Below are 57,671 nucleotides of genomic sequence, written 5' to 3' on the forward strand. Positions count from 1 at the left end.
AAATATATTGCTTATTTTCAAACTGAAGAAAATCTAGTAATCGACAAAAACCGAAAAACTCCATTTACAAACTATAATGAGTTAGAACTGCTGCTTCAAGAAGGAATGAGGGATAATTAAATGGAATATGTAACATTAGCATTAGCAAAAGGCAGAACAGCGGAAAGTACGATTGAATTACTTAATAATGCTGGTATCGATTTCCCTGACTTTCATACGAAAAGCCGTAAGCTGGTTTTTTACAATACCGATCAAACTGTTAAGTTAATTTTTGTTAAAGCAGTTGATGTCCCAACTTATGTAGAAAAAGGGGCTGCTGATATTGGGGTTGTCGGAAAAGACAATATATTGGAATCACAAGCAGATATTTACGAAATACTAGATTTAAAGTTAGGCAGATGTCAATTTGTTGTCGCTGGAAAGCCTGAAACATCTTTGGAAAGCACGCAGAAACTAACTATCGCATCTAAATACCCAACAGTGGCTAAGAGTCATTTCCAGCAAAAGGGGATCCCAATTGAAACAATTAAATTAAATGGATCAGTTGAACTAGCCCCACTTATTGGTTTAGCTGATATTATTGTTGATATCGTAGAAACTGGAACCACCATCAATGAAAATGGATTGAAAATCATCGATGAAATTGAGGACATCAGCACAAGGTTAATCGTCAATAAAGCAAGTTTCACTACGAAATCTGCTTTAATACACGAACTTATTAATAAACTAAAATCGGTTATGGAGTGATATTTGATGATGCAGATAACACCCGAGCAATTTAGGCAAGAGAAAAAAAGTGAAACTTATTCCCAAACAGATGAAAATAACATTGATGAAACCGTCCTAGAGATTATTAAGCAGGTTAAAAAAGATGGGAATGAGGCATTGTATCGTTTTACTGAACAATTCGATGGTATAAAACTAAAGCAGTTAGCCGTAACGAAGGATGAATTCATTGAGGCTAATGGCATGATCACTGACGAATTCAGATCGGCACTAGAAGCAGCAAAAACTAACATTACTGCTTTTCATGAAGTACAAAAAGAATATTCCTGGTTTACTGATAATGCTGAAGGTATCATGCTCGGACAGAAAGTCACTCCATTAGAAAAAGTTGGCGTTTATGTCCCAGGAGGTAAGGCTTCCTATCCTTCTACAGTCTTAATGAACGTCATCCCAGCTAAGCTTGCCGGCGTGGAAAAAATCGTTATCACTACACCACCAGATGCAAACGGAAAAATCAGCCCAGAGGTACTTGCAGCAGCAGAGGCAGTCGGTGTTGACGAAGTTTATAAATTAGGCGGTGCGCAGGCAATAGCTGCACTGGCGTACGGAACTTCAAGTATAGAAAAGGTTGCCAAAATAGTTGGCCCAGGTAATGCTTTTGTGGCACGGGCGAAAAAATGGGTATATGGTGATGTTGCTATCGATATGATAGCCGGGCCAAGTGAAATATGTGTTGTTGCAGATGAATCAGCTCCAGCTGATTACGTTGCAGCAGATTTACTCTCACAAGCGGAGCATGATGAACAATCCAGTTCAATTTGCATTACAACAAGCAAATCATTAGCCACAGAAATTCAACGAGAAATTAACCAACAAACAGCTACACTTGACCGTAAAGATATTATTGAAAAAGCACTCACACAAAATGGCAGAATCATAGTTGCGGGAAATATTCAGGAAGCATTCAACTTAATTAATGAGATTGCGCCAGAACATTTACAGCTTATGATAGAAAACGCGACCGAGAAAGTAGCATATATCAAGAATGCAGGAGCTATTTTTCTAGGAAACTTCTCGCCTGAACCGTTAGGAGATTATTTTGCCGGACCAAATCATACCCTGCCAACAAGTGGAACAGCTGCTTTTTCTTCTCCGCTTGGTGTGTACGATTTCGTGAAAAAATCAAGTGTTATCCGTTACTCAAGGGATTCGTTACTAGATGCTTCTAGACATATAACAACCTTAGCAAACGCTGAAGGGTTATCAGCACATGCTAATTCAATTCAAATAAGAAAGGATAATCATAATGCGTAGACATTCTATTAAACGCGCGACTTCAGAAACATCGATTGCACTGGATTTCTCAATAGATGGTACAGGTAAGTCGTCAATCAATTCTGGAGTAGGATTTCTAGACCACATGTTAGTTCTAATGACAAAGCATGGATTATTTAATCTTGATTTGTCGTGTGAAGGCGATTTAGATGTTGATCAGCATCACACTGTAGAGGATATTGGAATTGCTTTAGGGCAAGCATTTAATGAAGGACTTGGCAATAAAGAAGGAATAACTCGTTACGCCACCAAAACGGTTCCAATGGACGAAGCACTTTCTACGATTTCGGTAGATATTAGTGGACGTCCCTACCTTGTATATAATGTTTATGGTTTAAAAGATAAAGTTGGCAATTTTGACACAGAGCTAGTTGAAGAATTCTTTCAGGCGTTTGCAAGCAATGCCAAGCTTACCCTTCATATCAATCTGGCATACGGAACAAACACGCATCATATTATCGAATCTATTTTTAAAGGATTTGGACGTGCATTAGACCAAGCAAGCCAAGAGAACCCTCGCATAAAAGGGATCCCATCGACAAAAGGAACCCTATAAAGGTTGTTTAAAAAGTCCGGTAAAAATGACACATCGAATTTCTTCGTTAGCTTGCTTTTCCGTTGCTCACGTATTAATAGCATACGTTCCGCTACTCAAAGCTACGCTGCCTCGAACTTCTTGGTCCTTTTTATCCTCCTTTTTTAAACACGCACTATAAAGGAGATATTATCTATGATCGCATTAATAGACTACGGGGCTGGTAATATTAAAAGCCTGCAGTTCGCCCTAACAAAGCTAAACCTGGATTCCTGTTTAACGACTGATAAACAAACAATTAAAAATGCCACAGCAATCATACTTCCTGGTGTTGGCGCATTTAAAGATGCAATCGAAGCGCTTGGTGAATTAGATTTAATTCGTACTATTCAACAAGAGGCATCTTCTGGCAAACCATTGCTTGGAATCTGTTTAGGTATGCAACTTTTCTATGAGCGAAGCTATGAAGATGGAGATTGGCAAGGAATTGGACTCCTGCACGGTGACGTAAAACGAATTACTGATTCAGTAAAAGTGCCGCACATGGGCTGGAATACCTTATCACACCAACATAAAACCCCATTATTAAATAACATTAAAGAAGATGCCTATGTTTATTTTGTTCACTCCTATGCAGTTGGCTCTTATCAGCAGGAAGACCTTGTAAGTAGTGCTGATTATGGTGGTCTTATCCCTGCAGTGGTACAAAAAGAAAATATTATCGGCATGCAATTTCACCCTGAAAAGAGTGGTGAAGTTGGGTTACAGCTATTACAAAACTTCGGGGAGATGATTTCATGATTCTATTTCCAGCTATCGATATTAGAAATGGCAAATGTGTTCGCCTAATCCAAGGAGACTATAATCAAGAAAAGATTTATCATGATTCTCCAGTTGAAGCAGCAAAGCAATGGCAGGACAAACAAGCTACCTATCTTCATATCGTGGATCTTGATGGAGCTAAAACAGGTGAATCAAGCAATATAGATTCCATCAAAGCCATTGCCCAACAAACAACAATCCCTATTCAAGTTGGTGGTGGAATTCGTTCTTCACATAAAATTAAAGACTATTTAGAAGCAGGAGTTGAACGAGTTATTGTTGGTACAGCAGCAATTAATGATAAAGAATTCCTGCAACAGTCTATTCGTGATCACGGAGACCAAATTGCCGTATCGATTGATGCAAGAAATGGATATGTAGCCACTGATGGCTGGACGGAAACAAGCAGTGTAAAAGCAACTGACCTTGTTAAAGAGTTAGAGCAGTTAGGTGTAAAAACAATTATATATACTGATATTTTAAAGGATGGCATGCTAAAAGGACCAAACTTTGCTGAACTGCAGCAATTAAAAGATACTACTTCAATTAACCTGATTGCTTCTGGTGGTGTTTCCACAAAGCAGGACATCGATCGGTTAAAGTCGATGAACCTCTATGGTGCTATTATTGGAAAAGCATTATATGACGGAACGGTAACCTTTGAATCGCTATTGGACGGTGAAAATAATGCTGGCTAAACGAATTGTTCCTTGCCTCGATGTTGATAAAGGACGTGTTGTTAAAGGGCGTAAATTTCAAAATATCCAGGATGTTGATGACCCGGTAGACTTAGCTAAAAAATATAATCAAGCTGGCGCTGATGAACTTGTCTTTTACGATATAACTGCGTCCAATGAAAACCGCAACATCTTCCTTGATGTAGTTGAAAATGTTGCAGCAGAAATAGCTATACCTTTTTCTGTAGGTGGAGGTATAAGGACTATATCTGATATTCATCAAACACTAAGAGCCGGGGCTGACAAAGTATCAATAAACAGTGCAGCAATTAAAAACCCTCAGTTAATAAAAGACGCTGCTTTAAAATTTGGCAGTCAATGTGTCGTACTTTCCATTGACGCTAAAGCGGTAAGCGAAAACACCTGGCAGGTATATATAAACGGCGGACGAACAAATACCGAGATGGACGCAATCGAATGGGCAATTAAAGGGGAACAGCTTGGGGCCGGAGAGATTGTCATCAACGCAATTGATGTTGATGGAGAAAAGAACGGATATAACCTGGAGCTAACCAGAGCAATCGCAGATAAAGTAAATATCCCAATTATTGCAAGTGGCGGTGCAGGAACTAAAGAGCATTTTGCTAATGTACTTCAAAAAGGTGGTGCCGATGCTGCCCTAGCAGCATCGGTATTCCATTATAGTGAAATACAAATACCGGATTTAAAAGAATATCTTGCAGTCAGCAATATCATTGTAAGGAGGGAAATCTAATGGAAACGAATATAAACCAGCTTTCTTTTGACGAAAATGGGCTTATCCCAGCAATTATACAAAATTTTAAAACAGGTGAAGTGCTGACACTTGCGTATATGAATGAAACCTCACTAAATAAAACACTGCAGACAGGTGAAACATGGTTCTTCAGCCGCAAACGGCAGCAGCTTTGGAATAAAGGAGAAACATCCGGAAACAAACAAATCGTCAAAAACATCAGCTATGATTGTGATGCAGATAGCCTATTAGTTCAAGTTAATCCCACTGGACCGGCATGTCATACAGGCAATGATACTTGCTTTTTTCAAACTCTCTTCTCTGATGAAATACAAACTAGAAACGTAATACACCAGTTAGCTAAAAAAGTAAGTGAACGAAAACAGCAGCCGGTAGATGGTTCCTATACAACTTACTTATTCACAGAAGGGATAGATAAAGTTCTCAAAAAGGTAGGTGAAGAAGCAAGTGAAGTAATAATAGGCGCGAAGAATCATGATAAGCAGGAAGTAACATGGGAAATTGCTGATTTAACCTATCATACACTCGTTTTAATGGAACTGTTAGATGTAACAGTCGAGGATATAAAAAACGAACTCTATGGACGCCACATTACAAAAGAGGGTAATAAAAATGAGTAAATTCTGGAGTGAAGCAGTTAAGCGCACAGTGCCATATGTACCCGGCGAGCAGCTTGATATTCCCAATTTACTGAAGTTAAATACAAATGAAAATCCCTATCCTCCATCCCCAAACGTAGTGGATGCCATTAAAGCAGAACTTGAACGCAAATTACACTTATACCCATCACCGAGTGCAGATCAACTCCGTGAGGCAATCGGTGCATATTATAATCTTGAATCAAGCAATGTTTTCATTGGAAACGGATCAGATGAAGTACTAGCCTTTTCGTTTATGGCTTTTTTCGAAAGTGGGCAAAAAATCCGTTTTCCTGCTATCACGTATAGCTTTTACCCGGTGTATGCTAAACTTTTTAACGTTCCCTATGAAGAAATACCTCTTAATCGTGATTTCAGTATTCCATCCGAGGCGTTTTTCCAATCAGAAGGCGGCGTTATTTTTCCCAATCCAAATGCTCCAACTAGTTTATACATGGAATTGGAAACGATAAAAGATATTCTGGATAATAATCCAGATCAGGTCGTAATTGTTGATGAAGCATATATAGACTTTGCTCCAGGTTCTGCAGTTTCTCTAATCAACACATATGATAACTTGCTCGTTGTTCAAACAATGTCTAAATCACGTTCACTTGCAGGCTTACGTGTTGGGTTTGCATTAGGGAATCCAAATTTGATTCAAGCATTAACACGTATCAAAGACTCCTTTAATTCATATACAATAGATCGTCTTGCTATTGCAGGCGCAGAATCAGCTATTAGGGATAGTGAACATTTTAAAGATACAACCCATAAAATTATCAATACACGGGAATGGATCACTGCAGAGATGAAAAAACGAGGATTCTATGTACTTCCATCAAGTACAAATTTTATTTTTGTAAGTCACTATAATTACCATGCAGAAACATTGTATACAGAACTGAAAAAACAAAACATTCTAGTAAGACATTTTAATAAAGCAGGAATTGAAAACTACCTGCGAATAACAATTGGTACAGATGAAAATATGCAGGCTTTGTTACAAACGCTGGACTTGATAATGTCCAAAGAAAAGTAAAGGTCGGGACATAACTAATACTTTCCACTTTAAAGCCGAATAATAACAAGATAGGATGTATAGAACGTTCTTTTTCAATTATTGGATCTGTTACGTAGATGATATAAACTTTGAAGCACTTTTTAAAAATTTTGAGTGCTATGATGGCGCTCCGGAAATACACTTCGCGCACCTAGGGCGGCTGATGAGCCTCCTTGCTCCTACGTCGCTGCGTAGTCTCATCTAGGCCTCAGCTCCCACAGGAGTCTACGTGTTTTTCCTCCGCTGAATCGCTATAGAATAAATTTGTGACAGCACTACAGTAGTCCGGGTGAGCGGAGGGCGGTGACTCCTGCGGGAATAGCACGTTCCGAAGACCCCGCAGAGTGGTCTTCTCGAGGAGGCTGAGGTCGTGCCCGCGGAAAGCATCCGCCCGTAGCGAACCCCGGATTGCGGGACGAGAGTTTATAGATTTTATTCCTGCAGTTACTTCGCAGTTTATATCTAATTAGCAACATTAGTAAACTAGACATTCACCAAGCCTTTTGGTGAATGCTTAGTTGCACTTATGCAGTAAGAAAGAAGTTATGCTTTCTTAACTGCAAAATAAATCCGAACTACTTCGAATTCTTTCTCAAGAATTTCGAATCATAGTTCGGATTTTACTTTGACTAAAACACTTTTGTCTCAGTCTCTTTCTCTATTTAGATCATATGCTTGATTTCTGCTTGTTTTTGAAGCTCTTGTACTTTAGCTTGCAGCTTTTCCTGTTCTTTTTGCTGTTTCAATTGTTGTTTAATTTGTTTTTCTAAGTCTTCCAACTTAGGCAATTCTTGTTGTTGTTCTTCCGAAGCATTCGCTTGTTGCTCTTTTAATTTATCGTAGTAATCTTGCACTTCTTTATCAGTTACTTTTGTATCTTCTAGTTGTTGTTCTTTATATTTCTGTACTGTAAGTTCAAAATCTAATTGGTCTTTATAGGTTTCTTCTGTTAAATGATACTGTTTTAATACTGATTCAAATTGTTCCTTATTACTTGATTTAGCCTCCTCAAACTGAGACTGTACTTCTTTATCTGATACTTCAATTCCATTCTTTTCTGCATCTTGTTTCAATAATTCTTGTTGTACAATAGCATTTAGAGTTTGTTCTTTTAATTTTTTCTTGTCACTAACATCTTGTCCATATTGTTGCATCATTACTTTCGTTTGTGCGTACGTTGCATTGTATGTTTGACCTTTAATTTCTTCGCCATTTATTTCTGTTACAACTTTATCCTTCTTAACTTTTTCTTCATCTGTAATTTCAACTGGCTCGCTTGACGCTTGTCCGGCTTGTCCTGCTTGTTCTTCTGTTTGTTTTCCATTTCCTTCTTTATCTTTGCTATCTTCACTTTCCTCAGAGCCATCACCGCCACATGCTGCTAAAATAGTGGCTAAACTCAATGCCATTATAAACATTATAAATTTTTTCATTGATAGTTCCCTCATTTCATTTCATTGTTCCTACATTCAAACATATTTGGCAGGGTAAAAGCAAATACCTAAAAATATGGTTAATTATCCTCCAGGCTTGCCACATAAGCATTTATGCCCTTAATTAACATTTCAGTTACGTTAGCTTATATTTTTTACATAATTCTGCCGTAATTAATTTCAGAAAAAATTAAGAGCTGAGTTCAGTATTCCCCTAGTCTTCATCCTCTACTTCGCAACCTTCGTCTGTACAGTAAGTAGTCTTTGATTTCTTAGGGTTTAATGTTTGTAACACTGGTCTCTCGTTTTCTTCCTCCCAGACTTTTTCGAGGACTTCTGAGAACACTTCTGATGGCTGTGCACCAGACACAGAATATTTCTCGTTAAATACAAAAAACGGAACACCTTGAACGCCTATCTGTCTTGCCTGTTCTTCGTCTGCACGAACATGAATTGCATAATCATCGACTTTTAACAACTTTGTGACTTCATCCTTACTTAACCCAACTTCACCCGCAAGTTCAATTAATGTAGCATGATCACTAATAAGCTTAGATTCAGTAAAATATGCTTTTAACAGTCGTTCTGTCATTTCTTTTCCTTTACCATTCTCATCAGCATATTTCGCAACACGGTGCGCATCAAATGTGTTTGTATGCTGCATCGTATCAAAATTATACGTTAACCCTATTTCAGCTGCTTGTTTACCCAGCTCTTCATTTGAATTTTTTGCTTTCTCTACACTCATTCCATACTTGCCGGCTAATAATTCATGAATATTCTTTTCAGGGTTCTTTTCTGCATTAGGATCCAATTCATAGCTTTTATATTCTAAAGTTACCTTATCATTATGTGAAAACTTCTCCAATGCCATTTCCAACCTACGTTTACCAATATAGCAAAATGGGCATACAAAATCTGACCATACTTCTATCTTCATGGAAAACACCTCATTTCTGTAATTATTGTAGCATAGCTTAATCCTTTACAGTAAATGTTGTGCTTATATTTATTTAATGCTTTTTATCGCCGTCTACAAACCGCCCATAATCCGGTATTGCTGATTGATCAAACGTTTGAACAAGTTTTGTTAACCCTTGCTTTAGTTCCTCGCCTTTCATAACTGATCCATGACCAGGTACTACGATTTCCGGCTGCAATGCTTCAAGCTTTTCTACCGACTCTTTTGCCGCCTGCCAGTCTGTTGTTAGATACCTAGGCGGCCCATTAACTTCTACAGTTTGCATCAAGACATTATAAAATGAATCTTGTCTAACGGTTATAAAAGCATCACCTGATAGAAGTAATGAATCGTTTTCTCGGTAAAATGATACATGTCCCGGTGAGTGACCAGGTGTATGTATCCATTTCCAGTCATCCAGTCCTGGTACACTATTATCTTGGGGCAAGGCTTGAACTGCATTTCCAATATTAATCGGTTCATTGGGATACATCCCGGAAATTTTAGCCAAAAACCCTCCTTCAACTGTTGAATCTGGCTTTGGATAGCTTTTTTCTCCAGTTAAATAAGGAAGTTCCAGTTCATGTGCGTAAACCGGCACCTCCCATTCTTCAACTAATTCAAGCAATCCTCCTACATGATCAAAGTGTCCATGAGTCAGGATAACCGCAGATGGCGTGCTATCTCTTCCAAAGCGATCCACTACAACGGAGCGTATCTCAGCTGCTGCTTTTGGCAGTCCTGCATCAACAAGTACCCAATCCCCTTCATTTGGAAAGCCTATAAAACTTATGTTCACAATTTGATCTGTATAATAATACAGATCATTTAAAACTTCTTGCCCCGACCCACTTGTAATTGAAGTCATTGGTATTGTCTTATTATCTTTACTTTCATGTAGCTCTTCATCCATTTGAAAACGCCCTCCTTTTTCCCTTAGTATTTGGATATATTTATTTTTTATTAATAAAAAGTGGCTGAGACGAAAGTGTTTTAGTTAAAATAAAATCCGAACTATGATTCAAAACTCTTGAAACAGAATTCGAATTAGTTCGGATTTATTTTGCTGATTTTGAAGTGGAAAGTTTTTGATAAGTCCCAGCCACTTTCAGCTTCCTAATCAGCTTCCTAATATGAATGGTTTTCCTGAATAGAACCATCCTGTTTGTATATTTTTAAAGATGTCCCTTTATTCTTGGCAATTTCACGAGCACGTTCGATAGCATCATTTTTATTATCAAAAACATCACTTGCTCGTTGGGCATTACTTGATTTCACGGCCCAACCATTATTATGTGCTACAACATGCTCTGCTTCTTCCAACCGTTCAGGATTGCTTTCATACTTTTTTCCTTCTTCTGAACGTTCTATTGTTTTACCATATTTCTCATACGAATCAATTTCGTCCTGGTGTGCATTTTGCCGCCATTCTTTTGCTTGTTCCATTGCTATTGGAATTGCCTGTCCCTCTTCGTAACCTTCATCAATCATTGAATTAGCAATATCAATCGCCTTCTTTTTTGTTACATGATTTAAATTCTTCATCGACGACGGATAATCGTTTAATGTCCAAGGCATTGACAATCCTCCTCAATTTTTTTAAGTAGTGTACCCTTTACTAAGCTCCTTAAACCCATGCTCCTTAACTTAGGCTGTTTTTATCATCGCTTAATTAAAGTAATAGAGTCATAACGTAGTGGATATCAACTACTTATTAAAAGCCTTGATTAGAAAAAACAAAAAACAGTCTAAACCTGAAAAAAGCTGTTTGCCACGATGGCAAACAGCTAATTTATTAATCGTCGAGCAACGATTGTCCCATAATCGTGACTCGCTTCGTATTTTTTAAATCAGTAATCGTTTTTGCTCCAACACCTAGCATCGTCATTTTCAGTTCAAGCTCAATCTGATCCATTGTCTGAATAACGGCTTCGTCTGATTCAGTTGCAGCCTGCAGTAATTTACGGGCAAACCCTACTATATCTGCTCCAATCGTCAGTGCCTTGGCTGCATCCACACCAGTCTTCATACCTCCACTTGACACAATTGAAGCATCAGGCAAGGCATCTCTTACGGAAACAATACAATCTTTCGTTGGTATTCCCCAGTTATTAAACGCCTCGGCTGCCGCTTTTTTCAACGGATCTTTTGAACGAAGTTTTTCAACCTGACTCCAAGAAGTACCGCCTGCACCGGCAACATCGATATACGAAATTCCTGCATCATACAACTTTTTTGCTACAGTTCCATCAATACCAAACCCGACTTCTTTTACACCTACAGGAACATCCAATGCGGTACATACTTTCTCTATTTTGGACAGCAAATTTTCGAAATTCAAGTCTCCCTCATCCTGAACTGCTTCCTGTAATGGATTAAGATGTAAGTAGATTGAATCCGCACCAGTCAAATCTACAATTCGCTGACAATCTTCGGCACCATATCCATAATTCAGCTGTACTGCACCAATATTTGCTATTAACGGTACAGTGGATGCTTGTCTACGAATCAAAAAAGAATCCTTATGTGCATCACTTTCCAAAAATGCACGAGTTGAACCGAGCCCAACTGCCCACCCTTTTTCTTCTGCTGCCACAGCCAGGTTTTGATTAATCTTAGTTGCAAGTTCAGACCCGCCAGTCATTGAACTAACTAGAAAAGGTGCCTTTAATTGCTTATCTAAAAAGGTGGCAGACAAATTTATATCATCAAAGTTTATCTCAGGTAATGCATTATGTATAAATGATATCCCTTCCAATCCAGTTGATTTGTTCACCCCTTCTACATTACCTGTTAAGCAATGGCGAATATGTTCTGTTTTACGCTTGTTAATTCCTTCCTCCATCTTTACACATCCCAACTCTAATTATTTACTGATTTATTTTCAAAACGAGCCATTTTTTGGCGTACACGTTTGTTCTTTAAATATTGATGAAATGTTACAAAATAAACACCTGTTATTACCATTATCATACCAATAATTTGCGGCCATGTAATTCGAGAAGCATAAAGCCATACTGCTAACAAAGCAGTATTAATTGGCACTAAATTCATATAAATACTCGCTTTGCTTGCTCCAATTTGCTTAATCCCATGATTCCATAATAAGAAACCTGCGACAGAAGAGCAAATAATCATAAACAACATTTCTCCCCAGCCTTGAGTAGACATGGAAAAGATATTGTCCCAGCCCTTTTCTGGGATAGAGAAGATTGCAAGAAATACAGAACCAATTAATGTTGTTAAAGTCGTCGTTACAACAGGGGAAACATCACGCATTGCCACTTTACCTAACAGTCCATGACTAACCCAGCATATTAACCCGCCAATAAATAACAGGTCACCTAGATTAAACTCCAGATTCAGCAGTGTATCTGTTGATCCTTTCGAGATTACAACTACAACTCCTAATAGTGATAATATAAGACCAAACCCAAGTTGTTTATTCCAAACTTCACCCAAAAAAAGAACAGCTCCAAATGTTAGAAGAACAGGCGTTGTTGCTACAATGAGTGACCCATTGATTGCAGAAGTAATATCTAACGCTGTGAAAAAGAAAAAATTATAGCCAAAAATACCTGTAATAGCCATTAACAAAATGGAGAGCCATTGCTTTTTAATGGCTGTGAAATCCAGTTTTTTTCGTGCCAAAACAAATACTAGTAATAAAATACCGGCTGACCCAAACCGAAAAGCAGCCGCCGTAACAGGAGGTATTTCCGTAATAATATGCTCAGCTGCTACAAAAGCTCCTCCCCAAAACAAAGGTACAAGAAGCAGCCAAAAATATATTGCAATAGATTGGTCATTTTTCATCTATATCCTTCTTTCTAAAATCATACTAATTAAAACGACTAACCGAATTAACCACTTCTTTTAATCTAATAATCTTCTATATAAACATCTATATAGTCTGTTATTAAGTATACTTGCTTGGTTATTAGATTGGAAGAAACTTATAATACAATCTACCAAAATTCTTACCAAAACATAGCAAAATAACGAATTAGATAGTACAGTTATATAACAATAGCATTTAGGAATTACTCTGCAATATAGGGAGGAGGAAAACACATGAAACAACAAGCAAAGGCCTTTGCTGAAAAAGCACATGAGGGACAGAAACGAAAAAGTTCAGATGCATTATATATTACACATCCAATTCGTGTCGCTGAAAGATTGGAATACTCCGGCTTTAGTGATGAAGTGGTTTGTGCTGGATATTTACATGATGTCGTCGAAGATACCCCATATGAAATCGAGGATATTGAATCAGTTTTCGGCCCTAGGGTTGCACATCTTGTATCTGCTCATACAGAGGATAAATCGAAATCATGGCAGGAGCGTAAACAGCATACAATCAACACAGTAAAATATGCCGAAAAAGAAGTGAAATATCTAATTGTTGCCGACAAATTAGATAACTTACTTTCTATCGAAAAAGAATATGCACGCCAAGGTGATTTACTGTGGGAGAATTTTAATGCCGGGTATAATCAACAGAAATGGTATAACGAATCAATTGCTGAAAATATGAGTGCAGGATTAGAAGATAGTGAGATACCAGCTTACTTTCATGAGTTCACTGACGCGGTTAAACGTGTATTTGGTTAAAGCTTATCACCTTTATTATTACGTCAACCTTTGAAAAATTGGCATACGTTAGAAGGATTTCTTATGAAAGTACTTTGCATCTAATGTTAAATATTCTAGTTTGCCTTTTTCATAGTAGATGATGGCTGCGCACTTCCTTCTTAACGGATAAAAAAGAGCGCCTTCCTTGTTAGGACAAGGAAGAACGCTCTTATTTTATCGCATTTTACGGAAATTATAGTTTTCCCGCTGCTGTTTCGATACTTTTTTCCATTTACTTTTCTCTTCTAGCATTGCTTTTTGATCCTGTTTTCTCTTTTCATACGCAAGTTCTCGTTGCAGTTTCAGGTAACTTTGATAGCGGTCCTCATCCAACTCACCATTATTCAATGCTTCCCGAATACGGCAGCCTGGTTCTGTATCATGCTGGCAATCATTAAATTTGCATTCTTTTTCAAATGCTTCAACATCCTGAAAAGTAGCTTCTATCGCTGATTCACCTTCCCATAGCTGCAGTTCACGCATCCCCGGTGTATCAATTAACTGAGCATCATTCGGCAGCCTGAACATCTCACGGTGAGTAGTGGTATGACGACCTTTGCTATCGGCTTCACGAACACCTTTTGTATCCTGTATATCCTGTTCCAATAACGTATTCACCAATGTGGACTTACCCACACCTGATGAACCGAGCAATGCTGCAGTCCGTTGTGGTGCTAGATGCTCCATCAATTCATCAATACCTTCTCGTGTCACATTACTAACAGCTACAATTGGCACGCCAATCGCAATCTCTTCTACTTGAATCATAACATCCTGAACTTCGTCTCGAGTGCATTCATCCTTCTTCGTTAATACAACAACAGGAGACGCACCACTTTCATATGTTGATAATATATAGCGTTCAATCCGTCGAAGATTCAAGTCATGATTAAGTGAGTTAACAATAAAAACAGTATCCATATTGGCAGCAACGATTTGCGCCTCAGTCTTTGTACCAGCAGCCTGTCTGATAAACTGACTTTTTCGTGTCAGAACACGATTAATTACTGCTTTACGTTCATCTGATAACTTCTGCACATCAACCCAATCACCGACTGCTGGAAGATCAAGTGGCGAATATGCCTGATTTAAAAATTTTCCACTTAAATGTGCGAAGTAATCCATGTCACCGTCAGTAATCCGGTAACTATTTTTCTGCACCGTAATAACACGGGCAAGATTTTCTTTTGCAATATCCTGAATGGTATCATCCCATCCAATTTGTTTTAACTTCTCCAATTAAAAATTTCCTCCTTAATATTGGAGGAAAAGTCGTACATTACACGGACTGTCCCTCCACTTTACTACGTGTGTGCTGGTTTACTGAAATTAGATTTACAATTGCCATATAACACCACTCCTTTCAAAAATGGATGAACAAAATTCTATAATCTAATAATTATACTTTTATTGAAAAAAGTCAAATTTAGAAACCTTAAATTATCTCCAAAATTTAACGTTGTAGGTTGTATCTTTCTTAACTGCTAAAAAAGCAGATGTCTTCTATTTAAAAGACAACTGCTTTTCTTCTAACATATTAATCAGGAAAGTTTCCCGGCTAATGTTAATTATTTTAGCTCATTGCTGGAATACCACTATCTCGTACAGCTATATACTCAGGACGTTTCTTATTTCCTGAGAACGGCTCAACCAAGCGATTTTCCACACTATTGTACACCATGAATAAATTGTTGCGCGGATAAGGTGTAATATTACTTGTTGAACCATGCATCGTATTACTCTCAAACAGCGTGATCGAGCCTGCTTTTCCAGTTGGCACAGATATGCCTCCGCCTTTTTCAGCAAGCCAGCGCAGGCTATCCTCATCAGGCACACCGACTTTTTGTTTCTTCAGTGATTCTTTATAATTATTATCGGGCGTTTCCCCTACACAACTAACATAGTAGTTTTGGGACCCTGGTATAAGCATCAAAGGCCCGTTAAACGTATAATTGTCGGATAATGCAATTGATAAGCTGACAGCTCTCATCCGTGGCATACCATCTTCTGCGTGCCATGTTTCAAAGTCAGAATGCCAGTCAAATTCTTTTCCCTTAAATCCTGGCTTGTAATTAATGCGAGATTGATGAATATAAACTTCACTCCCCAACAAATGGTTAACGATATCCAGTATTCGCTGATCATTTGCGACATCTTTAAAGTAATTATCATCTTTATGAACATGAAAAATGGAACGAATATCATCACTTTCCGGCTCTCGAATTACTTTATCAGACGTGACATTTTTAGTAGAATCCTGCAATTCAAAAATGGCTTTCTGCATATCTTTAACTTCTTCATCAGAGAAGAAATTCTCAATTTGCAAAAACCCATTTTTTTCATAAGAATCAAGTTGTTGTTTGGAAATAGGAGCATGATGATCAAGAGATCGATCTGTGTGAATCACAGGGTCCTTCCGTTCCAAAATTTCCGGCTGGTCCTTTTTTCTTGAAGGATATAGATCTTTCATTCTAAACACTCCCTATTAAGTATTTTTCATAAAAGTTTTCTATATTGTTAAGTTCCCGACATCACCGGGAAACTTCCCTGCATTTATATAACGAATGTATATTGTTATTGATTAGGAGTTAATATCCTAATATAAAAATTGTTTGCAATTATTATATAATTTCTATTCTATTATTGCAACTTACCCGCTATTTTTAGATAATAAACTAAAAAAACAGACGCAGATTCAATCCACGTCTGTTCCTTTCTTACCGCTTATTCATTTCACTTGGTTCAGGACCTTTTCGCTGATTACGATCCAGTTTAGCAATCTCATTCATATCATCTGCACTTAATTCAAAATCAAACACATCAAAGTTTTCTTCTATTCGTGATGGTGTAACTGATTTTGGAATGACGATTGCATCAGATTGAAGGTGCCAGCGAATAATTACCTGTGCTGAAGTTTTATCATATTTATTCGCAATTTGCTTAACTGCATCGTTATTTAAAACTTCCCCGCCATTCATTAGCGGGCTCCAAGCTTCTAAGTAAATATTATGCTTTTCACAGAAGTCTTTTAGCTCATTTTGCTGTAAATATGGGTGGCACTCCACTTGATTCACAGCTGGCACTACATCACATTCATCTAACAAACGCTGGAGATGTTCAATGTTAAAATTACAAACACCGATTGCTTTAGCTCGGCCATCATTATAAAGCTTTTCCATCGCCTTATACGTCTCGACATAGTCATCAAATTCCGGGGTTGGCCAATGAATCAGGTATAAATCAACATAATCAATTCCCAGCTTTTCCAGACTTTTATCAAATGCCTTTAATGTATTGTCGTATCCCTGGTCGCTATTCCAAACCTTTGTCGTAATAAATAAATCTTCTCGCGACACAGAACTAGCTGCTAGTGCCTTACCTACTCCACTTTCGTTTTCATATACTTTTGCCGTATCAATGGATCGATACCCGACTTCAAGTGCCTTCGATACAGCTGGAGTTGCTTCTTCATCGGGTATCTGCCACACACCAAACCCAAGTTGGGGCATGCGATTACCATTGTTTAGTGTAATATATTGCATTTATATACTCCCTTTCATGCTGTAATGAAGTATAGTTTATCACACGGTATACGCAGGAAAAAATACTATGCTTGTCGCTTTGCCCTCGCAAAGGTATAATTCCCTTCGTATTTCGTGAGGCTTTCTTCAGCCAGCCAGTACGTCTTTGAAAAAATCTTATCAAGAAAATAACGATCATGAGAGACAGCGATTATGGTTCCATCAAATTGATCTAAAGCTTCCTCCAATACTTCCTTTGACTCGATATCTAAATGGTTCGTTGGTTCATCCAGAATTAGCAGGTTGTGGTTCTGGTGAACTAATTGTGCCAACCAAAGTCGCATCTTTTCTCCGCCACTTAAGCTTTTCACTTTTTGAAAGACTGTTTTCCCATAAAAAAGATATTTCGCCAATATTCCTCGCGCATCACCTTCTGTAACATGAACCTGATCACGGAATTCATCTACTATGGACCGTTCACCATCCATCTCAAACATATGCTGTGATAAGAACCCTACTGACAAATTACTGCCTAATTTCATCTCACCCGCATCCAGTCTTTCAGTACCTAAAATCATTTTCAGCATTGTTGATTTTCCACTACCATTTTCACCAATAATTGCGACTCGCTCCTGAAAACGGACATGCATATTAATATTTGAAAATAACTGCTTTTCACCGTAAGCTTTTCGAGCCCTTTCCACGAACACAACATCATTTCCACTTCGTTTATTCGATTGAAAATCAAGGTCAATCTTTTTATGGTCAAGAATAGGCTTTTTCATCAGTTCGATTCGGGCTAAAGCTTTTTCCATACTTTTTGCCCGGCGATGTAATCCAGCATTAGGCGGGTTAGCCTGATTAGCCCATTCTTTCAATCTTTTTATTGTCTCTTTCATCTTTTTAACTCTCTTTTGCTGATCCTCATATTGCTGAAATTCCTGAAGTAAGCGCTCTTCCCGTTCTTTTACGTAATTTGAATAATTGGTATGATATTTAATCAGTTCACCTTGATCCATCTCCAAAATGGATGTTACCGTTTCATCCAAAAAGTAGCGATCATGTGAAACAATAATAATTGTTCCACGGTAGTTATTGATGAAATCAGTTAGCCATTCAATCGCTGAGAGGTCCAAGTGATTCGTTGGCTCATCCAATAGCAATAGGTCAGGTGACTTTAATAGTAATTGTGCTAAACCAACTTTTGTCCGCTCACCGCCGCTAAGCTGCTGCCATTCTTTTTCAGCCAGGTCATCTATTTTAAGTCCACTCATAATTCTTCTTATTTGCGAATCAATTTCATAACCGCCATCCTGCTGGAATTTTTCCTGTAACGATCCATATTTCTCAATATGACGTGTTAGTTTATCTGGGTCCGTTTCCTCCGACATAGCACGTTCCAATTTTGACATTTGTCGTTTTAATTCTTCCATAGCCGCAAAAACATCATAGAGTATTGCTTCGACTTTCCTATCTTCAGCAATTTGCGGTACTTGTTTCAAAAGCCCCACTGTCGAATCTTTTTTCCAGGTAATTGCGCCTTCAACAGGTTGCGTGTTTTTAGCTATTAAATCTAATAAAGTTGTCTTCCCTTCTCCATTTCTTCCAATCAATCCTATTCGGTCACCTTGCTTGATTTCACATGAAATTTCTTCAAAGATTGTGTTCGCGGCAATTGTTTGTGTGACATTTTGTATACTGCATATTATCATTATTCTCTTCCTCCGTTTAGAAGAGACACTACTAAGCCAAATAAAAAAGACGCTAGAGAGTCATTCTCCACCGCCTTTTTGATAATAATTCCGTTTGTGGGTAGATGTCTCCTACTGATAGTTTTTTCCGTTAAGTTGTCTTAAAAAAGGACATACGTATCCCTTGTAAAGAAACATCGGAAAAAATCGCATAACGCATCCAAAGATATTCTTTGAATTTTGCTATGCCACTACCAGTAATATTCACCTAACCCACCTCCTTTTAAATTTAGTTTATTCGAAAAACGGATGGGAGTCAATAATGCCTGGGCTGTTTTCTAAAAGATTGTTGCTGATCATAATAATGAATCATGTCGTAGTTGATATAAACTGCTGCGATACTCGAATCAATTATGATAGACTGTTCATTATATGTTGTTTCTCGTTCAGTTGTTTCAATTATCTATTCTTTATTGCTGGATTTCTTAGTATTTGGATTGTGTATTATTTCAATTTGTTCAAAGGTTTGCGTGAATCGTTCTTGCTCCTTCTTTTCTTGTTCCTTATCCGCCATAACGCTCAACTCCTTTCGGTTTAGTATGCCCCAACTTTGGTCTACCACTAGATTATTCAGAGATGCGTTACCGTCAAGTGGATGGTCAAGAACCCTTTCTATATTAAATTCAATAAATTCTATCTCTGTTCCCTTATCGAACATAATTTCTAATCTTCGTGCGATGTTATATTTTCGCAATTCACACTAACTTCTTGTAATACATTACTTATTGATATAAGTATACTGCCACCATATAAATGATGCAATTTTCGTTAAATTTAAAATTAGTAGGATAATAAACCAGTAAAAATGTTAATATGAACTTATAATTATGTGATTTTTCATTTTTACAGTACAGTGGAATCAGAAAATCGAATAACATACGATAAAAGTTTTTAACAAAGGGGAGAATATATTGTCATTCACACTTAAAGAAGCAACCATATCCGAAATGCAGAACGAAATGGAAACTGGAAACCTATCAGCTAAGAAGCTAACGATGAAGTACTTAGAAAATATCGCTAAATACAACGAAACGATTAATGCTGTATTAGAAGTCAATCCTGAGGCTTTGCATATCGCTGAAGCATTGGATGTTGAGAGAGAACAAAAGGGACCATGTGGACCGCTTCACGGAATCCCCATCCTGATTAAAGACAACATCGATACAGGGGATAAAACACATACCACTGCTGGTTCACTGGCTTTGGAAAACAATTATGCAAAAGAAGATGCCTTTATCGTGAGCAAGCTGCGCAAAGCAGGTGCAGTAATTCTGGGAAAAACCAACCTGACTGAGTGGGCGAATTTTATGACAGATGGTATGCCGAATGGATACAGCTCGTTAGGCGGCCAAGTTATGAATCCATATGGCCTAGGCAATTTTGATGTTGGAGGATCCAGTGCAGGCTCTGGAGCAGGCGTTGCAGCTAACCTCGCTGCAGGTGCAATTGGTACAGAAACGAGTGGTTCAATTCTCAGCCCAGCAAGCAGTAACTCACTTGTTGGCATTAAACCTACTGTTGGATTATTAAGCAGAACGGGAATTATCCCGATATCAAATAGCCAGGATACTGCTGGTCCCATGACTCGGACTGTAGAAGATGCTGCCACTTTATTAGGGGCACTTTCAGGTGCAGATTCAAAAGATCCAGCTACTTCACTTATCAAGAAAGGTCACACACAAAATTATACCTCAGCCCTAAGTATGGACGGATTAAATAAAGCCAAACTCGGCATCTCACGTGATTACCTGGAAGGACTTGATGATGAAGAACTGACCATAATTAACACCGCTTTAGCAGATTTACAAAAATCAGGTGCAGAATTGATTGACCCAATTAGCTTGCCCACCAATTTAAACGATGTTAACGTGCTCCTTCATGAGTTTAAAAGTGGGGTAAATGCATACTTAAAAGACTTATCCAATAACTTCCCGGTTCATTCGTTAGAAGAAGTCATTCAGTTAAATGAATTTTATGGAGAAGAAGCGCTGAATTACGGACAAACTGTTCTAGAGCAGTCAGATGAGAAAAGTGGAAAACTAGTTGAGGCAGAATATATTAATTCGCGGTTAAGTGATATTCAGATGTCACAGGAGCAAGGTATCGATTTGGCAATGGATGAGAATAATTTAGACGCACTAATTTTTGCAAATAATTATGGTGCGGGTATTGCCGCAAAAGCAGGCTACCCTTCCATAACCGTTCCAGCAGGATATACAACAAAAGGAAAACCGGTCGGCATAACATTTACAGGAAAAGCCTTCACAGAAGAAAAACTAATCGCATTAGCATATGCCTATGAACAAGCTACGAAACAAAGAAAAGCACCTAAAATTTAAAAAGATAGCTACTTCCTTTACAACAAGGAAGTAGCTATCTTTTTATTTATCATGATACAAAAAACAATTTTTCGTATGATCGTTAACCATCCCTGTTGCCTGCATAAATGCATAGCAAATAGTCGGACCAACAAACTTGAACCCGCGTTTCTTCAGGTCTTTACTCATTGCCTCTGACTCTTTAGTGGAGGCGGGGACATCAGCATGCATATCCCAGCTGTTTAGAACAGGTTCGCCACCAACAAAATTCCAGATATAACTGTCAAAGTCACCAAATTCCTCCTGAACCTGTAAGAACGCTTTTGCATTCGTGACAACTGAATTAACCTTGAGTTTGTTCCGGATAATCCCTTCGTTGTTTAACAGCTCTTCAATTTTACCTTCATCATATTTACTAACGATCTTGGGATCAAAGTAATCAAAAGCTTTTTGGTAGTTTTCTCTTCGCTTTAATATCGTAATCCAACTTAGACCCGCCTGAGCACCCTCCAATGAAAGCATTTCGAATAATTCCTGATCATTATGTGTTGGCCTTCCCCATTCATGGTCATGGTAATCAATATATATTTGTTCATCGGTTACCCATTCACAGCGTTTTTGTCTTATATCCATTTGCTACTCGTCCTTCTTTTCAATTTCATTTTCTTCATATGAAATCCAGTCACTGAAACTTCCAGGGTAAAGCTTAACATTTTTATAGCCTGCTTTCTTCAAAGCTAGCACATTCGGACATGCGGAAACCCCTGAGCCACATGAAACGATTATCTCATCATCTTTAGATAACGCGGAAAAATTCTCTTGAAGGTCAGTGTCATTTTTCCAGTTGCCATCCTCATCCAAAACATTCTTCCAGAAGTAGTTTTTGGCTCCAGGAATATGCCCTGCTTTTGGATATAGTGGTTCTGTTTTTCCTAAATAACGATCTCTTCCACGTGAGTCAATTAATACTGCAGACTTATTATCCAGTTTTTCTTTTACCTCATCAATGTCAGCAACCTGGTTTTCACGAAAAATTGGCTGGAAATCTGTTGCAGATAGAGTCGGTATTTCCGATGACACCTCATGTCCTTGCTCAACCCATTTTTCAAAGCCACCATCTAAAAGATATACGTTTTCATGACCCATGTAATTAAGCAACCACCATAAACGCGCGGCGAACATATCATTTCGCTGATCGTAAATCACAACTGCTGTATCATGGTCAATTCCAATGTTGCCTATTTTTGCAGCAAACATATCCATATCTGGTAATGGATGATTACCACCATGCTTCTCTGCTTTTCCTGATAAATCTTTGTTTAAATCCAAATAAACTGCATGTGGAATATGACTTTCCAAGTAAGCTTTTCTCCCAGCCTCAGGGTCATTCAACTGAAACCGGGCATCAACGACAACAGTATTCTCTAACTTGTTTTCCAACCGTTCCTTAAGCCAAGTATCATTAACTATTATTGACATAATCGCCCCTCCTCCAAATAATTCTTTCTATCTTATATTCTAAACTATTTTCTTTTTCCTTTCTAAATTTATGATAAAATTAACTCAATAAGGAGATGAATACATATGAAAACAGCGTTAATCGAACGCCTAACAAGGTATGTAAAAATCGATACACAGTCTGACGAAAGCAATGAAAGTACCCCATCTACACCAGGTCAATTTAAACTTGCTAACTTATTGGTAGAAGAGCTGAAGACAATTGGCATGACTGATGTAACAGTCGATGACAACGCATATGTAATGGCGACACTACCATCAAATTCGGATAAAGAAGTACCTACAATTGGATTTCTGGCGCATCTGGATACTGCTACTGATTTCACCGGAAAAGGTGTGAATCCGCAAGTGGTGGAAAACTTTGATGGGAATGACCTTACATTGAAAAAAGATTTAGGAGTAGCTTTAACTGCTAAAGATTTTCCTGAGCTCCCAGGCTACAAGGGACACACCCTCATGACTACAGACGGGACAACCTTGCTTGGCGCTGATAACAAAGCAGGAATAACTGAGATTATGACCGCAATGGATTATTTAATCAATCATCCTGAGATTAAACATGGAGACATACGTGTTGCCTTTACACCTGACGAAGAAATCGGCCGTGGCCCTCACAATTTTGATGTGGAGCGATTTAATGCTCCTTTTGCATATACCGTCGACGGTGGTCCATTGGGAGAATTACAGTATGAAAGCTTTAACGCTGCAGCTGCCAGAGTTACCTTTAAAGGCAACAGTGTGCACCCTGGAACTTCTAAGAACAAAATGATTAATGCCGGAAAATTGGCAGCGGAATTCATCAGCAAATTCCCCGAACTCGAATCACCTGAGCATACAGAAAAGTACGAAGGCTTTTACCACTTGATTTCCGTAAATGGTGATGTTGAAAAAACTGTCGTAACTTATATCATTCGTGATTTTGATAAAGATAATTTTAAATCCAGAAAAAAAACAATTCTTAAATTTACGAATGACATTAACGAAGCCTATGGCGAAAATTGTGCAGAACTGGAAATGGCTGATCAATATTACAACATGCGCGAAAAAATTGAGCCTGTAAAAGAGATTGTTGATATCGCCTATAAAGCTATGACAAATTTGAACATTGACCCGCTTGTAAAACCAGTTCGCGGCGGGACAGATGGATCACAGCTTTCCTATATGGGCTTGCCGACACCGAACATCTTCACTGGCGGTGAAAACTACCACGGGAAATTTGAATATATATCAGTCGATAACATGGAGAAAGCAACAAACGTCATTGTTGAAATCACTAGATTATTCGAATCAAAATAAGATCCAAACAATGCTGGATTCAGGCACAATGAATCCAGCTTTATTATTTTATATGACCTTACTTATCGAAGAAATTTCACACTAATTACGAATAAAAAACGAAGCTGCCAGTCCGCCCGATAACAATAAAGCCAAAACGAAAAATGTTATAGAGAAACTTCCTGTTTGCATTAAACCGCTGGCAACTATCGGCCCAAGTGATGCTCCAATAAATAATATAAACGTATATATGGATGCAGCAATTGCCCTGATGTTTCCACTCCATTCACCAATTAACGTCATAATTGCTGGAAATGTTAGTGAAATACCGGCTACATAAACTACACTCATACAAATGATTACTGGTAAATTAGTGTCTATCCCTAACATTACTAATCCGCCTACCGAAACCGCTAAACCCACTCGTAAAACCACTAACAATCCTAACTTCTTTGCCAAAAATCCGGTGAATGGTGAAAGAATCATTCCAGCTAGCCCCGCTGCCCGAACATAGAGAATTTCTCTATCCCCAAGATAAAACGGTGCATCTTTCAAATAATCACCAAGTACAGTGTACATACCAATAAAGGTCAGCAGTAACATGATCGTAATTACATAGCATAAACGGAAGTTTTTTTGAGCAAAGATTTTTTTCACTTGTTTGATGTGATAAGCCATACTAATAGGAGTTTTTTCGCTTTTGGTTGTTGGCAATATTTTAGCAACTGCAAGCAAACTAACTAGGTATAATCCTCCAAATAGTATAAAAACAAAATGCCAATCAAACGTTTGATCAATAAATCCTGCTACTACCTGACCGAAAATTCCCGCTGTTAAAAATCCAAAGCTAGTAAAGCCAATTGTTGTAACCAGCTTACGTTTCGGAAAAACATCAAACACGTAAGCTAAAGCTGCTGGAGCAAATGCAGCTGAGATAAATCCTTGTAATGCTCTAAGTATTATTAGCCATATGAGATGATTCACGAACCCTATCGTAAAGGTAACCAGTGAAAGAACACCCAGACCAAATACAATCATTTGTTTTCGGCCATAACGATCAGCTAACGGACCCAAAACTAAAAATCCCACCGCATAAAACAGAGAAAATATACTTCCCGTCCACGCAGCGGTTGTTTGAGTTACTTGAAATTCCTTTACAAACACACCAATAAGAGGAGTAGTTACATAAACACTTGAGACAACAATCAATGCACACCAAAAAAGTAAGAATGTTATCAAATTATAATTGGGTTCAACATGCTTTGGCATGCTTGTCATAGTATTCACACCTGTTCCCTCCAGTCATATTCACTTCAATATAACTATGAGAGAGGCGAAATAATTGTGTTTCTCCCCAAAGACTTTAATCAAAGCTGATTCGTAAATTTTGATACGTTTTAATCTCCGCAGTTAGATATAGCCTGTTACATAATGCAGGAAAATAAGTAAGTGTGTGACACAGCTCCGGAAATACACTCCCCCTTCCTTGTGCTCGCGTTGAGGCTTAGCCTTAAGGTGCACAACTTCCCGAAGCGTAACAATATCCTTAAAAAATAGACTTACTCTAATAAAGCAATATTCATACAATGATGTGAAAACCAATTCGTGTAGACGGCCCAAAACATCAAGTGTTATGATATTTAATGGATTAAATAAAACTATGATTTCAATACTACAATCGAACCAGAAGCTCGAAAAGTGGCATTTTAGAAATTAAAAAAGTATTATTCCTCTATCAATGACACTTTTTTACCTTCATATTCGAATAGTAGGATAGAGAGATAACAGGGAGAGAACATGAATGCTCAAAAAAGGATTATCAGTCGCTTTTGTACTGATGGCACTATTATTACTAGTAGTTGCATGCAATAATCAAGAACCTAAAGACGGTAATACTGACTCAGCGCCAACTAGTGAAAAAGATGGTCAGGATATGAAAGAAAAACCAGAGGAAGAAATAACGCTGCCAAAGACGACTTTGCATAAAACGGACCAGGGTGAATCTGTTCAGTCCCTACAGGAAATTCTAAATAAAGTAGGCTATTCACTTACCGTAAATGGTGAGTTCAATGCTATGACAACTTGGGCAGTTACAGATTTTCAAATGCAACAGGAAGGCATGGCTGTCTCAGGGATTTATAATGAAGCTACAAAAGAGGCTCTTAGCAATGCGCTTGAAAACGAATCATCGATTGAACCAGCAGCAGGACTGGAAAAACCAGATAATGATAAAAGTACTATCAGCAATCCACATGAAATTTTAACACTAGTAAACAAGGAACATGCATTACCTGCAAATTTCGTTCCTCGTAATCTAGTAAAACCAGATGTGCGATTCCCTTTTACTGAATCTCTGCCGAAAATGCAAATGCGAGAGGTTGCTGCAGGTGCGCTAGAAGAAATGTTTCAGGCAGGAGACAATGCCGGGATTGATTTATTCGCCCAATCAGGATATCGATCCTATGATAGACAGGATGCTATATTTGCCTCAAACGTTGCACAGCACGGCGAGGAAGCTGCCAACACCTTTAGTGCAAGGCCTGGAGAAAGTGAGCACCAATCCGGTTTAACAATGGATGTAACTAGTCCCGATATTGGATATAAATTAACAGTCGAATTTGGTGAAACGGATGAAGGACAATGGGTTCAACAGCATGCTGCAGAATACGGCTTTATCATTCGGTACCCTAAAGGTAAGGAAGAAATCACGAAATATCAATATGAACCATGGCATTTGCGCTATGTTGGTCAAGATGCCGCTGAGGAGATAATGCAAAAAGGACTAACCTTGGAAGAATACCTCGGGGTAAAATAGAGTTGATATAGAGGATGATTGGTTACGTGATTGCCCATAGTTACTTTAGCGGACATCAGGTACGCTATTTCACATAAAACAATCATTATTATGATGTTCACGGACACCAAGGACCTTATTTGATGGAAACGGCCATTTTATACACTGATATATGTTAAATAAGGGCTCCTGTGTCCGCATATCATCTCAAAAACCACTTTTTACTAGAAATAACGGAACGTATGTGATTAGAATAAAAAGTGGACACCCCTTTAACGAAAATCAAAATTTGTTATGATAATAATAATTAGGAGGGGTTCCCATGGGTGAACATCGGCAAAGATACAGTGAAAAGTTCAAGAAAGAAACAGTTAAGTTTGCACAGGAACAACGACAAAAGAAGAATATGACTGATATTGCGGATGAACTGCAGGTTCCGCTAAGCAGTCTTCATGAATGGATGAAACATTATCGTGAATTTGAAAATGAGCCCGTTGTAACTGGAGATCGTGTGAAGCAATTGGAAAAAGAGTTAGAAATAAAAGATAAAAAAATAGCAGAAACCGAAGAGGAACTAGCTATTGTAAAAAAGGCGGTACACATCTTCAGCAGACCAAGGCCATGAGGTTCGAATTCATTGATAATCATCGCTCGGAATTTTCAGTGATGAAGATGTGTGACGTGTTTAATGTATCACCGAGCGGTTATTTCAAATGGAAGAATCACCAACCAAGCCAACAGGAAATACGTCGAAATCAAATCAAAGAGCGTATAGTTTTTCATTTTTATGATACTCAAAAAAGATACGGCAGCCCTAAGATTACGGGGAAACTGCAGAGTGAGGGTTATACCATCACAGAGAGAACAGTGAGCATTTATATGCGGCAACTTGGTCTCCGGTCTTGTGTATCCAAGAAATTTAAAGTAGCTACCACGAATTCGAATCATATGTATCCGATAGCACCTAATAAGTTGAATCAAAACTTCACCACATCAGCGCCAAGCATGGTGTGGGTGTCCGATATCACCTATATTCCTTGTCGTGAAGGCCGTTTATATCTGGCAACTGTTCTTGACCTGTTTACGCGTGAAATTGTTGGCTGGCGACTTTATGGCCATATGGAATCGAAGTTGGTTCTTGATGCGTTGGAGGATGCATATCAAGCAAAGAAACCGGAACAAGGATTGCTTCATCATTCAGATCGGGGCAAGCAATACGCTTCCAAGGAATATCAAAAAAAGCTTGAAAGTTATGGGATGGAAGCAAGTATGAGTCGTACTGGAAATTGTTATGACAATGCATGTGCAGAGTCTTTTTTCAGCATTTTAAAAAAAGAATTATTACAAGGAAAAAGGTTTCAAACCAAACAGGAAGCCTATACGGAGCTATACCGTTATATTGAGTTTTTCTATAATCGTAAAAGAATACACGGTTCGATTGGGTATCTGTCGCCAGTGCAATATGAACAGCAGTACTATCAGGGGCTTTTAGCATAAATTGTGAGCAGCATTACTAGGCAGTATGGTGGCTTTCTTCACTTACCAACAAAGCAGATGATTAAGTGGAGGGGTCAAGCGGTTTGGGCTTGATGCATCCACTTTATCATCTATGATTTTAAAAAGTGAAGAACCGCCTACTGCACAAAAACAATGCCACAACTGTTTCGTTATTTAGGTGTCTACTTTCTTGACAGAAGTCCAGTATGTCCGCCGCTAGATATATAGATAGTTAACTTTTGATGATTCACTTCTTACTACTTTATGTATTAACGGCTGCTCTCATTTTCAGCTACCTGTTTCACACGGTTCACAAACTTCACAACTACTTTGTTGCTAATGGCTAGCTTAATCAATAGTTTCATGAACCACTTTAGTGGCTGGTTTGTTGTTTCATAACGGAAATAAGTTTTGCTTTCATCTAACTTTTTCAATTCATAGTATGCGGTAATATCAAACATATTAGCCAGTGTGAAACCAACCTTCATTTCTTTATAATCAGGCTGATTTTGGTAAAGTAATGTCTCCACATCATACTCCTCAATACGTTTACCTTCCTGATATTTTTGACGATGGATACTGCCCACTACGTCATCGGTGACCTTAACTGGTTCATTTGCAATAACATTTGGCATTACTTTTTGCATATCTTCCAACGTACCATCTAACAGTTTCCAGACTTGTTCGATAGGTGCGTTAATTTCAATTTCCTCTGACCATTTTTTCATTTCAAAAAACCCCTTTCTTCTATATTATACCAGTGAAAGCGGTTCAAAAATATATAAAATTATGAAATATCAAGGGGAGTGAAAAGAGAGAAGTTTTTCTAAGAGGTTAAACTATTCCATGCGTGGATTTTTCTCCATTGTCAATTCGCGTGTCAAGCGCTCGAATACGTTCCAAGGCTACATGATCTTCAATGGTTTTATAATGATGGTTTCCATTAAATTCTTCATCAGCTTCGTCGGCAAGTGCAACAACTTTTTGCAATGGTTTTAATTCCAGCTCACCATTAGGTAAATATGAATCTGTATGCAACAGAATTGCGACGGCAATTTCTTTTGCCACATGACGATCCTCTCCAATACGGACGAGCAATTTATGTGCACGACTTGCACCTTTTATTGCATGAATATCACTTTCCTTATATAGCTCATAATCCCATTCCCCATCACGGAACCACGTATAATGTCCAATATCATGTAAGAGCGCCGCCTTTGTTGCATGGTCTGGATTGACACCATATCTTTTGGCAAACATATAAGCATATTCTGCAGCAGCAATCGCATGTGCAGTACCTGAACGCTTGAGGCTTTTTTGGGTGATCGGGTGTAAGAAAATATCTTCTAAACATACATTGCGCATTTGAAGTCCTCCTTTCTTTTAAAATAATATACTTTAATTGATAATAACCGATTTATGGAATTTTTAAACATGTGACAGCATACTATTAAAAAAATGATTACTTTTGATTGTTTTTGAATTTTTATGATTGAATTATGAAAACGTTTCCTTTATACTAAAAGTATCAAAATATTAGGTGGTGAACAGATGCTGACTACCGAACGCCATGAAATTATTTTAAATTTATTAAAAGAGAAACAAACTATCACAATACAGGACATTTCTGACGCAACTTCAGCTTCTCAATCAACAATACGCCGCGATCTAACAGACCTGGAAAAGTTAGATAAACTGGAACGCATCCATGGTGGAGCAACTTTAAGTGAACGGAAACTGCAGGAATACAGTATATCGGAAAAATCAGCCAAAAACCTTCAGGAAAAGATAAATATTGCCAAGTATGCTGCTTCACTAGTGAAAAAGGGAGATTGTATTTTTCTTGATGCAGGGACAACTACACTGCAATTAATTCCTTTTTTACAAGATAAAGAAGTAGTCGTTGTTACAAACGGACTTACACACCTTGATTCATTAATTGAACATGGAATCCAAACGTATTTAACTGGAGGATTCATTAAAGTAAAAACAAGTGCACTGATTGGACCACAAACTATTCAATCACTAAAAAGTTACCGATTTGATAAATGCTTTTTAGGCGTAAATGGCTTCCACGAGGATTATGGATATACAACACCGGATCCAGAAGAAGCAAGTATAAAACATACTGCATTTACACTCGCAAAAAACGCTTATGTGTTAGCAGACCACTCAAAGCATAACAAAGTAAGTTTTGCTAAAATATGCGAACTGCAGGATGCAGAGATCATCACAAGTGACATCAATGAAGAAGATTTAGCTAAACTGTCAAAAATCACCACCGTAAAGGGGCTTTCATCATGATCTACACATGCACAATTACACCATCAATTGATTACACAACATACCTCCCAGCGTTTAAACCAGGGAAATTAAATCGTTCAAGCGAGGTTTACTATTATCCGGGTGGAAAAGGAATTAATGTATCCAGAGTTTTGCAGAGACTTCAGGTAAAAAGTGTAGCATTGGGATTCGCAGGTGGATTCACTGGGGATTATATTAAACAATTTCTACAGCAGGAAGGCATCGAGACAGCATTTGTCGATACACATGAAATCACCCGGATTAATGTCAAAGTGAAGTCCGACCAGGAAACAGAGTTAAACGGACCAGGACCAACCATTAACCAGGAGCAGCAGCAAGAATTACTAAACAAAATACAACCGTTACAGCAAAACGATTGGTTTATATTAGCGGGGAGCCTTCCTGATTCAATACCGCAATCATTTTACCAAGCAATCTCAAAAATATGTGATGAAAAAGGTGCCCGTTTTGTACTCGACACATCTGGTCCAGCTTTAAAAGATTTAATACAGACAAAGCCTTTTCTAATCAAACCAAATCAGCAAGAACTTGGAGGTTTATTTGATACAAGTATTTCAAGCAAGCAGGATGCCTTCTATTATGCAAAAAAGCTTGTAGACAGAGGCGTACAAAATGTCATTGTCTCGTTAGGTGGTGATGGTGCAATACTTGTCACGAAAGAGCTCGCACTTGAAGCCTTAGCCCCTAAGGGAAGTGCCGTTAATACGGTAGGTTCCGGTGACTCATTAGTATCTGGTTTTATTTCATCTTTTATAGAAACCAACGATCCCCAAGAAGCATTTCGTTATGGGATAGCAAGCGGGAGTGCGACAGCATTTAAGACAGATTTATGCAGGAAAGAAGATGTCGAATCACTGGTAAACCAAGTAAAAATTAACTCATTCAATGAATAGGATGTGAAACTATGAAAATTACAGAACTGTTAAAAAAGGAAACGATTATTCTTGATTTAGAGGCAGGTTCCAAGCAGGAAGTGCTTACGGAATTAATTGGACAGCTTGATAAAGCAGGTAATCTAAATGACAAAGATGCTTTTACAAAAGGAATTCTGGAACGTGAATCACAAAGCACTACAGGAATTGGTGAAGGTATTGCCATTCCGCATGCCAAATCCAATGCAGTAAAAAATCCTGCAATTGCATTTGGCCGATCTCCAGATGGTATTGATTATGAATCACTTGATGGCCAACCAGCACATTTATTTTTTATGATCGCTGCAAGTGAAGGAGCAAATAACGATCATTTAGAAGCCCTATCCCGCTTATCAACCTTTTTAATGGACGAAAAATTCCGTAAGAAGATTCTAGATGCAACGACAAAAGAAGAAGTTCTGCAAGCAGTAACTGATAAAGAAGCAGAAGTGAATGCTGAAGAAAAGCCAGCGGAACAGGCAGAAGCAGCACAAAAAATTCTTGCAGTAACCGCCTGTCCAACAGGTATTGCGCACACGTATATGGCAGCTGAGAAACTGTCAGAAACAGCCAAAGAAATGGGCATTTCCATTAAAGTAGAAACAAATGGATCTGGTGGCATAAAAAACCGCCTGACAAATAAAGAAATTGAAGAAGCAGACACCATCATTGTTGCTGCCGACACAAAAGTTGAAATGGAGCGTTTCGATGGAAAGCCGGTAATTGAAACCGGTGTTGGAAAGGCAATTCATGAAGCAACTGACCTATTAGAGCGTGCAGTAAATAACGACGCACCTATATATCATGCTGAAAAGTCAGATTCAGGAAGTAGTGAAAAAGAAGGACGCAGCGGTTTCTACAAACACTTGATGAATGGTGTTTCCAACATGCTTCCTTTTGTTGTTGGTGGTGGTATTCTAATAGCTATTTCATTTTTCTGGGGTATTGAATCAGATAACGAGTTTGCTAGTATGCTTAATACTATCGGTGGCGGGAAAGCATTCTTCCTAATGGTTCCTGTGTTAGCCGGTTTTATTGCATCAAGTATTGCTGACCGGCCAGGGTTTGCACCGGGTATGGTTGGTGGTTTGATAGCAGTTACAGTCACAGGCGCTGAAGGTGCTGGTGGTGGCTCTGGATTCCTTGGTGGTTTAATTGCAGGTTTCTTAGCAGGTTATGTAACATTACTAATTAAAAAGGCATTTGCAGGTTTACCAGAATCACTAGAAGGTCTAAAACCAGTCTTATTCTATCCTTTATTCAGTATCGCAATCACCGGGCTGATTATGATGATGATTAACCCGCCATTAACAAAAATATATACAGGTCTTTCATCATTTTTAGAAGGTATGGGTGGGTCTAACCAAATCCTGCTCGGACTTATTTTAGGTGCTATGATGGCATTCGATATGGGTGGACCAGTTAACAAAGCTGCGTACACATTCGGGATTGCCATGCTGGATGCACAAAACTATACGTTTATTGCCACTGTTATGGCTGCCGGCATGGTGCCACCTCTAGGGATGGCGCTTGCAACAACATTATTTAAAAATAGATTCACAAAAACAGAACGTGAAGCAGGAAAAACAGCCTACGCTCTAGGTGCATCCTTTATCACAGAAGGGGTTATTCCATTTGCTGCAGCTGACCCTGCTCGTGTTATTCCATCAATCATGGCAGGTTCCGCAGTAACTGGCGCCCTGACAATGATGTTTGATATCGCCTTACGCGCACCACATGGCGGGTTATTTGTAATCGGCCTTGTCGATGGTGGAGTTAGTAAAGTTCTATTATATCTAGTAGCCATTATTATAGGAACAGTAGTAACAGCATTACTTGCAGGCTTACTGAAAAAGAACGTAGGAAAAACAGCATAAATAAAAGCCAAAGCGCATCCATTTCGTCTTGGGTACGCTTTGGCTATTTAATTACTTTACATCGATAGAAAATTCCTGGTCATCACCGATCGTTACACTAACCACTCCTGATTCACTAAAGGAATAGGGTTCTAATTCATAAATTTCTTCAATTTCATATTCATCTTTCAAACTTTGGGATGAACCTTCAACTAACGATACGGACGGACTCCAAATTTCTTCTTTACCAGATGGATATTCTACAGTAATTCTGCTATCGTTCTTTAAATTTAAGTTACTCCAAGAAACTAAATGAATTTTAGATTCCTGGTCTTCAGTTACCAGACTATCAGCATAATAGCCAATTTCCCCGATATCTCCAAAAACCGTATGATTACTTCCATTCACTTGAATATCAAGGTAAGATGGCTGATATGTAATTTCATGATAAATACCATATGAAATAGATAGTACAGCAGCAATAGAAAGCCCGGTAATGAGCTTTGGAAATGTTCCCTTTTTAAAGCTGCTCATAAACTCCGAAAAAGTCGCAAACTTATCAATCACTACTAAAAGTATTATAAGGACTATGAGAGAAATGCCAATTACAATATACATGTTCTAAGTCACCTCTTTCATTTTTAAGACATAACGATTCGCTCGGATAACTAGATTCTATTCAATTGAATTAGCGATATTTACTACATCTTCTATAGAAAATTGGGACTCAGAAGCATCAGGAGGCTCCATTATAGATAACTCATGGAGATGTCCCTTGTCATTTTTCCATTTCAATGCCTTTTCCCCTGTAATTTTTGCCACAATTCCGTTATCTAATGTTACCTTATCATATGTATGTGAAAAATAAACACTTAATTTCTAACTTGGATTTCTATAAAATCTCGGTATCCCTATCCCTTTGCCCCAAATTTAACACCCGCTTTTTAGTTAATATTTCTTTAGACGATTAAAAAGTGGAATAGGTCCCACTTTTTTAACTATTAAATATTAAAAAGGCTTCAATATCATTAAGGCAATTACTATTAAAAAAATAACATTTTCAATGCGCTCGAAGAAAAACAGTTTTTTGGATAATATGAAGTATTCAGCTGGAATTTCATCACCATTGTGTTCCTTTAACAGCGCCTTAATAGGCTTGGACCTTGGTGATAGTACAGTAGGGCCAAATCCTAACGCTATTAAATACAATACCAAACTGGTTACATACCAGCCTTGTTCAAATAGATATGGATGTAGATAACCCATCAACAAGCCGGTTATCAATAGCAGCGACCCACCGACCATTACAAAGATATGCAGTCGGTTACGTATTATGTAAGCATGCTTCAATTCAGTCATTGTTGTTGCTTTAGTCACAATATAAATCATCACAAACCCCGGGCCCATACCTAATATCGCTGAGAAAACATGGATAAAAACAAGCAACTCATAAAATGTCATTATAATTGCCTCCTGGAACAAAAGCGCAGGCGCTAGGCGCTGAAGCTGGATATGGATGATTCGGTAGTCCAATTATCCAACGGCACTTAAATTTTGTAGTTTCATAAGCTCAAGTAAAACTTGGTTCACTGCAATCATATAAATTTACCTGCATAGGGGCTGTGACATTCCACACATTTATTAGTAACTTTGTAACAAATTTGTGTCCAAAATTAGTACACCCCTACATATCGTTTCAGAATTGAATCGACCCTGGGACCATACGACTCCCCAAAAATATTCAAATGAACAAGCAGATAATAGAGCTGATATAAGGCTTTAATATCCTCATAATCATCCCTCAAAGGAAAACGTTCTTCATAGGCTTGATAAAAACCCCTGGAATAGCCACCAAACAGTTCTGTAAAAGCAAGTTCAAAATGTCGGTCTCCATACAAGAATGACGGATCAATCACATATGGGTTGCCACCTGCGCCTACAAGCCAATTTCCACCCCATAAGTCACCATGTAAATAAGATGGCCCAACATCATCCGGGATCCACTTTTCCAGATTCATCAGTAATTTTTCCATTCGGAGTCGTCGATTTCCCGTAATACTGTTTTGCTCAATCCCTTGTGTCAATTGGGCGGAAAGCCTGCTATCCCGGTAATATTCCAGCCAGCTTGAAAACAGTCCATTCGGCTGTGGCAGTACGCCAATGAATGTATCATCCGGAAAGCCATGCTGACTGTTAAAGGTCTGATGCATTTTTGCTATTCGATTACCTAGCTTTGCTTCTGTATCCTGCGACTTTCGTCCTTCAACCCAATCCATTAGAAGAAATGCATTATTTTTTTCATCAGAATATGCCAGCACTTCAGGAACAGAAACCGAATTTGTTTCCCTGATTAAACGAAGACCTTTCGCTTCCAGCTCAAAAAAACGATTAGGCGCATCCGTATGATATTTAACGAAATACTTTCGTTCATTTGTTTCAACAAAAAAGCTTTCATTAATTGATCCACCGAAAGTTTGCTTAACCTGCTTTAGTGTTGAAAAGTCACCTGCTACATGTAATGCTTGTTCGATGAATTTGTTCAATATTATGCCTCACTTTCTATGACGGTTTTTTAAAGGAAAAGAAAATAATCGATAGATTCGTTGCTAAAAATAAACCATAATTATCTAGAATTACTTCCAGTAGTGTCTGGGATGTATCTACATATAAACCAGCGAATAATATAAGATTTGCTATGATGAGAATAACGATTGCTGTAAGCTGGAAACTTAGCTTTCCTTTCAAAAAATCAAAAAACGGATTTATTAAAAAGAAAAATGCAATAAAGTAAACGATGAAATAGAGTAATACCACAATAATAGATTTTGTTATAAGTGCGTTTACCGCAACATCATTCCCCATAATGTTTTCAACGATATAGAATAATAACATGATAGCAGAACCGATAATAGTTGCGGTCATTATTTCCGATGTGTAATAAAGTTTCTTTAACATTAACATCCTCCTGAAACTCTCTTTAGCACTATATTATCAGAAATTATGCTTTATCATGGAGCATTTTCTGAACTTTTTTAATTTCATAGAGAATTTCTTCTTTTTCCTGTTCGTCTTCTGCTTCCATACTCATTAGCTGGGTCAGTTTAAGTTTAAGTTCCCGAATTTCATTATCGTTTCTCGGATCACTTTCAGTAGCATTATTTTTGTGTTCCAGAAATTCGTCATAGGTTCCAACATAGTCGATCATTCCCTGATCTCCCAGCTGGATAATACGATTTGAGGTCTCTTTAATTAGATAACGATCGTGGGAAACAATGACTAGCGCTCCAGGATATGCTTGTAAAACATCCTCAATAACTTCCTTCGTATCTACATCCAGGAAGTTTGTTGGCTCATCCAACACTAGCAGATTGGCGTTGCTGAAATAAAGATTGAGAAAGGCTATGCGGCATTTCTCTCCCATGCTCAAGGTTGAAATTTGCTTAAAAACAGATTCCCTTGAAAATAAGAAACAACCCAGAATTGTTCTTGCATCAGTTTGCGTCATCCCTGGCAATTCAAGCATACTATCCAGAATCGTCTTTTGTTCATCCAGATTTTCCAGTTCCTGTGCGAAATAGCCGATCTTCGTTTGAGGGTTTTGCCTTATACCACCCTTCTCAGCAGTGAGGACACCTGTAATAAGCTTTAATAACGTCGATTTTCCCGAACCGTTCGGACCTATCACCCCAACACGATCACCCCTGTATATAGACGTATTTAAGTTGGTAAAAAGTTCCTTTTCCTCATCGTAGGAAAATGACAGATTCTCTATTTGCAGCAATCTTCTTGCCGAAAAAGCACTGTCATCGAGCTTTACATTTAATTTTTTATCAGCTTGAGGTTTCTGCACTTTATTGTTTTCCAGCCGTTCCAGTTCTTTTTCTTTCGCCTTGAACCGTGAGACATTTTTTATTGCTTTTGATCGCGCGAAGTCATTTTGTCCAGCTGCTTTATGAGCCTGCTGAAACCATTGCTGGTAGTTTTGAATTGTCTTTAGTAAATCTTCTTTTTTCTGTTCTTGCTTACGATAAGTCGATTCCTGTGTACGTCGCTCAACTTCTTTTTGTTCACGGTAAGCAGAATAACCCCCCTCATATCGTTTGCATTCATTTGTATTCAGTTCATAAATTGCATGAGCTGTACGGTCCAGAAATAAACGATCGTGGGAGACAAACAACACAGCACCTTTATAATTCACAAGCCATTCTTCCAGCCATTCAATCGTTTCTTTATCCAAGTGATTTGTCGGTTCATCCATGATAATACATTCCGGATTTTGCAAAATAAGGCGGGCAAGCTGAGCCCTCGTTTTTTGACCACCACTTAACTGATCATACGAACTTCCCCACACTTCTGAAGTTAATTTAACTTGATGTAATGCAGATTCTGCCTTAGTGTCCAGGCTATATCCATCGAGACCTATAAATTCATTATAGATTTGTGTATATTTTTCCATATTGATTTCGGGTTGCGTTTGCACATGCTCGAGTTCTTTTTTCAGGTGATAAACCTTCCCAGCAGCACTTTGGACAAATTCCAAAGTCGTTAGGTTTGAATCAACAGCTGGATCCTGTTCAAGCACACCCCAATCATCTGACGGAATAAATCGTTGAATAGACCCCGAATCAAATGCTGTTTTTTCGAGCAATCCATTCAGAAGCGATGTCTTACCTGATCCATTCCGACCAAATAGTGCCACATGTTCACCCTGTTGCAGCTTAATATCGATGTTTTGAAAAATAATATTGCCGTTCCATTCCTTGCAAAGACCTTTCGCCTTAAAAATAAACATATCCATACCCCCATTTTTATACAAAAGCGGAAGCGCCCGGTTAGCGACGTACGGACTGCGCCCGCGCATCGCGGGTGGTTCGACGTTGCCGCGCATCGCGACGGACTTAGTCGAACTTCTAATAGTCGCAGGAGATAAAGAAAACACGATGAGCGATAGCGAATCGATGTTGCCTTATCGTACGGAGGCGAGGGAAGTCGCGCTAGTCACTGGGCGCTGGAGCTGGACGTGGCTAATTTCGTTTCTAAGTTAACCATAGCCCAACCATATTATAGTTTGGTACATAATAAAAAAACACAGGAATCTGCCTGCGAATGATTACGATGGAAATATGGATATACCGATTCACGGAAAAATTTTTGATTATGATTGCCACCCGTTAAAAGTACACACGTATCCCATTCGTTTCATTCAGACAGAAACGCTCGTTTGAATTTTTTCAAACTTCATTGGAAAAAACGTGGGTTTACTTCATTGTCGGGTAGGTCCTCCTTTGGTTAATCTTTCTTTTATCATACGGATGTAATGCTGCGGTGGCAAATTACGCTTTGTCGTCTTCTTGATACAATTTCATCGGATTTTCCTGCGCTTCTTCTAAGGGCATATGCACCATACGAATTTGACGTTCAGCCTTTGGTTTTTTTAACTCTTTATAAACAAACTCCGACTTTCCTAACCCTGCTTCAACAGCATCCTCAGCTGTGGCACAATAATATATTGTTTCAATCCCAGCATAATACATTGCTGTCATGCACATCGGACACGGCTCTCCGCTCGCGTACATTGTATAGCCCTGTAAAACATGCGTATGCATCTTCTTCTGGGCTTTTCGCATTGCTTGAATCTCTGCATGAGCAGTAATATCAAAGCGTTTATGTAATTCATTGACCCCTTCTTCAACCAGGTTATTGTTTTTCACCAGGACTGCACCAAAAGGTTCACCACCATTACGAACATTATCTGAAGCTAACTCCACTGCTCGTTCCATAAATTTATCCATGTTGTACCCTCCTCGTATCTTATGAAAGCAACTATCTCCTTCATAAGATAACTGCCTCTACATTGTATTTAACCTAACTTTACTGTCATTAATCGATAATGTCCAATCTCTAGCTGATCAGTAATCACATTTAAACCAAAACTCTCCAGTCCCCCGACTAGAGGCTGCGCTTCATGTGGTACGTGTACCTCAATTATCATCCCAAGAGGGGCTTGTTTTACATAATTGAACACCTCGTTACGCGGATGTTCTCCGTTTAGAATTCGCTCACGTAGATCAATAATAGCTCTTTTCCCTTCCAACTGTACATCCAGCATCTTTTCACCCCAACCTGCCAAAGGCCTTAATCCTAATTAAACTAGCATTTCATAACAAGGATGGCGACGTCACTTAGAGCTTTTAATGCATGGCGCTCATATGGTTCCATACGCAGTATCGTTTCCTGATTAATCATATAACCCTCATTGTTAAGCGTGAATTCAACCTCACCTTTTTTAACAAATATAAACACGTGTTTCGGTGAATCGTGCTCTTTAATTTCTTCACCAGCTTTTAATTTGATGTGCATAATCTCACGGTTATCCTCATCAAAAACCTTTTTCCCCTCAACAGGCTTCGTTATCTCATGGTCTACTGTTATAAGTTGCATTCTGACACAACCTTTCATTATTTAAATTAAGTCTTGCCTACAGTGTAACCAATATCAAAATGAAGTAATGTGATAAACATCACACATCACTATGTTTTTTTAGTCCATTGATTTTTACTGTCTCATCGACTACAATTTAGTTGAAAATAATTATCAGTCAGGCACATATAGATTTATAGAGGGAACAACGAGGAGGACATCAAATGGAACAAACAAGAAAATCAACAGCACTTGCAACAATTATCCGTGAACGCCGTGCTGTTAAAAAAGGCTATAATGATAAACCTGTAACAGAAGAAACGGTGATGAACTTATTAGATGATGCAACATGGGCCCCAACTCACGGTAACCGACAGCCATGGCGCTTTATTTTTGTTGGGCCAGAGCAAAAAGAAACATTTGCAGAAAAAGTTGCTGCCACATATCCAGAAGAAAAGCAGGAAAATCGTAGAGAGTATTTGAATGAACCGAATGCATTCCTAATAGTTGTGATGGATGTACCCGATAATCAGAAGCAATGGGATGAAAACTTTGGAGCAACAGCATCCATGATTCAAAACTTTTGGCTGCTTGCCTGGGAACAACAGCTTGGTGTCGTATGGAAAACCAATCCACACATTTATGATCCAAAAGTAAAAGAAATCCTCGATGCTGGTGAGGATGAGAAAATAGTAGGGTTCATCCATCTTGGGTACTTTGATGAAAAGCCTATTAAAAAAGGTAGAGTACCAGTTAGCGAGAAATTCTCAACGTTTAAAGGATAATAGAAAAGGGTGTCATGTAAGCATAGCTTAATATGACACCCTTTTTTGTGATGTATTGCGGTGTCTGTTGATGTTTCCGCTCTTCTGTCGATGTTTCTCGTTCTTCTGTCGATGTTCGCCCTCTTCTGTTGATGTTCGCTCTCTTCTGTTGATGTTCGCCCTCTTCTGTCGATGTTTCCGCTCTTCTGTTGATACTCGCCCTCTTCTGTTGATCTACAGCAAATTAATAAAGACCGCTAGAGTTACAACTGTAACCCCAGCGGCCAATCCTTTTCCTTATTCCTCATCCCAAACAGCGCTTTTCAGCATACTGTTTTTCTGATGACGATCAATAGCTAGCTCGATCAATTGAGTAATCAATTCCGGATAGGAAACCCCACTGATTTCCCACAGCTTAGGATACATGCTAATTCGAGTGAATCCAGGTAATGTGTTAACCTCGTTTACATACACTTCTCCGTCCTCAGTTAAAAAGAAATCAACACGGGCTAAGCCTTCACACTCAAGTGTTTCAAACACTTCAACAGCTGCCTTCTGCACTTTTGCAACCATTTCGTCTGATAGATCTGCTGGTATTTCCAGCTTTGCTCCGCTTTCATCAATATACTTTGACTCATAGGAGTAAAATTCCGTTTGTGGCAAAATTTCACCTAGCACTGATGCTTTAGGATGTTCATTCCCTAATACAGCACATTCTATTTCACGCCCTACCAGACTTTCTTCGACAATAAGTTTATGGTCATATTGAAATGCCTCGCTAACCGCTTTATAAAATTCTTCCTTTGTCGATACTTTACTAACTCCAACTGAAGATCCTTGATTTGCTGGCTTTATGAACATTGGCGTTCCAATTTGCTCTTTTATTTCGTCGTAATTAATCTTATCTTTTTTTGCACTTGAAAATGCTAAGCCATTTGCAACATTAATACCCGCTTCTTTTAGCAAACGTTTCGCGACATCTTTATCCATGCACACAGATGACCCCAAGACGTTCGAACCGACATATGGGAGATTTGCAATCCGCATCATTCCTTGTAAACTGCCATCTTCTCCTAATGTGCCATGTACAATTGGGAACACAACATCAAGCTGGTCCAGCGCACCTGCATTTGCTGCATGTATCATTTGATTATCGGTTTCACCGGGCACTATTGCTATCGTATCGTTTGATTTGTTTAATTGAATTAATTTTGGGTTTTCAGCATTAATTAAGTAGGAAGATTGATCATTTATATGCCATTTACCTTGTTTATCAATCCCGATAAGAACAACATCATATTTATTTTTATCAATTGCATCAACAATATTTTTAGCTGATTGTAATGATACTTCATGTTCAGCCGACTTTCCGCCAAATATAATACCAACTTTTTTCTTCGTCATCATCAGAACTCCCTTGAAAAAAATCATATATATCTAAAATAGCACAAAAAGGGTTGTTTGAAACAGAAGAAAAATAAAAAAACGAACAGCGCCCTATTTTACTGTCCGTTTTTTAAAAATTTATATCATCTTCTTTGTTAGCTTCATATATTCGTTTATCGCTTCAATAGTTGGTTCCAGAGATGCTTCCCAAAATTCCTTCTCTTCAATATCCTTGTTGAGGAAACGACTTGCTAAATCCTCTACTGTCATTTTTCCAGAGTTCTGCAGCAAGGCATCGTATTGTTCCGGAAATTGTTTACCTTGTTCTTTTGCCATGGCGTAGATACCATTACTGAATAAATAACCTATGGTATATGGGATGTTGTAGAAAGCTAAATCTGTATGAAAAAAGTGAGGTATGGTCATCCACAAATACTTATTATTTTCATCCAAAGCATCGCCATAAATTTTCTTTATCATGCCATCCATTAAATTTGAAATTTCATTTGCTGTCAGTGGCCCTTTTTTTCTTCTCTCATATAACTTTTGTTCAAATTCAAACATAGTTGGTACAGTAACCTGATATTTTAATCCATTTAAAATCTTCACTTCCAGTAGCGACAATTTATCTTCTTCACTTGATGCATGCTCAATAGCAGCATCCAGTACTAGGTTTTCCGCAAAGGTAGATGCGGTTTCCGCAACACTTGTGCTTATTTCCTGTGTAAAAGCAGGCTCATCCTGCAAAATATAGTTATGGTAAGCATGTCCAAGCTCGTGGGCAATGGTCACAACGTCCTGATAGCTACCTGTGAATGTTAGGAATATCCGACTTTCTTTTTTCAGTGGCATAAAGGCACAAAACCCGCCATGCGTTTTACCTTTACGATCTTCAGCTTCAATCCAGCCTTCTTGAAATGCCTTTTCAGCAAACTTGCCAAGCTTGTCGCTGAACTTTTGAAACTGGGTAATAATAATATCGGCAGCTTCCTGATAAGAAATTTTCTTATCCGATGTAAAGCTTGGTGTATCCATGTCATACCAGGCTAGTTTTTCAAGCTCCATTACTTGAGCCTTCCGCTTAAAAAAAGTATGAGCGACTTCTCTTTTGTCATTTATTGCTGATACCATTGTTTGTACTGTTTGTTCATTAATTCGATTCTCTTCCATCGCTTCCTTTAGCACATTGTCCCAGCCACGTTGATTATAGACATCAAGCCTGAAACCATTAATCCTGTTTAAAACTGTTGCAAAGGATTCTGCCCGTTCCGCACATACCTCAACGATATTTCGCGCTATATTTTGCCGTACAGATCGATCACTTGAAAACAGGTATCTTCCCGCTTGTCCAAACGAGATTTCCTCTTGCTTACCGTCTTTTTCAACAGGGAATCGCAGAGCACCCATCATTTGTTCATAATAATCTTCCCAGCCAATAAACCCATTGACGGAAAGCTTGTTTATCATTTTTTCCATTTCTATTGGCAACTTATCGTCCATTTTTTGCTTTCGTTCTTCTAAGTAAAATTGATATTCTTTCACTTCGTCGTGATTCATTAAATTTTTCCATTTGGCTTCTGAAATTCCAGCCAAGATTTCGTCTAAATCAATTTTTAGTGATTCATAATCAGCATGAAGCTTTGCGCTTTCATCCACTAATTTAGATACATCTGGATCATCAACATTTACCGAATAGAGACAAACCATAAATTCATCCAGTTCAAAAGACGCTTGCTTGAACTCCTGGATTTGTTGCAAAAGATCAATTAAATCTTGCTCAGAGGAAAATTGATCAAACGTTTGAACAATTTCCTGAAGTCCCTTCATTTCATGCTTTAACTGCGAAATTAATCCATTTAATTCACTTGATTCCTTTCCACCTGCATACAGGGAATCAAGACTCCAGTTCTCGCCAATTACTTTCTCCATTAAAATTCCTCCCCTAGACTCTCACTAACTAATAGTATAGTTCATTTCTGAATTTCATGTATCCGCCTCAAGCCTTATTAACCATCGTTATCATGGTTGATTTCGAGGCTCTCCATAAGGTTGTTGCTTTTTCCAATCAGGTAGTTGTTTGAATAAGTTTACGTTTTCACTCAAATACTTAGAACATCGAGTGAAGTGAGATGTTAATCTACCCAGATTGTATCTTGAAACTGACGGAGGATGAAATATGTAAACGAAGGCGATCAATGACAATAAAGGTGTTTCTCAATACGAACGGGGCATTTTGTTAAAACATGGAACACCTCATGTAAAAAGGGGCATTTTCAATTAGATCATTATTTGTTGTAGATGCGTCTTTAGTTTTGTTATTGCTTAATCAGGGTACATGGTGATTATTGTTTAGAAAAGAGGGTTGGAATGAACCAAACCAAATTGTGGACAATCTCTCGCGATAGTTTTTGGTTTCTTCCCATTGTATATGGGTTATGTTCAATAATTGCAGCAGCTGTAATAACAGCCTCGGATGTTTGGTTAGTACCTAAAATATCCAGCGGCATTCCGAACATTTTACTTACAGGTCAAAGTATAGCCAAGCAGCTTTATTCTGCTTTAATCACAGCTATGCTTACTATGACGACGATAAGTTTCTCGACGATTATGGTGATGTTAACGACGTATTCATCCCAGTTTTCGCCTCGAGCACTTCAGGACTTTATGCAAAGCAAAATCACACAACACGTGTTAGGTGTTTACACGTTTGGATTTATTTTTGTACTGATTAATTTATGGTTATTAACAGAGACAAACCAAAAAGACTTACTTAGCCCCTTTTTCACCGTTATTATTATGATTATTTCGCTTGGCTTTTTTATTTTATTCATCCATTTTTCGGCACGTTGGGCGCAAGTGAACTTCCTTATTGGCGTCATACGTAACAAAACATCGGAATTAATAAAAGAAACCTTTTCAGAAAGAACCTATGGAGAACATCAGCATTGGGACCATTCGCAGATTGAAAACATAAGAGAAAAAGATAGACAAATGATTAATGCCAGGCGTTCGGGCTATATTCAACAAGTGAATTATAATTACCTTATTAAATGGGCTACTAACAATGACATGGTGTTAGAGGCAACTTTTCAAGTCGGTGATTATGTACCTAAAGGAATGTCGGTTTTTTATTTTTGGTCTTTAGGGAACAGAAACGATAAATTAGCCGAACACGACCGTTTTTTGGTAATCGGCAATGAACGTACGGATCTTCAGGATATTGGATTTTCGATAGAAAAGTTAGTGGAGATTGCTGTAAAAGCACTGTCGACCGGTATGAATGACCCGAACACGGCAATTAACTGTATTCACCGCATTAGTGGCTTGCTTACGGAATTAGCTGGCAATTACCGTCCTGTTACGTATTATTCCGATTCAGATGGAGATTTACGATTAATTATGCAGCAAAAGAAATTCCGAGACTATTTATATAAAAGTTTTTACCAAATTAAGCATTACGGAAAAGATGACATTTCGGTTGTATATAGCATTATAGATGCGTTATATAAGATTGCTCTTGTTAGTGAGGCGTCTATACAAAAAGAAGTATGGCAATTCAATAAATACATTTTGGAAGCTGTAGATATAGAGAACCTTCCGTCATTGGACTATCAACACCTTAAAGATATAGTAGAAAAATTTGCTCGTCTTTCAGGAGAAGAATTGAATTGGAAATAAAAAAAGAACCAACCGAACCATAAGTTGAAGGCCAAAAGCCTAATTCCAAGCGGTTCTACTGAAGTCGGAAATCAGTCTCAATTAATTCTACTAAATAAATAGCCAAATTTTAAAAAATACCTTGACATTAGCAACAAACTCCCCTATGATTAGTAACAACAATTTAAATCGACTTAGCAATGACGAAGATTAGTAATCTGTATGAACACTTTAGAGAGCTGACGGCTGGTGTAAGTCAGTGTGCGCGTATAGATGAATGGACTTCTGAGCTTCCAAACCGAAACTTGTAAGTCAGTAGGCTTTGGCGACCATGTCTCATCGTTATACGAGACAAATATTAAGTAATTCATTACTTGATATTGCCAAAGAGAGCTGATTTTTCAGCTAATAAAGGTGGTACCACGGTTCCTCGTCCTTTTCGGATGGGGGACCTTTTTGTATTCAAAAAACTATATATAATAAATCGTCGAGTAAGAGGAGTAAGCTTTTTGCAGCGTTCAAGAGAACCGGTGGTGGTGAGATACCGGTACGTGAAAAATAGCCGAATGGACTTACGAGAGGTTTCCTGAATGGCAGTAGGGAAACACGGAGCTCCGCCGTTACACGGATAGGATATTAAGTTTTTCCCGTATCCGAATGAGATGGAGAAATCATTACAATCTCCAATAGAGGTGGCACCGCGGTCACAATCGTCCTCTGCAAGCACATTCCATATGTGTTTTGCAGGGGATTTTTTATTTCATAAAAACTGGAAAGGAGTTTTACGAATGGATACAAAAACACAAACACTCGATTACAAGTTTATTAAACAAAACGCCGACACATTAACCCCAATTGGAATATACAAAAACCTTCATGGAACGAAGAAATTTCTTTTAGAGAGTTCATTCCAACATGAGGAGAAAGGTAAATATTCCTTTATTGGTACAGATCCTTACCAGGAAATCATCGGAGAAGGAAACGAAACATCTATTTTCAATCATGGGCAGGAAAAAAAGGAACAACAAACAGAAAATCCTTTATCCGTTTTAAAACAACAGTTGCCCAAAATGGATGTGGATCTGCCGTTTCCATTTTTCGGAGGTGCTGTAGGTTACATCGGATATGATTCAATCCGTTCCTATGAAAACATTGGCGATGATTTACCTGATGCTATTGAAATGCCAGATATTCATTTAATGCTTTATAAGAATGTTATTATTTTTGACCACAGCGATGAATCGGTTTACTTAGTCGCCACAAACCTTGAACAGCAGCCTGAATCTGTATTAGATGAACGTCTAGAGGAATTAAAAAAGGCGTTACTACAAAATCAAACAACAGATCCAGCAACTGAGGGAGAGATCATATTCGAACCTGAAATGGATAAAGAAACATTTATGCGTAATGTCGAAATTGCTAAAGAACATATAAACCAGGGCGATATCTTTCAAGTTGTCTTATCACAACGAATGAAGGCTACCATACATGGTGATCCGTTTTCGTTTTACCGAAAGTTGAGAAAGACTAACCCGTCGCCTTACATGTTCTACATCGACTTTGATGATTATGTCGTTTTGGGAGCATCGCCGGAAAGTCTTATTGAAACAACTGGTCAGGACATTATTACAAACCCAATCGCTGGAACACGCCCTCGTGGCAGAACAAAAGCTGAAGACAAAGAACTGACCAAGGAACTTCTTGCTGACGAAAAGGAAATTTCCGAACATCGGATGTTAGTTGATTTAAGCCGCAATGATCTTGGGCGAGTTTGTGAAATTAATAGTATTTCTGTACCAACTTACATGACTGTAGAAAAGTATCAGCATGTTATGCACATGGTTTCTGAAGTACACGGCAAATTAACTTCCCGTTTTTCAAGTATTGATGCTTTGATATCCTGCTTGCCTGCTGGAACAGTTTCCGGGGCACCAAAAATCCGGGCGATGCAGATAATTAATGACTTAGAAACTTTAAAGCGCGGTGTATATGCAGGCGGTGTTGGTTACATCAGCTTTAATTATGACATGAACATTGCCCTAACCATCCGATCATTGGTTGTAAAAAATAATTACGCCTACCTGCAGGCCGGTGCTGGTATTGTTTATGACTCAGATCCTGAGACCGAGTATAACGAAACATTGCATAAAGCAAGATCATTAATGGAGGTGACGAATTATGATTTTACTAATTGATAACTATGATTCATTTACCTATAACATTTTCCATTACTTTGCCAGCCAAGGTGCTGAGGTAAAAGTTTGTCGGAATGATCAGATTACCATTGAAGAAATCTCTGAAATGAATCCGGAAGTTATCATTATATCCCCTGGCCCCGGAGTACCCGAAGATGCTGGAATCTGTACAGAGGTTGTAAAAGAGTTTCATAAAAACACACCGATTCTTGGTATTTGCTTAGGGCATCAAGTAATCGCACATGCTTTAGGTGCCGCAATTAAACAGGCAAGCACAATCAAACATGGCAAAACATCCTTAATTACACATAATGGCGACGGATTGTTTAATTATTTGACACAGCCGCTTGAAGTAATGCGTTACCATTCGCTGGTAATCAACCAACAAACATTACCAGACGAATTAGAGGTCGTTGCCAAGTCTTTAGAGGATAACGAAATTATGGCGATTAAACACAGACAGTACCCAGTCTATGGCATACAGTTTCACCCTGAATCAATCGGCACATTAACTGGTATGAAGATGATTCAAAACTTTTTAGAAATAATCGGAAAGGAGTTTCGTCATGAAAAACTATCTTGAAAAATTATTGAATAAAGAAAACCTTAATCGGGAGGAAATGAAAGATGCCACAGCATACTGTTTCTCAAATGAAGTTAGCGAGAGTGAACTCGCTTCGTTCTTAACAGCATTACGAGCTAAAGGGGAAACACCAGAGGAAATTGCTGGTCTTGTTGAAGTTGTTCGTTCCGAGTCAAACCAAAATACAGATAGTCTGCCTAATGTAATGGATAATTGCGGTACAGGTGGTGACCGCTCATACAGCTTTAACATTAGTACGACCGCAGCGTTTGTGATTGCCGGTGCTGGTGTGACAATCGCCAAGCATGGTAATCGCAGTATTACAAGTAAAACAGGAAGCGCAGACGTACTGGAACATTTGGGTGTTTCTTTATCCTTTTCAAAACAACATGTAGAGGAAATGCTGCACGATAACAACATCGCCTTTTTATTCGCTCCACATGTTCATCAGGGAATGAAGCGATTCATGAAGGTACGCAAGGATTTACGAATACCAACGATTTTTAACCTAATTGGACCACTAACAAATCCTGTCGATTTAGACTCACAGCTTTTAGGCGTTTACCGTCGTGATATACTGCCTATGCTTGCTGAAACGCTACACAAATTAGGCAGAAAGCGCGCACTTGTGATAAACGGTGCTGGATATATGGATGAGGCATCACTTGCTGGTGAGAACCATATCACATTACTGGATCAGGGAAAAATCACTTCATTTACACTGCATCCATCTGAGGTCAACTTGCCTGTCTATGATAATCAGCAAATCCGTGGCGGAGACGCAAAGGATAACGCAAAAATTTTACTGCAGGTTTTACAAGGAAAGCAAGGTCCCTATTACGATACGATACTTCTGAATGCCGGCCTTGGAATATTTGCAAATGGTGCTGCATCATCCATTCAAGAAGGTATTACGAAAGCCAAGGAAAGTATCGATAGTGGAGCAGCATTGGAAAAACTGCAACGACTAGTGGAATACAGTAATAAAGTTTCAAGTGAGGCGATGTAATATGACTATTTTAGATAAAATTGTTAGCCAAAAGGAAATAGAAGTTGAGATTTTGAAAAAAGAGCCATTGCCTAAATTTTCGAATGGAGCCAAATCGATTAAGAAAATTGAACATACCTTTCATAACACACAGCAAATGAATGTTATCGCTGAAATTAAGCGCTCTTCCCCATCAAAAGGTGAAATTGATATGGCGGTTGATCCGGTAAAACAAGCAAAATTATATGAGTCATGTGGTGCTGGCGCGATTTCTGTCCTGACCGATGAAACATTTTTCAACGGTTCGATGGAAGATTTACGAAACGTTCGTGAGGCAGTTGATCTTCCTATTCTTTGTAAAGATTTTATGATTGATTCGATTCAAATTGACCATGCAAAAGCTGCAGGTGCTTCGATAATTCTCTTAATCGTCGCTGCACTCTCAGATAATAAGCTTCATGAACTATTTGAATATGCAACACATCAAGGGCTTGAGGTGCTTTGTGAAGTTCATGATGAGAACGAAATGACAAGAGCCCTCGAACTCGGGGCAACCATTATTGGGATTAATAATCGAAATTTAAAAACCTTTGAAGTTGATTTGTCTGCTACAGAGCAACTGGCATCGATGGTGAACAATCCAAATACAATACTGATTAGTGAAAGTGGTATTAAATCCCGCGATGATGTCATTCAAGTCGGCAAAGAGGATGTGAACGGCATACTCGTCGGTGAAACATTAATGCGTTCCAATAACATAGCAGCACTTTTCAACGATTTGAAAATCCCCATAACAAAGGGAGGTATACCAAATGCTCGTTAAAATCTGTGGTATAAAAACTGTAGAAGCTGCCAAAGAGGTTGTTAACGCTGGTGCTGATTTTATCGGATTTGTTTTTGCATCAAGTAAACGACAAATCACACCAGAAAAGGCTGCACAGATTAGTGCTGCTATCCCTTCTTCTGTTAAAAAAGTTGGTGTATTTGTAAACGAGTCAGAAAGAAATATTTTACAGACAGCCGAGCAAGTAGGGTTAGATGTTATACAGCTCCATGGTGATGAGACAGCTGAGTTTGCTGCAAAGCTCCCATATACAGTAATTAAAGCATTTCCGATGATTACGGAACAAAAAAATGCCATGCAATCATATCCAAGTGATTATTATCTGGTTGACAGTCCAAAAGGGCCAAACCGTGGCGGTAATGGAACAACATTTGACTGGAATCTATTACAAGACCTGAACCTATCGAAAATTATTTTAGCAGGTGGACTTACCCCAGAAAATGTGCAGTCAGCAATTACAACTGCAAACCCTGCAGGTGTGGACGTATCAAGTGGAGTTGAAACAGATGGAGAGAAGGATTTAGCCAAAATAAACCAATTTATTAGGAATGCGAAAGGATGAAAACAATGACAACATATACAATGCCAGATGAAAAAGGAAGATACGGCAATTACGGCGGGAGATTTGTTCCTGAGTTATTAATGCCAGCACTTCTTGAATTGGAAGAGTCCTATGAAGAAGCAATAAAGGACCCTGCTTTTTTAAAAGAACTAGATTACTATTCCAAAAATTATGTGGGACGTGAAACGCCGCTTTATCATGCCCAAAATTTATCCAATAAATTAGGCGGACCTTCTATTTATCTAAAACGCGAAGACCTTAACCATACAGGCGCACATAAAATTAATAACACTGTCGGTCAAGCGTTATTAACCCTTCGAATGGGAAAAAAGAAAGTTGTCGCAGAAACCGGTGCCGGCCAGCATGGTGTTGCTACCGCTACAGTTTGTGCACTACTTGGCCTTGAATGTGTTGTATTCATGGGTGCAGAAGACATTAAGCGGCAAAAACTGAATGTCTTCCGGATGGAATTGCTTGGCGCTAAAGTCGAAAGTGTATCACAAGGAAGCGGAACACTAAAAGATGCTGTTAATGAAGCATTACGCTACTGGGTAAGTCATGTTGAAGATACGCACTATATTATCGGTTCCGTCGTGGGGCCACACCCTTTTCCGAAAATCGTCCGTGATTTCCAGTCTGTTATCGGCGAGGAATCAAAACAACAGTACCATGCGGAAACAGGCTCTCTACCTGATGCAGTTATTGCCTGTGTTGGCGGAGGAAGCAACGCAATGGGAATGTTCTATCCATTTATTCAGGATGAAAATGTCAAGATGTATGGGGTTGAAGCAGGGGGAAGTGGGATTGAAACAAACAAACATGCTGCAACACTGACTGCAGGAAGTATTGGTATACTGCACGGAACTATGTCCCACTTGCTTCAGGACGAACATGGCCAAATAGAAGAAGCACATTCGATTTCTGCCGGACTTGATTACCCAGGAGTTGGTCCAGAACACAGCCACCTCCACCAATCAGACCGAGTGACCTATACATCCATTACGGACCAGGAAGCAATTGACGCATTTAAGTTCCTATCCCAAACAGAAGGAATCATCCCTGCTTTGGAAAGCGCCCACGCTGTTGCATTTGCCATGAAACTTGCAAAAGAGATGGAAGCATCAGAGTCGATTGTTATTTGTTTATCCGGTCGTGGCGACAAGGATGTTGAATCAGTAAAAGATGTACTGGGAGGTAATCCAAATGAGTAACCAAGCGTTAGATTTAGCTTTAAAAGAAAAACAGGAAGCAGACGAAAATATATTAATCCCATATATAATGGCTGGCGATGGCGGACTGGATATATTGGAAGATCGATTGAATTTTCTGCAGGAATGTGGTGCAGCAGCTGTTGAACTTGGGATTCCCTTCTCAGACCCGGTAGCAGATGGACCTACTATTCAAGATGCCGGAAATCGAGCACTTGAAAATGGAACAACGCTTACCAGCGTCCTGGAAACACTGCAACGTTTTCGTGAAAGACGATCAATTCCCGTTATTCTCATGACTTATTTGAATCCTATCTATGCTTATGGTGTTGAAAATTTCGCTAAAGATTGTGCAAGCGCTGGTGTTAACGGTGTTATAATTCCAGACCTGCCGTTAGAAGAAGAAACCATCATAATTGATTATTTAAAGAAATATTCTGTTTCATGTATCCGCCTGGTTGCTATGACAAGTCCTCCGGAACGAATTGAAAAAATCACGCAACGTACGGAAGGATTTCTCTATGCTGTTTCTGTTACTGGAACGACAGGGGCAAGAACAACACATGATAGCAAAGTAAAAACCTATTTACAGAAGCTGAAAAAATCAACAGAAAGCCCAGTCCTAGCGGGATTTGGTGTCTCCAACTCTGAAAAAGCACTCGAACTGGCTGCTGCTTGTGACGGTGTTGTCATTGGAAGTAAAATTGTCGACCTGTTTAATCAAGGAAAATCAGATGAAATTAGAGAACTGCTGCTGGAAAGCAGATAAATAAAACCTGTCACGCCTTGGCTCAAAGATTAACCGAAGCGTGACAGGCTTTTATTCATTTTTCTGCTTTTTACGGGCATCCTGATATTCCTCTTCAGTTATTTCACCTCTGTCATATCGTTCTTTTAATATATCGAGCGAACTTTTAACAGGGTTCTTTTTAGCCCTGAAGCGAATTATGATAACTACTAGAATAACCGCAACAATTACGGATAAACCAAATCTGATGTAACCCTCTGTTAGTATAGATAACAGCATGATATCACCTCACTGTTACTATTTCCTATTTTGTAGGTTTTAAGCATGACCAAATACATGGCTTAACGTAACGGGTTCAGTTTTGGGGGATAACATTAAAAATCACATAATAATTAGCATACATTTCGCCCCCTGTTGTTGAATAACCCATTTATTAACGGAATGAGGATCCGGTTTACTGTCTTGACGGATCCTCGTTCCGTTATTTGCTTGAAAACCCTCGTTTTAAGCATGGCGGTGAATCCTCATTCCGCTATTTGTCATTTTCGCCTCAATTTCGGCTGATTTTCTGCTTTTAACGGAACGAGGATCCGTCTCACCCTTCCGACAGCACTTTTTCAGCTATTTAGCGGAACGAGGATTCACTTCGATTGTTTGACCGATCCGGGTGGCAATACTTCATCTTCTTATTGAAAAATCCTGCCAGTTAAATACAAACCATATCCCCTAAAACTGAATCCGTCAGACTTAACGTATTATTTTTTCACAATCGGAATCCAGATTTCACAATGGTGATCTTCAGCAGTTATATCTCCGTCGATAGGGTAAACCTCGAGTTCTGGACCACCCGCATGTTCATACCCAGTAGCAGGAAACCATTCAGCAAAAATACGCTCCCAGACTTTTTGAATTGTATCAGGAATCGGACCGATAACCGGAAAAACTGCCCAGGTTGACGCAGGTATTACTTTTTCCTCCCAATCGGATGATGACTTCCTACCAGACTCAACCCCAATAAAATAGGTTAATTTTTCCTGTTCTTTATCAAATTCCATGCATGCGCCATAAATAAACTTTGCACCATAACTTTTCTCCAGCTTCTCTGACACACCATTACTATTAACCTCATCCCAAAAAGCTGGAATCCTGCGAAGGTTTTCCCCATTAATTGTTGTCGTACGAATACCCTTGCCAACAATAGTAAATTCTTCCTTTTCCACAATCCGGTAATCCATTTCCACATCACCCTTTAATTGAATTTGAAATGAGAGACGCGGGAAAGCCTTCAATTGTTTATTCTGATCACGAACGGCAGATGGACTTATTCCGTGTATTTTACGGAAGGCTTTTGAAAATGACTCTGGCGTTTCATACCCGTATTTAAATGCAACGTCTATTACTCTTCTCTCCGAATGCATCAGTTCTTGTGCAGCCCTCGTTAGCCTGCGTTTGCGGATATATTCCGCAACATTTACTCCCGTTAACATATGGAACATTCGCTGAAAATGAAACTTCGACATACAAGCAACTGCAGCGACATGTTCAATATGCAAATCCGCTTCCAGGTTCTTTTCAATGTAATTAATACTTGCAGCCATCCGTTGAAGTCCTTCCATGTGCGCCCCCTCCTTTCCTAATCCAACCTTAGCATTCTCGTGTTCTCACATCCTGTTATTCTATGCTTTTTTAGGACAGCAACCATTGCTCTACACTACCCTTCCCATTATCTACCTTTACTTTTGCATATGCACCATTAATAAATGTCATCTGAGGCGGGACATGGCCACAATCAATATCGTATATGATTGGAATGCCCAATTCAGACTCAAACTCCCGATAAACATCTTGTACCTGATAACCCTCAACTGGATGGTTTGCACTGCTTCGTCCAAACATGATACCTGTGCAGTTATCAAACCATCCAGCAAGCTTCATTTGAATCAGCGTTCGCTTTAAATCAGTTGTCGGCATATCACAGTTCTCAAAATACCATAGAATTGGTTCACCACTGATTGTATTCTTTTGAAAATCTAGAACATTACCATATGATGTGCCAATAAGATGCCTTATTACATCAATACACCCTCCAAGCAAACGGCCTTTTACTAAAACATCTTCATCACTAATCGTTTTCCATACCGTTTCTTCTGTTAAGTGAAAAACATGTGGAGAAGGATTCTCATGATCCCACTCTTTTTGATACTTTTCCGATGAATGCTGGATAATTGATTCCCCGTCATTTGCTGTTAGTACAGCCTCCCACATTGCTGTGGTATTATCTGAATATTCCCCACGTAAATCTACCAGGTTAGTACCATGCGCTGTAGCAATTCCTGTTTTCAATGTAATAGCTAGTAATAAAACACTCGTATCAGAGTACCCTAGAATCCACTTAGCTGGAATGGCGTTAAAATCTAACTTGTGAAGTATCTCCATTAGTAATTCGCCACCCCAAGGCGGGATAATCATATCAATACTTTCATCCTGAATCATTTTATTAAATTCAGCAGCACGTTTTTCAGCAGGTGCAGACTTTGCCTTTACTTGCGTCCATAAGGTCTCTCCACATTCAATCTGATACCCTTTCTCCTCCATTCGGTTACAAGCCTGCTTAAACATTTCATGCAGTTCCTGTTCAACACCTGAAGAAGGCGCTGTTACACCAATGGTTGCATTATTTTTTAGCGTTGGATACGTAATCATGATTAACCCTCCCCTTAAATTATTATTGGTTATCATATCACAATAAGGCCTAATATACAGCTATCTTACAATGATTTTGTATCGAATTGGGTATGCTATTATGAAACAATCCCTCAAATGTTTTATCCGACAAAAACCAGAAGGGCAAAAAAACCGCACATTCCAATAGAATGTGCGGTTTTTTATAATAATTCATGGGTTAAATCTATTACAAGACTTGTATCGATTTATACTAAATTATATGTACTGAAGCAAAAGATGTATCAGCATATACCCTAATACAACCGCATATTACTGCTAATACCCTAGACAAGTTGCTCATTTTTAATAGAAATAGACTAGTAAACAGCCAATATATAATCCCTCACATAACTTAATAGTGCACCAAACAAATCTAATAATAGGGAGAGATTTTTTTATGAGTTGTAACAAAGGAAGTGTTGGAGGAGTAAGTGATGGTTTTGAAAATTGTGTTTGTGACGTGATAAGTGACATCATTGCTGCGCAAGATGAGGTAGCTAATAACGGTGACGGTTGTTGCAGTACCAGCTGTGAACGTTCAATTGATCGATTGCTATCACCAACTACCGGAAATGGAAATGGCTTTACTACGGTTCCATTTATTCTTTACTGTAAAGGGGACTGTAAACCTTTCATTGGAACTGGCGTAACCCAAGAACCAAGGGATAGCGGCTTTGACTTTGATTGTGTAGAATCACCTATCTTACGCGCTAAGAAATTTGTGGACGATGAAGAATGCTGTGTGAAGCTAGAATTATTAGAGGTTGTTAACCCTGGTAGCAACCCAGTTAGTGGCGGAGATACCGTATGTGAATTCTTCCGGGGTGAAGGTGTTGGCGCTGCTCGTAACCTGCGTGCTTCTGGAGTCTGTATAACAGTAGATCTTGACTGCTTCTGTGCCATCACATGTTTGGACCCCATAACACCTGTACCTGCCCCTTAATTTCTATTGAAGATAATCTAATAACTAAAATCATACCGAATTTTAGACTATTTTCATCCTTTTATGCCCCAAGCTCGGTATGGCTTAGGGGCATGTTATTTACTTCCACTTCGCCTGCATGATCCTGTTCACTAGAGGATGAATCAGCAATTTCATGCTTTTTCTTTTCAGGTGATTTTTCAATGCGAACTTTTGAAGAGCTACACTCAAATTTCAATGGGCAACCAAATTATTAAGGATCACAAGCAATCTATATTATTTATTTCCCGCCCAAATTGCAGTGTTTGTCATGGTCTGTTACCTCAAGTGAAAGACCTGATGGAAGATTATCCAGCCGTTAAACTTGGTCATGTTAATGCAGACGAAGTACAGGAAATTGCAGGATCTTTTACCATTTTTACAGTACCGGTTATATTAGTATTTGTAGAAGGTCAGGAATATGTTCGCGAAGCACGAATCGTACATATGGACCTTTTTAATCAAAAAATTAATAAGATATACAAAAATTTAATTGGATAAGAATGAACATATCCGGCCACGTTAGTTATTTGTATACGACCCTGAATTCTTCACATACAACAAGCATATCCTCGCAGAATTCCCTGTTGAGTTCAGCAAGTTCATTCATGAAAAAGTCAATATGCGCATTTCTCCAATAGGAAAGGCTTTTATCCCCTTCCCCTTCCTTAAAAGCAAACGTTGCATCTACTTCTTTAAACGGCAGTACCTTTACATCTATCGTTTCCGTCAGAGCCTCGGCATTACCTTCCCAGTCAGTTATCACATTGAAGTCGCCAACCTTTGGGAGTGGCTCATCATCTATTTCATAAAATAGATGCAATGAGCATGTTGCTGTTTTCTCACCTGACTTCACCAAATCCGCTAACTCTTTTGCCATTTCGGGGCCACTGCCAAATGGCCATGCGGTATATGACTTATTTTCTCGATTTCCTTCATCTAATGTCTGTAGGTAGTTGTTCCACATTATATTTGCGTGCATCTGTATCACCTTCCTTATGATAAAGTAACAGAAGAAGCCTGCCACTGTGTACAGAAGCAGACTCTCTTAAGCAAGTTACTTAATTTCCAACCCATAAACTGCCAATCTGTATTCTTTATCGGTGGGTTCCTTTGTTGTAATTTTTCCCTCATATAATATATCACCTGATTTTGCGTCGATTACCATGATAGTAGAGGGTGCATCATTCTCATCGTTATGTGTTGTATTTAATACATACATTTTTCCGTCTGAAATTTCTACG

General features: G+C 38.6%; 61 protein-coding genes and 2 other annotated features (2 of these 63 cut by a window edge). Of the genes, 29 read left to right on the forward strand and 32 right to left on the reverse strand.

Going from position 1 to position 57,671, the window contains the following annotated elements; translation table 11 throughout:
• The 9 genes from hisZ to hisC all read left to right on the forward strand — a co-directional run.
• Nucleotides 1-120, forward strand: the end of a protein-coding gene (gene hisZ, locus J2Z82_RS07010) for an ATP phosphoribosyltransferase regulatory subunit (RefSeq protein WP_209480073.1). Its footprint begins 1,134 nt before the window's first position; only the last 120 of its 1,254 coding nucleotides appear in the window; its start codon lies beyond the left edge, outside the window; it ends in the stop codon at nucleotides 118-120.
• Nucleotides 121-747 carry an ATP phosphoribosyltransferase gene (gene hisG / locus J2Z82_RS07015; protein ID WP_209480074.1) on the forward strand — a complete coding sequence of 209 codons (627 nt, stop codon included), beginning with the start codon at nucleotides 121-123 and terminating at the stop codon, nucleotides 745-747.
• Nucleotides 748-756: 9 nt separating this feature from the next.
• Complete coding sequence (hisD, locus tag J2Z82_RS07020; protein WP_245251208.1) at nucleotides 757-2,040, forward strand: histidinol dehydrogenase; 1,284 nt, start codon at nucleotides 757-759, stop codon at nucleotides 2,038-2,040.
• Nucleotides 2,033-2,617, forward strand: a complete 585-nt coding sequence (hisB, locus tag J2Z82_RS07025) for an imidazoleglycerol-phosphate dehydratase HisB (protein ID WP_209480076.1) — start codon at nucleotides 2,033-2,035, stop codon at nucleotides 2,615-2,617. Before hisD ends, hisB begins: the two co-directional genes overlap by 8 nt.
• A 174-nt stretch (nucleotides 2,618-2,791) precedes the next feature.
• A complete protein-coding gene (gene hisH, locus J2Z82_RS07030; RefSeq protein ID WP_209480077.1) occupies nucleotides 2,792-3,397 on the forward strand; it encodes an imidazole glycerol phosphate synthase subunit HisH in 606 nt (201 codons plus the stop codon).
• On the forward strand, nucleotides 3,394-4,116 hold the full coding sequence (gene hisA, locus J2Z82_RS07035) for a 1-(5-phosphoribosyl)-5-[(5-phosphoribosylamino)methylideneamino]imidazole-4-carboxamide isomerase (RefSeq protein ID WP_209480078.1): 723 nt from the start codon (nucleotides 3,394-3,396) through the stop codon (nucleotides 4,114-4,116). Before hisH ends, hisA begins: the two co-directional genes overlap by 4 nt.
• Complete coding sequence (gene hisF, locus J2Z82_RS07040; RefSeq protein WP_209480170.1) at nucleotides 4,106-4,870, forward strand: imidazole glycerol phosphate synthase subunit HisF; 765 nt, start codon at nucleotides 4,106-4,108, stop codon at nucleotides 4,868-4,870. The genes hisA and hisF overlap by 11 nt, the downstream gene beginning before the upstream one ends.
• Nucleotides 4,870-5,511 carry a bifunctional phosphoribosyl-AMP cyclohydrolase/phosphoribosyl-ATP diphosphatase HisIE gene (gene hisIE, locus J2Z82_RS07045; RefSeq protein ID WP_209480079.1) on the forward strand — a complete coding sequence of 214 codons (642 nt, stop codon included), beginning with the start codon at nucleotides 4,870-4,872 and terminating at the stop codon, nucleotides 5,509-5,511. Before hisF ends, hisIE begins: the two co-directional genes overlap by 1 nt.
• Nucleotides 5,504-6,571 carry a histidinol-phosphate transaminase gene (gene hisC / locus J2Z82_RS07050; protein WP_209480080.1) on the forward strand — a complete coding sequence of 356 codons (1,068 nt, stop codon included), beginning with the start codon at nucleotides 5,504-5,506 and terminating at the stop codon, nucleotides 6,569-6,571. The genes hisIE and hisC overlap by 8 nt, the downstream gene beginning before the upstream one ends.
• 683 nt (nucleotides 6,572-7,254) lie before the next feature.
• On the opposite strand, the gene J2Z82_RS07055 is transcribed toward hisC, so the two are convergent.
• The 6 genes from J2Z82_RS07055 to J2Z82_RS07080 form a co-directional block, all read right to left on the reverse strand.
• Nucleotides 7,255-8,025 (reverse strand): SurA N-terminal domain-containing protein, encoded by a 771-nt coding sequence (locus J2Z82_RS07055; RefSeq protein WP_209480081.1) that lies wholly within the window; start codon nucleotides 8,023-8,025, stop codon nucleotides 7,255-7,257.
• A 214-nt stretch (nucleotides 8,026-8,239) separates the two neighbouring features.
• Nucleotides 8,240-8,965: a DsbA family oxidoreductase gene (locus tag J2Z82_RS07060; RefSeq protein WP_209480082.1), complete on the reverse strand. Its 726-nt coding sequence runs from the start codon at nucleotides 8,963-8,965 to the stop codon at nucleotides 8,240-8,242.
• Between the two features lie 73 nt (nucleotides 8,966-9,038).
• Entirely contained in the window at nucleotides 9,039-9,899 is an 861-nt protein-coding gene (locus J2Z82_RS07065) for an MBL fold metallo-hydrolase (protein ID WP_209480083.1), read from the reverse strand.
• 215 nt (nucleotides 9,900-10,114) lie between these two features.
• The gene (locus J2Z82_RS07070) at nucleotides 10,115-10,564 is read right to left on the reverse strand and encodes a DUF2188 domain-containing protein (protein WP_209480084.1); all 450 of its coding nucleotides are present in this window, start codon (nucleotides 10,562-10,564) and stop codon (nucleotides 10,115-10,117) included.
• 217 nt (nucleotides 10,565-10,781) lie between these two features.
• On the reverse strand, nucleotides 10,782-11,831 hold the full coding sequence (gene fni, locus J2Z82_RS07075; RefSeq protein WP_209480085.1) for a type 2 isopentenyl-diphosphate Delta-isomerase: 1,050 nt from the start codon (nucleotides 11,829-11,831) through the stop codon (nucleotides 10,782-10,784).
• A 17-nt stretch (nucleotides 11,832-11,848) separates the two neighbouring features.
• On the reverse strand, nucleotides 11,849-12,802 hold the full coding sequence (locus J2Z82_RS07080) for a DMT family transporter (RefSeq protein WP_209480086.1): 954 nt from the start codon (nucleotides 12,800-12,802) through the stop codon (nucleotides 11,849-11,851).
• Between the two features lie 258 nt (nucleotides 12,803-13,060).
• Here J2Z82_RS07080 and J2Z82_RS07085 point away from each other — a divergent pair, with 258 nt between their 5' ends.
• Nucleotides 13,061-13,600, forward strand: coding sequence for an HD domain-containing protein (locus tag J2Z82_RS07085; RefSeq protein ID WP_209480087.1), 540 nt, complete (start codon nucleotides 13,061-13,063; stop codon nucleotides 13,598-13,600).
• Between the two features lie 195 nt (nucleotides 13,601-13,795).
• Here J2Z82_RS07085 and rsgA read toward each other — a convergent pair whose 3' ends face one another.
• The 6 genes from rsgA to J2Z82_RS07110 form a co-directional block, all read right to left on the reverse strand.
• Nucleotides 13,796-14,860 (reverse strand): ribosome small subunit-dependent GTPase A, encoded by a 1,065-nt coding sequence (gene rsgA / locus J2Z82_RS07090; RefSeq protein WP_209480088.1) that lies wholly within the window; start codon nucleotides 14,858-14,860, stop codon nucleotides 13,796-13,798.
• 334 nt (nucleotides 14,861-15,194) lie between these two features.
• Complete coding sequence (gene thpD / locus J2Z82_RS07095; protein ID WP_209480089.1) at nucleotides 15,195-16,091, reverse strand: ectoine hydroxylase; 897 nt, start codon at nucleotides 16,089-16,091, stop codon at nucleotides 15,195-15,197.
• Between the two features lie 247 nt (nucleotides 16,092-16,338).
• Nucleotides 16,339-17,163 carry an aldo/keto reductase gene (locus tag J2Z82_RS07100; protein WP_209480090.1) on the reverse strand — a complete coding sequence of 275 codons (825 nt, stop codon included), beginning with the start codon at nucleotides 17,161-17,163 and terminating at the stop codon, nucleotides 16,339-16,341.
• Nucleotides 17,164-17,228: 65 nt separating this feature from the next.
• A complete protein-coding gene (gene abc-f / locus J2Z82_RS07105) occupies nucleotides 17,229-18,854 on the reverse strand; it encodes a ribosomal protection-like ABC-F family protein (protein WP_209480091.1) in 1,626 nt (541 codons plus the stop codon).
• Between the two features lie 130 nt (nucleotides 18,855-18,984).
• Nucleotides 18,985-19,101, reverse strand: a complete 117-nt coding sequence (locus J2Z82_RS19570) for an RAxF-45 family protein (protein ID WP_342453607.1) — start codon at nucleotides 19,099-19,101, stop codon at nucleotides 18,985-18,987.
• A 195-nt stretch (nucleotides 19,102-19,296) separates the two neighbouring features.
• Nucleotides 19,297-19,587: a hypothetical protein gene (locus tag J2Z82_RS07110; RefSeq protein ID WP_209480092.1), complete on the reverse strand. Its 291-nt coding sequence runs from the start codon at nucleotides 19,585-19,587 to the stop codon at nucleotides 19,297-19,299.
• A gap of 217 nt (nucleotides 19,588-19,804) precedes the next feature.
• Here J2Z82_RS07110 and J2Z82_RS07115 point away from each other — a divergent pair, with 217 nt between their 5' ends.
• The gene (locus tag J2Z82_RS07115; protein WP_280922979.1) at nucleotides 19,805-21,232 is read left to right on the forward strand and encodes an amidase family protein; all 1,428 of its coding nucleotides are present in this window, start codon (nucleotides 19,805-19,807) and stop codon (nucleotides 21,230-21,232) included.
• A 42-nt stretch (nucleotides 21,233-21,274) separates the two neighbouring features.
• Here the strand turns inward: J2Z82_RS07115 and J2Z82_RS07120 are convergent, their stop codons facing one another.
• Nucleotides 21,275-21,844: a DNA-3-methyladenine glycosylase I gene (locus J2Z82_RS07120; RefSeq protein ID WP_209480093.1), complete on the reverse strand. Its 570-nt coding sequence runs from the start codon at nucleotides 21,842-21,844 to the stop codon at nucleotides 21,275-21,277.
• Between the two features lie 3 nt (nucleotides 21,845-21,847).
• Nucleotides 21,848-22,690, reverse strand: coding sequence for a sulfurtransferase (locus J2Z82_RS07125; protein WP_209480094.1), 843 nt, complete (start codon nucleotides 22,688-22,690; stop codon nucleotides 21,848-21,850).
• Nucleotides 22,691-22,795: 105 nt separating this feature from the next.
• Between J2Z82_RS07125 and pepT the strand changes: the two genes are divergently transcribed.
• Complete coding sequence (gene pepT, locus J2Z82_RS07130) at nucleotides 22,796-24,025, forward strand: peptidase T (protein ID WP_209480095.1); 1,230 nt, start codon at nucleotides 22,796-22,798, stop codon at nucleotides 24,023-24,025.
• A gap of 81 nt (nucleotides 24,026-24,106) precedes the next feature.
• Here pepT and J2Z82_RS07135 read toward each other — a convergent pair whose 3' ends face one another.
• Nucleotides 24,107-25,282 carry an MFS transporter gene (locus J2Z82_RS07135; RefSeq protein ID WP_209480172.1) on the reverse strand — a complete coding sequence of 392 codons (1,176 nt, stop codon included), beginning with the start codon at nucleotides 25,280-25,282 and terminating at the stop codon, nucleotides 24,107-24,109.
• A gap of 523 nt (nucleotides 25,283-25,805) precedes the next feature.
• On the opposite strand from J2Z82_RS07135, the gene J2Z82_RS07140 reads away from it, so the two are divergent.
• From J2Z82_RS07140 to J2Z82_RS07150, 3 genes are all read left to right on the forward strand, one after another.
• Nucleotides 25,806-26,819 carry a D-alanyl-D-alanine carboxypeptidase family protein gene (locus J2Z82_RS07140; protein WP_209480096.1) on the forward strand — a complete coding sequence of 338 codons (1,014 nt, stop codon included), beginning with the start codon at nucleotides 25,806-25,808 and terminating at the stop codon, nucleotides 26,817-26,819.
• A gap of 301 nt (nucleotides 26,820-27,120) precedes the next feature.
• Nucleotides 27,121-27,423, forward strand: coding sequence for a transposase (locus tag J2Z82_RS07145; RefSeq protein WP_209480097.1), 303 nt, complete (start codon nucleotides 27,121-27,123; stop codon nucleotides 27,421-27,423).
• Nucleotides 27,420-28,295, forward strand: a complete 876-nt coding sequence (locus J2Z82_RS07150; RefSeq protein WP_209480173.1) for an IS3 family transposase — start codon at nucleotides 27,420-27,422, stop codon at nucleotides 28,293-28,295. Before J2Z82_RS07145 ends, J2Z82_RS07150 begins: the two co-directional genes overlap by 4 nt.
• Nucleotides 28,296-28,564: 269 nt before the next feature.
• Here J2Z82_RS07150 and J2Z82_RS07155 read toward each other — a convergent pair whose 3' ends face one another.
• Nucleotides 28,565-29,023: an SRPBCC family protein gene (locus tag J2Z82_RS07155; protein WP_209480098.1), complete on the reverse strand. Its 459-nt coding sequence runs from the start codon at nucleotides 29,021-29,023 to the stop codon at nucleotides 28,565-28,567.
• 106 nt (nucleotides 29,024-29,129) lie between these two features.
• Nucleotides 29,130-29,660, reverse strand: coding sequence for an HD domain-containing protein (locus J2Z82_RS07160; RefSeq protein WP_209480099.1), 531 nt, complete (start codon nucleotides 29,658-29,660; stop codon nucleotides 29,130-29,132).
• A 186-nt stretch (nucleotides 29,661-29,846) separates the two neighbouring features.
• Here J2Z82_RS07160 and J2Z82_RS07165 point away from each other — a divergent pair, with 186 nt between their 5' ends.
• Genes J2Z82_RS07165 through J2Z82_RS07175 form a run of 3 tightly spaced genes read left to right on the forward strand, consistent with a single transcriptional unit; the run spans nucleotide 29,847 to nucleotide 33,408 of the window.
• Nucleotides 29,847-30,599: a DeoR/GlpR family DNA-binding transcription regulator gene (locus J2Z82_RS07165; protein ID WP_209480100.1), complete on the forward strand. Its 753-nt coding sequence runs from the start codon at nucleotides 29,847-29,849 to the stop codon at nucleotides 30,597-30,599.
• Nucleotides 30,596-31,513: a 1-phosphofructokinase gene (gene pfkB, locus J2Z82_RS07170; protein ID WP_209480101.1), complete on the forward strand. Its 918-nt coding sequence runs from the start codon at nucleotides 30,596-30,598 to the stop codon at nucleotides 31,511-31,513. Before J2Z82_RS07165 ends, pfkB begins: the two co-directional genes overlap by 4 nt.
• Before the next feature lie 11 nt (nucleotides 31,514-31,524).
• Complete coding sequence (locus J2Z82_RS07175) at nucleotides 31,525-33,408, forward strand: PTS fructose transporter subunit IIABC (protein ID WP_209480102.1); 1,884 nt, start codon at nucleotides 31,525-31,527, stop codon at nucleotides 33,406-33,408.
• Between the two features lie 51 nt (nucleotides 33,409-33,459).
• Here J2Z82_RS07175 and J2Z82_RS07180 read toward each other — a convergent pair whose 3' ends face one another.
• From J2Z82_RS07180 to J2Z82_RS07215, 8 genes are all read right to left on the reverse strand, one after another.
• Complete coding sequence (locus tag J2Z82_RS07180) at nucleotides 33,460-34,005, reverse strand: hypothetical protein (RefSeq protein ID WP_209480103.1); 546 nt, start codon at nucleotides 34,003-34,005, stop codon at nucleotides 33,460-33,462.
• A gap of 390 nt (nucleotides 34,006-34,395) precedes the next feature.
• Entirely contained in the window at nucleotides 34,396-34,848 is a 453-nt protein-coding gene (locus J2Z82_RS07185) for a DUF2269 family protein (protein ID WP_209480104.1), read from the reverse strand.
• A gap of 212 nt (nucleotides 34,849-35,060) precedes the next feature.
• The gene (locus J2Z82_RS07190; RefSeq protein ID WP_209480105.1) at nucleotides 35,061-35,930 is read right to left on the reverse strand and encodes a fructosamine kinase family protein; all 870 of its coding nucleotides are present in this window, start codon (nucleotides 35,928-35,930) and stop codon (nucleotides 35,061-35,063) included.
• A 16-nt stretch (nucleotides 35,931-35,946) separates the two neighbouring features.
• On the reverse strand, nucleotides 35,947-36,342 hold the full coding sequence (locus tag J2Z82_RS07195) for a hypothetical protein (protein WP_209480106.1): 396 nt from the start codon (nucleotides 36,340-36,342) through the stop codon (nucleotides 35,947-35,949).
• A gap of 43 nt (nucleotides 36,343-36,385) precedes the next feature.
• Nucleotides 36,386-38,179, reverse strand: coding sequence for a ribosomal protection-like ABC-F family protein (gene abc-f, locus J2Z82_RS07200; RefSeq protein ID WP_209480107.1), 1,794 nt, complete (start codon nucleotides 38,177-38,179; stop codon nucleotides 36,386-36,388).
• Nucleotides 38,180-38,720: 541 nt separating this feature from the next.
• Nucleotides 38,721-39,179 carry a nucleoside deaminase gene (locus tag J2Z82_RS07205; protein WP_209480108.1) on the reverse strand — a complete coding sequence of 153 codons (459 nt, stop codon included), beginning with the start codon at nucleotides 39,177-39,179 and terminating at the stop codon, nucleotides 38,721-38,723.
• A 68-nt stretch (nucleotides 39,180-39,247) separates the two neighbouring features.
• Nucleotides 39,248-39,517 (reverse strand): amino acid decarboxylase, encoded by a 270-nt coding sequence (locus J2Z82_RS07210; protein WP_245251182.1) that lies wholly within the window; start codon nucleotides 39,515-39,517, stop codon nucleotides 39,248-39,250.
• A 20-nt stretch (nucleotides 39,518-39,537) separates the two neighbouring features.
• A complete protein-coding gene (locus tag J2Z82_RS07215) occupies nucleotides 39,538-39,828 on the reverse strand; it encodes a cupin domain-containing protein (RefSeq protein WP_209480109.1) in 291 nt (96 codons plus the stop codon).
• A gap of 203 nt (nucleotides 39,829-40,031) precedes the next feature.
• Here J2Z82_RS07215 and J2Z82_RS07220 point away from each other — a divergent pair, with 203 nt between their 5' ends.
• Nucleotides 40,032-40,592: a nitroreductase family protein gene (locus tag J2Z82_RS07220; protein ID WP_209480110.1), complete on the forward strand. Its 561-nt coding sequence runs from the start codon at nucleotides 40,032-40,034 to the stop codon at nucleotides 40,590-40,592.
• Nucleotides 40,593-40,868: 276 nt separating this feature from the next.
• On the opposite strand, the gene ddlA is transcribed toward J2Z82_RS07220, so the two are convergent.
• Complete coding sequence (gene ddlA / locus J2Z82_RS07225; protein WP_209480111.1) at nucleotides 40,869-41,975, reverse strand: D-alanine--D-alanine ligase; 1,107 nt, start codon at nucleotides 41,973-41,975, stop codon at nucleotides 40,869-40,871.
• Nucleotides 41,976-42,095: 120 nt separating this feature from the next.
• Nucleotides 42,096-43,886 (reverse strand): M3 family oligoendopeptidase, encoded by a 1,791-nt coding sequence (locus tag J2Z82_RS07230; protein ID WP_209480112.1) that lies wholly within the window; start codon nucleotides 43,884-43,886, stop codon nucleotides 42,096-42,098.
• Between the two features lie 438 nt (nucleotides 43,887-44,324).
• Here J2Z82_RS07230 and J2Z82_RS07235 point away from each other — a divergent pair, with 438 nt between their 5' ends.
• From J2Z82_RS07235 to trpA, 8 genes are all read left to right on the forward strand, one after another.
• Nucleotides 44,325-45,635, forward strand: coding sequence for a DUF2254 domain-containing protein (locus J2Z82_RS07235; protein WP_209480113.1), 1,311 nt, complete (start codon nucleotides 44,325-44,327; stop codon nucleotides 45,633-45,635).
• A 170-nt stretch (nucleotides 45,636-45,805) separates the two neighbouring features.
• Nucleotides 45,806-46,055: a binding site (T-box leader), on the forward strand.
• Between the two features lie 37 nt (nucleotides 46,056-46,092).
• Nucleotides 46,093-46,335, forward strand: a binding site (T-box leader).
• Nucleotides 46,336-46,402: 67 nt separating this feature from the next.
• Nucleotides 46,403-47,809, forward strand: coding sequence for an anthranilate synthase component I (trpE, locus tag J2Z82_RS07240; RefSeq protein ID WP_245251184.1), 1,407 nt, complete (start codon nucleotides 46,403-46,405; stop codon nucleotides 47,807-47,809).
• Entirely contained in the window at nucleotides 47,793-48,392 is a 600-nt protein-coding gene (locus J2Z82_RS07245; RefSeq protein WP_209480115.1) for an anthranilate synthase component II, read from the forward strand. Before trpE ends, J2Z82_RS07245 begins: the two co-directional genes overlap by 17 nt.
• On the forward strand, nucleotides 48,376-49,401 hold the full coding sequence (gene trpD / locus J2Z82_RS07250; RefSeq protein ID WP_209480116.1) for an anthranilate phosphoribosyltransferase: 1,026 nt from the start codon (nucleotides 48,376-48,378) through the stop codon (nucleotides 49,399-49,401). The genes J2Z82_RS07245 and trpD overlap by 17 nt, the downstream gene beginning before the upstream one ends.
• A gap of 1 nt (nucleotide 49,402) precedes the next feature.
• The gene (gene trpC / locus J2Z82_RS07255; RefSeq protein WP_209480117.1) at nucleotides 49,403-50,203 is read left to right on the forward strand and encodes an indole-3-glycerol phosphate synthase TrpC; all 801 of its coding nucleotides are present in this window, start codon (nucleotides 49,403-49,405) and stop codon (nucleotides 50,201-50,203) included.
• On the forward strand, nucleotides 50,193-50,786 hold the full coding sequence (locus J2Z82_RS07260; protein ID WP_209480118.1) for a phosphoribosylanthranilate isomerase: 594 nt from the start codon (nucleotides 50,193-50,195) through the stop codon (nucleotides 50,784-50,786). Before trpC ends, J2Z82_RS07260 begins: the two co-directional genes overlap by 11 nt.
• 5 nt (nucleotides 50,787-50,791) lie before the next feature.
• Complete coding sequence (gene trpB, locus J2Z82_RS07265) at nucleotides 50,792-51,997, forward strand: tryptophan synthase subunit beta (RefSeq protein WP_209480119.1); 1,206 nt, start codon at nucleotides 50,792-50,794, stop codon at nucleotides 51,995-51,997.
• Nucleotides 51,990-52,763: a tryptophan synthase subunit alpha gene (gene trpA / locus J2Z82_RS07270; protein ID WP_209480120.1), complete on the forward strand. Its 774-nt coding sequence runs from the start codon at nucleotides 51,990-51,992 to the stop codon at nucleotides 52,761-52,763. The genes trpB and trpA overlap by 8 nt, the downstream gene beginning before the upstream one ends.
• Before the next feature lie 51 nt (nucleotides 52,764-52,814).
• On the opposite strand, the gene J2Z82_RS07275 is transcribed toward trpA, so the two are convergent.
• From J2Z82_RS07275 to J2Z82_RS07285, 3 genes are all read right to left on the reverse strand, one after another.
• Complete coding sequence (locus J2Z82_RS07275) at nucleotides 52,815-53,021, reverse strand: SHOCT domain-containing protein (RefSeq protein WP_209480121.1); 207 nt, start codon at nucleotides 53,019-53,021, stop codon at nucleotides 52,815-52,817.
• Nucleotides 53,022-53,497: 476 nt separating this feature from the next.
• On the reverse strand, nucleotides 53,498-54,358 hold the full coding sequence (locus J2Z82_RS07280) for an AraC family transcriptional regulator (protein ID WP_209480122.1): 861 nt from the start codon (nucleotides 54,356-54,358) through the stop codon (nucleotides 53,498-53,500).
• A gap of 70 nt (nucleotides 54,359-54,428) precedes the next feature.
• Nucleotides 54,429-55,445: a S66 family peptidase gene (locus J2Z82_RS07285; RefSeq protein WP_209480123.1), complete on the reverse strand. Its 1,017-nt coding sequence runs from the start codon at nucleotides 55,443-55,445 to the stop codon at nucleotides 54,429-54,431.
• 418 nt (nucleotides 55,446-55,863) lie between these two features.
• Here J2Z82_RS07285 and J2Z82_RS07290 point away from each other — a divergent pair, with 418 nt between their 5' ends.
• Together J2Z82_RS07290 and J2Z82_RS07295 are read left to right on the forward strand one after the other, a co-directional pair.
• The gene (locus J2Z82_RS07290) at nucleotides 55,864-56,409 is read left to right on the forward strand and encodes a CotY/CotZ family spore coat protein (protein WP_209480124.1); all 546 of its coding nucleotides are present in this window, start codon (nucleotides 55,864-55,866) and stop codon (nucleotides 56,407-56,409) included.
• 138 nt (nucleotides 56,410-56,547) lie between these two features.
• The gene (locus J2Z82_RS07295; RefSeq protein WP_245251187.1) at nucleotides 56,548-56,928 is read left to right on the forward strand and encodes a thioredoxin family protein; all 381 of its coding nucleotides are present in this window, start codon (nucleotides 56,548-56,550) and stop codon (nucleotides 56,926-56,928) included.
• Between the two features lie 25 nt (nucleotides 56,929-56,953).
• On the opposite strand, the gene J2Z82_RS07300 is transcribed toward J2Z82_RS07295, so the two are convergent.
• Both J2Z82_RS07300 and J2Z82_RS07305 read right to left on the reverse strand, forming a co-directional pair.
• Nucleotides 56,954-57,409: an ASCH domain-containing protein gene (locus J2Z82_RS07300; RefSeq protein WP_209480125.1), complete on the reverse strand. Its 456-nt coding sequence runs from the start codon at nucleotides 57,407-57,409 to the stop codon at nucleotides 56,954-56,956.
• 75 nt (nucleotides 57,410-57,484) lie between these two features.
• Nucleotides 57,485-57,671, reverse strand: partial view of a hypothetical protein gene (locus J2Z82_RS07305; RefSeq protein WP_209480126.1) — the 3' portion only. 1,064 nt of this gene lie beyond the right edge of the window; 187 of the gene's 1,251 nt are visible here — the last part of the coding sequence; its start codon lies off the right edge, out of view — the gene reads right to left on this strand; the stop codon is at nucleotides 57,485-57,487.

The organism is Virgibacillus litoralis, from assembly GCF_017873675.1.
GTDB lineage: Bacteria > Bacillota > Bacilli > Bacillales > Amphibacillaceae > Lentibacillus > Lentibacillus litoralis.

Coding starts and splice junctions, on each gene's coding strand:
- hisG (WP_209480074.1), top strand. CDS start 121: ATGGAATATGTAACATTAGCATTAGCAAAAGGCAGAACAGCGGAAAGT.
- hisD (WP_245251208.1), top strand. CDS start 757: ATGCAGATAACACCCGAGCAATTTAGGCAAGAGAAAAAAAGTGAAACT.
- hisB (WP_209480076.1), top strand. CDS start 2,033: ATGCGTAGACATTCTATTAAACGCGCGACTTCAGAAACATCGATTGCA.
- hisH (WP_209480077.1), top strand. CDS start 2,792: ATGATCGCATTAATAGACTACGGGGCTGGTAATATTAAAAGCCTGCAG.
- hisA (WP_209480078.1), top strand. CDS start 3,394: ATGATTCTATTTCCAGCTATCGATATTAGAAATGGCAAATGTGTTCGC.
- hisF (WP_209480170.1), top strand. CDS start 4,106: ATGCTGGCTAAACGAATTGTTCCTTGCCTCGATGTTGATAAAGGACGT.
- hisIE (WP_209480079.1), top strand. CDS start 4,870: ATGGAAACGAATATAAACCAGCTTTCTTTTGACGAAAATGGGCTTATC.
- hisC (WP_209480080.1), top strand. CDS start 5,504: ATGAGTAAATTCTGGAGTGAAGCAGTTAAGCGCACAGTGCCATATGTA.
- J2Z82_RS07055 (WP_209480081.1), bottom strand. CDS start 8,025: ATGAAAAAATTTATAATGTTTATAATGGCATTGAGTTTAGCCACTATT.
- J2Z82_RS07060 (WP_209480082.1), bottom strand. CDS start 8,965: ATGAAGATAGAAGTATGGTCAGATTTTGTATGCCCATTTTGCTATATT.
- J2Z82_RS07065 (WP_209480083.1), bottom strand. CDS start 9,899: ATGGATGAAGAGCTACATGAAAGTAAAGATAATAAGACAATACCAATG.
- J2Z82_RS07070 (WP_209480084.1), bottom strand. CDS start 10,564: ATGCCTTGGACATTAAACGATTATCCGTCGTCGATGAAGAATTTAAAT.
- fni (WP_209480085.1), bottom strand. CDS start 11,831: ATGGAGGAAGGAATTAACAAGCGTAAAACAGAACATATTCGCCATTGC.
- J2Z82_RS07080 (WP_209480086.1), bottom strand. CDS start 12,802: ATGAAAAATGACCAATCTATTGCAATATATTTTTGGCTGCTTCTTGTA.
- J2Z82_RS07085 (WP_209480087.1), top strand. CDS start 13,061: ATGAAACAACAAGCAAAGGCCTTTGCTGAAAAAGCACATGAGGGACAG.
- thpD (WP_209480089.1), bottom strand. CDS start 16,091: ATGAAAGATCTATATCCTTCAAGAAAAAAGGACCAGCCGGAAATTTTG.
- J2Z82_RS07100 (WP_209480090.1), bottom strand. CDS start 17,163: ATGCAATATATTACACTAAACAATGGTAATCGCATGCCCCAACTTGGG.
- abc-f (WP_209480091.1), bottom strand. CDS start 18,854: ATGATAATATGCAGTATACAAAATGTCACACAAACAATTGCCGCGAAC.
- J2Z82_RS07120 (WP_209480093.1), bottom strand. CDS start 21,844: ATGGATATAAGACAAAAACGCTGTGAATGGGTAACCGATGAACAAATA.
- J2Z82_RS07125 (WP_209480094.1), bottom strand. CDS start 22,690: ATGTCAATAATAGTTAATGATACTTGGCTTAAGGAACGGTTGGAAAAC.
- pepT (WP_209480095.1), top strand. CDS start 22,796: ATGAAAACAGCGTTAATCGAACGCCTAACAAGGTATGTAAAAATCGAT.
- J2Z82_RS07135 (WP_209480172.1), bottom strand. CDS start 25,282: ATGACAAGCATGCCAAAGCATGTTGAACCCAATTATAATTTGATAACA.
- J2Z82_RS07140 (WP_209480096.1), top strand. CDS start 25,806: ATGCTCAAAAAAGGATTATCAGTCGCTTTTGTACTGATGGCACTATTA.
- J2Z82_RS07145 (WP_209480097.1), top strand. CDS start 27,121: ATGGGTGAACATCGGCAAAGATACAGTGAAAAGTTCAAGAAAGAAACA.
- J2Z82_RS07150 (WP_209480173.1), top strand. CDS start 27,420: ATGAGGTTCGAATTCATTGATAATCATCGCTCGGAATTTTCAGTGATG.
- J2Z82_RS07155 (WP_209480098.1), bottom strand. CDS start 29,023: ATGAAAAAATGGTCAGAGGAAATTGAAATTAACGCACCTATCGAACAA.
- J2Z82_RS07160 (WP_209480099.1), bottom strand. CDS start 29,660: ATGCGCAATGTATGTTTAGAAGATATTTTCTTACACCCGATCACCCAA.
- J2Z82_RS07165 (WP_209480100.1), top strand. CDS start 29,847: ATGCTGACTACCGAACGCCATGAAATTATTTTAAATTTATTAAAAGAG.
- pfkB (WP_209480101.1), top strand. CDS start 30,596: ATGATCTACACATGCACAATTACACCATCAATTGATTACACAACATAC.
- J2Z82_RS07175 (WP_209480102.1), top strand. CDS start 31,525: ATGAAAATTACAGAACTGTTAAAAAAGGAAACGATTATTCTTGATTTA.
- J2Z82_RS07180 (WP_209480103.1), bottom strand. CDS start 34,005: ATGTATATTGTAATTGGCATTTCTCTCATAGTCCTTATAATACTTTTA.
- J2Z82_RS07185 (WP_209480104.1), bottom strand. CDS start 34,848: ATGACATTTTATGAGTTGCTTGTTTTTATCCATGTTTTCTCAGCGATA.
- J2Z82_RS07195 (WP_209480106.1), bottom strand. CDS start 36,342: ATGTTAAAGAAACTTTATTACACATCGGAAATAATGACCGCAACTATT.
- abc-f (WP_209480107.1), bottom strand. CDS start 38,179: ATGTTTATTTTTAAGGCGAAAGGTCTTTGCAAGGAATGGAACGGCAAT.
- J2Z82_RS07205 (WP_209480108.1), bottom strand. CDS start 39,179: ATGGATAAATTTATGGAACGAGCAGTGGAGTTAGCTTCAGATAATGTT.
- J2Z82_RS07215 (WP_209480109.1), bottom strand. CDS start 39,828: ATGCAACTTATAACAGTAGACCATGAGATAACGAAGCCTGTTGAGGGG.
- J2Z82_RS07220 (WP_209480110.1), top strand. CDS start 40,032: ATGGAACAAACAAGAAAATCAACAGCACTTGCAACAATTATCCGTGAA.
- ddlA (WP_209480111.1), bottom strand. CDS start 41,975: ATGACGAAGAAAAAAGTTGGTATTATATTTGGCGGAAAGTCGGCTGAA.
- J2Z82_RS07230 (WP_209480112.1), bottom strand. CDS start 43,886: ATGGAGAAAGTAATTGGCGAGAACTGGAGTCTTGATTCCCTGTATGCA.
- J2Z82_RS07235 (WP_209480113.1), top strand. CDS start 44,325: ATGAACCAAACCAAATTGTGGACAATCTCTCGCGATAGTTTTTGGTTT.
- trpE (WP_245251184.1), top strand. CDS start 46,403: ATGGATACAAAAACACAAACACTCGATTACAAGTTTATTAAACAAAAC.
- J2Z82_RS07245 (WP_209480115.1), top strand. CDS start 47,793: ATGATTTTACTAATTGATAACTATGATTCATTTACCTATAACATTTTC.
- trpD (WP_209480116.1), top strand. CDS start 48,376: ATGAAAAACTATCTTGAAAAATTATTGAATAAAGAAAACCTTAATCGG.
- trpC (WP_209480117.1), top strand. CDS start 49,403: ATGACTATTTTAGATAAAATTGTTAGCCAAAAGGAAATAGAAGTTGAG.
- J2Z82_RS07260 (WP_209480118.1), top strand. CDS start 50,193: ATGCTCGTTAAAATCTGTGGTATAAAAACTGTAGAAGCTGCCAAAGAG.
- trpB (WP_209480119.1), top strand. CDS start 50,792: ATGACAACATATACAATGCCAGATGAAAAAGGAAGATACGGCAATTAC.
- trpA (WP_209480120.1), top strand. CDS start 51,990: ATGAGTAACCAAGCGTTAGATTTAGCTTTAAAAGAAAAACAGGAAGCA.
- J2Z82_RS07275 (WP_209480121.1), bottom strand. CDS start 53,021: ATGCTGTTATCTATACTAACAGAGGGTTACATCAGATTTGGTTTATCC.
- J2Z82_RS07280 (WP_209480122.1), bottom strand. CDS start 54,358: ATGGAAGGACTTCAACGGATGGCTGCAAGTATTAATTACATTGAAAAG.
- J2Z82_RS07285 (WP_209480123.1), bottom strand. CDS start 55,445: ATGATTACGTATCCAACGCTAAAAAATAATGCAACCATTGGTGTAACA.
- J2Z82_RS07290 (WP_209480124.1), top strand. CDS start 55,864: ATGAGTTGTAACAAAGGAAGTGTTGGAGGAGTAAGTGATGGTTTTGAA.
- J2Z82_RS07295 (WP_245251187.1), top strand. CDS start 56,548: ATGAATCAGCAATTTCATGCTTTTTCTTTTCAGGTGATTTTTCAATGC.
- J2Z82_RS07300 (WP_209480125.1), bottom strand. CDS start 57,409: ATGCACGCAAATATAATGTGGAACAACTACCTACAGACATTAGATGAA.